General features: G+C 55.6%; 51 protein-coding genes (2 of these 51 running past the window's edge). 12 read left to right on the plus strand and 39 right to left on the minus strand.

Translation table 11 applies throughout. The features are described 5' to 3' along the window. Positions 1–845, minus strand: partial view of a Shedu immune nuclease family protein gene (locus FHW74_RS08635; RefSeq protein WP_048993064.1) — the 5' portion only. 544 nt of this gene lie to the left of the window's left edge; 845 of the gene's 1,389 nt are visible here — the first part of the coding sequence; it begins with the start codon at positions 843–845; the stop codon falls past the left edge of the window. 588 nt (positions 846–1,433) lie between these two features. Beyond that, positions 1,434–2,714, minus strand: coding sequence for a site-specific integrase (locus FHW74_RS08640; protein ID WP_048993066.1), 1,281 nt, complete (start codon positions 2,712–2,714; stop codon positions 1,434–1,436). Positions 2,715–2,931: 217 nt separating this feature from the next. Here FHW74_RS08640 and mutS point away from each other — a divergent pair, with 217 nt between their 5' ends. Beyond that, a complete protein-coding gene (gene mutS / locus FHW74_RS08645) occupies positions 2,932–5,493 on the plus strand; it encodes a DNA mismatch repair protein MutS (protein WP_183170048.1) in 2,562 nt (853 codons plus the stop codon). A gap of 92 nt (positions 5,494–5,585) precedes the next feature. Here the strand turns inward: mutS and rpoS are convergent, their stop codons facing one another. The 13 genes from rpoS to cysG form a co-directional block, all read right to left on the minus strand. After that, positions 5,586–6,578, minus strand: a complete 993-nt coding sequence (gene rpoS / locus FHW74_RS08650; protein WP_002434658.1) for an RNA polymerase sigma factor RpoS — start codon at positions 6,576–6,578, stop codon at positions 5,586–5,588. A 117-nt stretch (positions 6,579–6,695) separates the two neighbouring features. Then, positions 6,696–7,817 carry a murein hydrolase activator NlpD gene (nlpD, locus tag FHW74_RS08655; protein ID WP_183170049.1) on the minus strand — a complete coding sequence of 374 codons (1,122 nt, stop codon included), beginning with the start codon at positions 7,815–7,817 and terminating at the stop codon, positions 6,696–6,698. A 124-nt stretch (positions 7,818–7,941) separates the two neighbouring features. Beyond that, entirely contained in the window at positions 7,942–8,568 is a 627-nt protein-coding gene (locus tag FHW74_RS08660; protein WP_183170050.1) for a protein-L-isoaspartate(D-aspartate) O-methyltransferase, read from the minus strand. Further along, the gene (surE, locus tag FHW74_RS08665; RefSeq protein ID WP_183170051.1) at positions 8,562–9,323 is read right to left on the minus strand and encodes a 5'/3'-nucleotidase SurE; all 762 of its coding nucleotides are present in this window, start codon (positions 9,321–9,323) and stop codon (positions 8,562–8,564) included. The genes FHW74_RS08660 and surE overlap by 7 nt, the downstream gene beginning before the upstream one ends. Then, positions 9,304–10,350, minus strand: a complete 1,047-nt coding sequence (gene truD / locus FHW74_RS08670; RefSeq protein ID WP_370527986.1) for a tRNA pseudouridine(13) synthase TruD — start codon at positions 10,348–10,350, stop codon at positions 9,304–9,306. The genes surE and truD overlap by 20 nt, the downstream gene beginning before the upstream one ends. After that, complete coding sequence (ispF, locus tag FHW74_RS08675; RefSeq protein WP_183170052.1) at positions 10,350–10,829, minus strand: 2-C-methyl-D-erythritol 2,4-cyclodiphosphate synthase; 480 nt, start codon at positions 10,827–10,829, stop codon at positions 10,350–10,352. The genes truD and ispF overlap by 1 nt, the downstream gene beginning before the upstream one ends. Then, a complete protein-coding gene (ispD, locus tag FHW74_RS08680) occupies positions 10,829–11,539 on the minus strand; it encodes a 2-C-methyl-D-erythritol 4-phosphate cytidylyltransferase (RefSeq protein WP_183170053.1) in 711 nt (236 codons plus the stop codon). The genes ispF and ispD overlap by 1 nt, the downstream gene beginning before the upstream one ends. 18 nt (positions 11,540–11,557) lie before the next feature. Beyond that, complete coding sequence (gene ftsB, locus FHW74_RS08685) at positions 11,558–11,869, minus strand: cell division protein FtsB (protein WP_161660299.1); 312 nt, start codon at positions 11,867–11,869, stop codon at positions 11,558–11,560. Positions 11,870–12,045: 176 nt separating this feature from the next. Further along, entirely contained in the window at positions 12,046–12,369 is a 324-nt protein-coding gene (locus tag FHW74_RS08690) for a DUF3561 family protein (RefSeq protein WP_183170054.1), read from the minus strand. Positions 12,370–12,419: 50 nt separating this feature from the next. After that, positions 12,420–13,025 carry an adenylyl-sulfate kinase gene (gene cysC / locus FHW74_RS08695; protein WP_183170055.1) on the minus strand — a complete coding sequence of 202 codons (606 nt, stop codon included), beginning with the start codon at positions 13,023–13,025 and terminating at the stop codon, positions 12,420–12,422. After that, on the minus strand, positions 13,025–14,452 hold the full coding sequence (cysN, locus tag FHW74_RS08700) for a sulfate adenylyltransferase subunit CysN (RefSeq protein WP_183170056.1): 1,428 nt from the start codon (positions 14,450–14,452) through the stop codon (positions 13,025–13,027). Before cysN ends, cysC begins: the two co-directional genes overlap by 1 nt. A 10-nt stretch (positions 14,453–14,462) precedes the next feature. Continuing rightward, positions 14,463–15,371, minus strand: coding sequence for a sulfate adenylyltransferase subunit CysD (cysD, locus tag FHW74_RS08705; protein WP_183170057.1), 909 nt, complete (start codon positions 15,369–15,371; stop codon positions 14,463–14,465). A 60-nt stretch (positions 15,372–15,431) separates the two neighbouring features. Beyond that, positions 15,432–16,847: a siroheme synthase CysG gene (cysG, locus tag FHW74_RS08710; protein WP_183170367.1), complete on the minus strand. Its 1,416-nt coding sequence runs from the start codon at positions 16,845–16,847 to the stop codon at positions 15,432–15,434. Positions 16,848–17,088: 241 nt separating this feature from the next. On the opposite strand from cysG, the gene FHW74_RS08715 reads away from it, so the two are divergent. Beyond that, on the plus strand, positions 17,089–18,144 hold the full coding sequence (locus tag FHW74_RS08715) for an aminopeptidase (RefSeq protein WP_183170058.1): 1,056 nt from the start codon (positions 17,089–17,091) through the stop codon (positions 18,142–18,144). A gap of 60 nt (positions 18,145–18,204) precedes the next feature. Here the strand turns inward: FHW74_RS08715 and FHW74_RS08720 are convergent, their stop codons facing one another. The 4 genes from FHW74_RS08720 to cysJ all read right to left on the minus strand — a co-directional run bounded on the left by FHW74_RS08720 (position 18,205) and on the right by cysJ (position 22,900). Continuing rightward, positions 18,205–18,357 (minus strand): Hok/Gef family protein, encoded by a 153-nt coding sequence (locus FHW74_RS08720; RefSeq protein ID WP_144130645.1) that lies wholly within the window; start codon positions 18,355–18,357, stop codon positions 18,205–18,207. Between the two features lie 260 nt (positions 18,358–18,617). After that, positions 18,618–19,352, minus strand: coding sequence for a phosphoadenosine phosphosulfate reductase (gene cysH, locus FHW74_RS08725; protein WP_183170059.1), 735 nt, complete (start codon positions 19,350–19,352; stop codon positions 18,618–18,620). A gap of 33 nt (positions 19,353–19,385) precedes the next feature. Next, positions 19,386–21,098, minus strand: a complete 1,713-nt coding sequence (gene cysI, locus FHW74_RS08730) for an assimilatory sulfite reductase (NADPH) hemoprotein subunit (RefSeq protein WP_183170060.1) — start codon at positions 21,096–21,098, stop codon at positions 19,386–19,388. Continuing rightward, positions 21,098–22,900, minus strand: a complete 1,803-nt coding sequence (gene cysJ, locus FHW74_RS08735; protein ID WP_183170061.1) for an NADPH-dependent assimilatory sulfite reductase flavoprotein subunit — start codon at positions 22,898–22,900, stop codon at positions 21,098–21,100. Before cysJ ends, cysI begins: the two co-directional genes overlap by 1 nt. A 300-nt stretch (positions 22,901–23,200) precedes the next feature. Between cysJ and queD the strand changes: the two genes are divergently transcribed. Beyond that, positions 23,201–23,563 (plus strand): 6-carboxytetrahydropterin synthase QueD, encoded by a 363-nt coding sequence (gene queD, locus FHW74_RS08740; protein WP_183170062.1) that lies wholly within the window; start codon positions 23,201–23,203, stop codon positions 23,561–23,563. Positions 23,564–23,610: 47 nt separating this feature from the next. Here the strand turns inward: queD and queE are convergent, their stop codons facing one another. Then, the gene (gene queE / locus FHW74_RS08745; protein WP_125295605.1) at positions 23,611–24,282 is read right to left on the minus strand and encodes a 7-carboxy-7-deazaguanine synthase QueE; all 672 of its coding nucleotides are present in this window, start codon (positions 24,280–24,282) and stop codon (positions 23,611–23,613) included. 300 nt (positions 24,283–24,582) lie between these two features. Here queE and FHW74_RS08750 point away from each other — a divergent pair, with 300 nt between their 5' ends. Further along, positions 24,583–25,920, plus strand: coding sequence for a gluconate:H+ symporter (locus FHW74_RS08750; protein WP_183170063.1), 1,338 nt, complete (start codon positions 24,583–24,585; stop codon positions 25,918–25,920). A gap of 63 nt (positions 25,921–25,983) precedes the next feature. On the opposite strand, the gene eno is transcribed toward FHW74_RS08750, so the two are convergent. The 5 genes from eno to rlmD form a co-directional block, all read right to left on the minus strand. Beyond that, positions 25,984–27,282, minus strand: a complete 1,299-nt coding sequence (gene eno, locus FHW74_RS08755) for a phosphopyruvate hydratase (RefSeq protein ID WP_183170064.1) — start codon at positions 27,280–27,282, stop codon at positions 25,984–25,986. Positions 27,283–27,365: 83 nt separating this feature from the next. Then, complete coding sequence (gene pyrG, locus FHW74_RS08760) at positions 27,366–29,003, minus strand: glutamine hydrolyzing CTP synthase (RefSeq protein ID WP_183170065.1); 1,638 nt, start codon at positions 29,001–29,003, stop codon at positions 27,366–27,368. A gap of 224 nt (positions 29,004–29,227) precedes the next feature. Beyond that, entirely contained in the window at positions 29,228–30,019 is a 792-nt protein-coding gene (mazG, locus tag FHW74_RS08765) for a nucleoside triphosphate pyrophosphohydrolase (RefSeq protein WP_183170066.1), read from the minus strand. Between the two features lie 82 nt (positions 30,020–30,101). Beyond that, entirely contained in the window at positions 30,102–32,333 is a 2,232-nt protein-coding gene (relA, locus tag FHW74_RS08770) for a GTP diphosphokinase (RefSeq protein WP_183170067.1), read from the minus strand. Between the two features lie 41 nt (positions 32,334–32,374). Then, positions 32,375–33,676, minus strand: coding sequence for a 23S rRNA (uracil(1939)-C(5))-methyltransferase RlmD (gene rlmD, locus FHW74_RS08775; RefSeq protein WP_183170068.1), 1,302 nt, complete (start codon positions 33,674–33,676; stop codon positions 32,375–32,377). A gap of 55 nt (positions 33,677–33,731) precedes the next feature. Here rlmD and barA point away from each other — a divergent pair, with 55 nt between their 5' ends. Beyond that, entirely contained in the window at positions 33,732–36,485 is a 2,754-nt protein-coding gene (gene barA, locus FHW74_RS08780) for a two-component sensor histidine kinase BarA (protein ID WP_183170069.1), read from the plus strand. Positions 36,486–36,511: 26 nt separating this feature from the next. Here the strand turns inward: barA and FHW74_RS08785 are convergent, their stop codons facing one another. The 8 genes from FHW74_RS08785 to syd all read right to left on the minus strand — a co-directional run bounded on the left by FHW74_RS08785 (position 36,512) and on the right by syd (position 44,938). Next, positions 36,512–37,654: a glycerate kinase gene (locus tag FHW74_RS08785; RefSeq protein ID WP_183170070.1), complete on the minus strand. Its 1,143-nt coding sequence runs from the start codon at positions 37,652–37,654 to the stop codon at positions 36,512–36,514. A gap of 109 nt (positions 37,655–37,763) precedes the next feature. Then, positions 37,764–39,104, minus strand: a complete 1,341-nt coding sequence (gene gudD, locus FHW74_RS08790) for a glucarate dehydratase (RefSeq protein WP_183170071.1) — start codon at positions 39,102–39,104, stop codon at positions 37,764–37,766. Between the two features lie 24 nt (positions 39,105–39,128). Continuing rightward, complete coding sequence (locus tag FHW74_RS08795; protein ID WP_183170072.1) at positions 39,129–40,469, minus strand: enolase C-terminal domain-like protein; 1,341 nt, start codon at positions 40,467–40,469, stop codon at positions 39,129–39,131. Then, a complete protein-coding gene (locus FHW74_RS08800; RefSeq protein WP_183170073.1) occupies positions 40,466–41,824 on the minus strand; it encodes an MFS transporter in 1,359 nt (452 codons plus the stop codon). The genes FHW74_RS08795 and FHW74_RS08800 overlap by 4 nt, the downstream gene beginning before the upstream one ends. A 368-nt stretch (positions 41,825–42,192) precedes the next feature. Beyond that, on the minus strand, positions 42,193–42,642 hold the full coding sequence (locus FHW74_RS08805; protein WP_183170074.1) for a flavodoxin: 450 nt from the start codon (positions 42,640–42,642) through the stop codon (positions 42,193–42,195). 18 nt (positions 42,643–42,660) lie between these two features. Continuing rightward, positions 42,661–43,446 (minus strand): tRNA pseudouridine(65) synthase TruC, encoded by a 786-nt coding sequence (gene truC / locus FHW74_RS08810; protein WP_183170075.1) that lies wholly within the window; start codon positions 43,444–43,446, stop codon positions 42,661–42,663. After that, the gene (locus FHW74_RS08815) at positions 43,443–43,772 is read right to left on the minus strand and encodes a YqcC family protein (protein ID WP_183170076.1); all 330 of its coding nucleotides are present in this window, start codon (positions 43,770–43,772) and stop codon (positions 43,443–43,445) included. The genes truC and FHW74_RS08815 overlap by 4 nt, the downstream gene beginning before the upstream one ends. Before the next feature lie 632 nt (positions 43,773–44,404). Beyond that, positions 44,405–44,938, minus strand: a complete 534-nt coding sequence (gene syd, locus FHW74_RS08820) for a SecY-interacting protein (RefSeq protein WP_370527987.1) — start codon at positions 44,936–44,938, stop codon at positions 44,405–44,407. A gap of 82 nt (positions 44,939–45,020) precedes the next feature. On the opposite strand from syd, the gene queF reads away from it, so the two are divergent. From queF to xni, 5 genes are all read left to right on the plus strand, one after another. Next, positions 45,021–45,866 (plus strand): NADPH-dependent 7-cyano-7-deazaguanine reductase QueF, encoded by an 846-nt coding sequence (gene queF / locus FHW74_RS08825; RefSeq protein ID WP_183170078.1) that lies wholly within the window; start codon positions 45,021–45,023, stop codon positions 45,864–45,866. Between the two features lie 114 nt (positions 45,867–45,980). Further along, complete coding sequence (ppnN, locus tag FHW74_RS08830; RefSeq protein WP_183170079.1) at positions 45,981–47,345, plus strand: nucleotide 5'-monophosphate nucleosidase PpnN; 1,365 nt, start codon at positions 45,981–45,983, stop codon at positions 47,343–47,345. 465 nt (positions 47,346–47,810) lie between these two features. Beyond that, positions 47,811–49,097 carry an HAAAP family serine/threonine permease gene (locus FHW74_RS08835; protein ID WP_183170080.1) on the plus strand — a complete coding sequence of 429 codons (1,287 nt, stop codon included), beginning with the start codon at positions 47,811–47,813 and terminating at the stop codon, positions 49,095–49,097. Between the two features lie 66 nt (positions 49,098–49,163). Further along, positions 49,164–50,531, plus strand: a complete 1,368-nt coding sequence (locus FHW74_RS08840; RefSeq protein WP_183170081.1) for an L-serine ammonia-lyase — start codon at positions 49,164–49,166, stop codon at positions 50,529–50,531. A 131-nt stretch (positions 50,532–50,662) separates the two neighbouring features. Then, positions 50,663–51,418: a flap endonuclease Xni gene (gene xni / locus FHW74_RS08845; protein ID WP_183170082.1), complete on the plus strand. Its 756-nt coding sequence runs from the start codon at positions 50,663–50,665 to the stop codon at positions 51,416–51,418. A gap of 51 nt (positions 51,419–51,469) precedes the next feature. On the opposite strand, the gene rlmM is transcribed toward xni, so the two are convergent. From rlmM to FHW74_RS08865, 4 genes are all read right to left on the minus strand, one after another. Further along, on the minus strand, positions 51,470–52,570 hold the full coding sequence (gene rlmM, locus FHW74_RS08850) for a 23S rRNA (cytidine(2498)-2'-O)-methyltransferase RlmM (protein ID WP_183170083.1): 1,101 nt from the start codon (positions 52,568–52,570) through the stop codon (positions 51,470–51,472). Continuing rightward, a complete protein-coding gene (locus FHW74_RS08855; RefSeq protein WP_183170084.1) occupies positions 52,563–52,958 on the minus strand; it encodes a DUF423 domain-containing protein in 396 nt (131 codons plus the stop codon). The genes rlmM and FHW74_RS08855 overlap by 8 nt, the downstream gene beginning before the upstream one ends. A gap of 45 nt (positions 52,959–53,003) precedes the next feature. Next, positions 53,004–53,921: a glycine cleavage system transcriptional regulator GcvA gene (gene gcvA / locus FHW74_RS08860; protein ID WP_183170085.1), complete on the minus strand. Its 918-nt coding sequence runs from the start codon at positions 53,919–53,921 to the stop codon at positions 53,004–53,006. A 362-nt stretch (positions 53,922–54,283) separates the two neighbouring features. After that, a complete protein-coding gene (locus tag FHW74_RS08865) occupies positions 54,284–54,511 on the minus strand; it encodes a YgdI/YgdR family lipoprotein (RefSeq protein ID WP_183170086.1) in 228 nt (75 codons plus the stop codon). Positions 54,512–54,701: 190 nt separating this feature from the next. Here FHW74_RS08865 and csdA point away from each other — a divergent pair, with 190 nt between their 5' ends. Further along, the gene (gene csdA / locus FHW74_RS08870) at positions 54,702–55,907 is read left to right on the plus strand and encodes a cysteine desulfurase CsdA (protein ID WP_183170087.1); all 1,206 of its coding nucleotides are present in this window, start codon (positions 54,702–54,704) and stop codon (positions 55,905–55,907) included. Beyond that, the gene (gene csdE, locus FHW74_RS08875) at positions 55,908–56,351 is read left to right on the plus strand and encodes a cysteine desulfurase sulfur acceptor subunit CsdE (protein WP_183170088.1); all 444 of its coding nucleotides are present in this window, start codon (positions 55,908–55,910) and stop codon (positions 56,349–56,351) included. 3 nt (positions 56,352–56,354) lie between these two features. Here csdE and tcdA read toward each other — a convergent pair whose 3' ends face one another. Both tcdA and mltA read right to left on the minus strand, forming a co-directional pair. Beyond that, positions 56,355–57,161 carry a tRNA cyclic N6-threonylcarbamoyladenosine(37) synthase TcdA gene (gene tcdA, locus FHW74_RS08880; RefSeq protein ID WP_125295573.1) on the minus strand — a complete coding sequence of 269 codons (807 nt, stop codon included), beginning with the start codon at positions 57,159–57,161 and terminating at the stop codon, positions 56,355–56,357. Positions 57,162–57,210: 49 nt separating this feature from the next. Next, positions 57,211–57,671, minus strand: the 3' portion of a protein-coding gene (gene mltA, locus FHW74_RS08885) for a murein transglycosylase A (RefSeq protein ID WP_183170089.1). It continues 640 nt past the right edge of the window; only the last 461 of its 1,101 coding nucleotides appear in the window; its start codon lies beyond the right edge, outside the window; its stop codon occupies positions 57,211–57,213.

Consider the following 57,671-nt stretch of genomic DNA (forward strand, 5'->3'; position numbering starts at 1 on the left):
ATTTCCTGATAGCGCTCTATCAGTTGATTTAGAGTGACAAGTTCAATATCGCTTTTCAAAGCCAAAAGAGCCTGGGGCTCAGCCTCGGCTAACGCCCCCACATTGTCCTGCACCATTCGGACGACGGCTCGCCGATCATGTTTGGATAAGGTCGCGTGGTCTCGACCGCCATTCGTTATTTCTGCAATGGCGTCGGGCCTAATCTTCTTCTTGATGGCTGGAAATTGCTTCGCATCCGCTGCATGCAATAAGGTCTCGTAGGTACGAAAGTGTCTTTCCTTACGAGCATCTCTTTGGTAGCGAGATGTAATGCGGTTTAGTTCCTTTCGCAGCGCATGGAATCTGGTTATACCGAGAATGAAGAATGGAGCATCAATCCTGGCTTCATTTCCCTTGTGAACAAGCAGGATGTTGATGCCATTCACGCCTGCGGCTGTCTCGCAGATTTGTCGATACTCCCAGAGAAGGCCTAAACCAAATCGAAAATCTTTCGCGAACCCTTCTGGCAATTGTTCAAGCAGTTCCACAACATCATCGGTGGTCGCAGGTAAAAGATAGGGCTCAGCAACCGGTCGCGCGACGACGATACGTTCAAGAGAGCCGTACTTTGGGTGAAGATAGTCATCCCTATCCGCTCGGACGTTGAGAGGCCAGATAGTCAATCTATCAGGAAGCACATGGAGTAACCGTCCCATCGGCGAATCGGGTTTGCGCTGTGCGGGGGCAATATCCGTGAAAAAAACGTTAACGCCATCATCTTCCGGATCAGCCGACGCGATCACCAAAAAGGGGCCGCCATCTGCGCGCTCCCGTTGGTTGAATACTGAAGGTCTGAGCGATGCCATTAATCACGATTCCTTAGAATGGAGAATTCTTCGTCGACGACGAAATAGGGTGGATGATCGAAATTTTTTTCAAGAAAGCTCCTCTCATCCAAACCGAATACCTGAACCATTAGGACCAATGATATAGGTAACCTCTTCAAGGCTCAGTTCTGTTGACTCCTGACCAAACGACTGAAAACCAAATAAACGAATTGTTTAAAGCTTCATCTTTTTCCTAACCCAGTTTATTTTATTTGTTAAATCAAATGACTGCTTTATATCTAAATTCAATATCACAGTTTTACTGAAACTTTAAGAGTCATTTTTATGATTCAGTCTACTCATTTACATTGTACTCCTCATAACTTCCTCTCATCGCATAACAGCTGCGAACACATTTCAAATAAACTTGACCAATATTAATCAGTGGTGGAAGGTCAAGGGGGGGACAAAGCGCCTCATGTTTTATGGGCGGTCAACCATATAAATGATTATGTTCATACGTATGCTGCGTTAGAATTATTAAACAAAACGAATGTATTGAACGTTCAGCAAAGCAAAGGAGCCTTTATAGCGCCTTTATTTAAATAGTGCTTATAGCAGAGATACTTATAGCTGAGAATCAAGGTAATCTGCCCAAATCTGCAACCATTTCCTACACTCTGCATCATACTTGTAGAGGTTATAAATTCCTTCCACACCGCCTTTTGTATGCCCCAGAATAGCCTCAGCCACTTCGTTAGGACATTGAAGCCGCGATAGCCCGGTACGCACAGTCCGCCGTAAATCATGCGGTGTCCAGCTCGGTATATCTAACATCTGGCCGGATTCACGTAAGCGCCACGCATTCTCTGTCAGATACTTTTGCTGGATTGGTCGTCTTGTTCGTGTAGACGGGAAAAGGTAGGTATCCGAGTTGAGGCGGAGCACTTTAAGAAAGTCTACGGCCTGAGTGGATAACTGGACATAACGCTCAACACCCGTTTTAGTCTCGCGCAGGTGTATCGTACCCTTCTCCAGATCAACATCCTTCCACGCCATGTTACAGACCTCTCCGGTACGGCAACCTGTCCAGAGGGTCAGGCGAAGCACATTTTTAATCGTTGGGGAAAAAGCAGAGCCCGGTAGCCACTGTAGAAACTTTTTAAGCTCAGCTTCACTCAGCACACGCGTACCACGATTATTGGTAAGCTTGATTCGAGTCTGACGGAGGCTGGACTTTGCCAACAGCGCGGGATTAGCAAAGCTGGCATCAAAACGCCCCAAACCAATAGCGAACTCGTAGGCCAAAGACAGCTCCCGTAGAACGTTACCGGCTTGCACTTTTGCTCCTCTGGCAACAATGCCATTGATAAGCGTAATCACTTCATTGCGCGTGATTTCAGCGGCATTACGATCGCCTAGCTTATCTACCGCATCGGCATACAGTGTTCTGCGCACTTCATCCTGGCCTTTCTTCTTCCGGGCCCCCGGAATGATTTTGCCATCCCTGGTTTTGCGGTCTTCAATGCGCTCAGTCAGGTAAAGCTCAACTAATCCCTGCACTGTCAATTCAGGTACTTTGGCCTTTTCAGCCTCGATTGCACGAAGTTGTTTTTCCTGCTTGAGTTCTGATGCAGGGCACCGACCTTCCTGACGGAGGAGCTTTAATTCGTTGAGTTTAAGACGTGCAGCGGCGAGAGAAGTCTGCGGGAAGTTGCCAATTTTGACCTGAGCAAGTTTTCCAGTCACAGGGCTCGTGTAACGGTAGAAAAAAGATTTAACACCAGTAGCACCACAGGAGACACGTAAACCACGATTTTCGCCAATATCAGCTTTATCTTTGTCACCTGGCTTCATCATTTCTATCGCTTTAAACGACAGTGGCTTTGCCTCTTGTTTTCCTGCCATAAAGACTCCGTTATCATGCTCCCTACGCATTTATGAAACAAAATGTAGGTTGTGCTGTAAGTAGCCATATTTTACCAAGCTATAGGTTGGCAAGCTACACTTTAACCTACATTTAAATGTAGGATTTCATGAGATCCAATGAGAGAAAGTGAAACTCAATGAGAACAACAAACATCACTAACTCATTAAAATTTAAGAAAATGGACATCATAAACCGATGAGTACACTAGAGAATTTCGACGCCCATACCCCAATGATGCAGCAGTACCTGCGTCTCAAATCACAGCACCCGGATATCCTGCTTTTCTACCGAATGGGCGATTTCTATGAGCTGTTTTACGATGATGCGAAACGCGCGTCGCAGTTGCTGGATATTTCGCTAACTAAACGCGGCGCATCGGCAGGCGAACCTATTCCCATGGCGGGCGTCCCCCATCATGCGGTAGAAAACTATCTGGCGAAACTGGTCAACCTCGGCGAATCGGTGGCGATCTGCGAACAAATCGGCGATCCAGCCACGACCAAGGGGCCGGTTGAACGCAAAGTGGTGCGCATCGTGACGCCTGGCACCATCAGCGACGAGGCATTGTTGCAGGAGCGCCAGGATAATCTGCTCGCCGCACTCTGGCAGGACAGCAAAGGGTTTGGCTACGCCACGCTGGACATCAGTTCTGGCCGGTTCCGCCTTAGCGAGCCGCAGGACCGGGAAACCATGGCCGCGGAACTCCAGCGCACCAACCCGGCGGAATTACTGTACGCCGAAGATTTTGCCGAAATGGCGCTGATTGAAGGCCGCCGCGGTTTACGTCGCCGTCCGCTGTGGGAATTCGAAATCGACACCGCGCGCCAGCAGTTAAATATGCAGTTCGGCACCCGGGATCTGACCGGCTTTGGTGTAGAAAACGCGCCGCGCGGGCTGTGCGCCGCGGGTTGCCTGCTCCAGTACGTGAAAGATACACAGCGCACCGCCCTGCCCCATATTCGTTCCATCACCATGGAGCGCCAGCAGGACAGCATCATTATGGATGCCGCTACGCGCCGTAACCTGGAAATCACCCAGAATCTGAGCGGCGGCATTGAAAATACCGTGGCATCGGTGCTGGATGGCACCGTCACGCCGATGGGCAGCCGTATGCTGAAACGCTGGCTGCATATGCCGGTACGCCATCACGAAACATTACGCTCGCGTCAGCAAACCATTGCCGCGCTGATGGATCGCACCGGTGAACTTCAGCCTGTACTGCGCCAGGTCGGCGATCTTGAGCGTATTCTGGCGCGCCTTGCGCTGCGTACCGCGCGGCCCCGCGACTTAGCGCGTATGCGCCATGCCTTCCAGCAATTACCGCTGCTGAACGAACTGCTTGGCGAAATCGACAGCGAATATGTGCAAACCCTGCGCCAAAATATGGGCGAATTCAGTGAGCTGCGCTCGCTGCTGGAACGCGCCATCATTGATTCTCCGCCAGTATTGATCCGCGACGGCGGAGTGATCGCCCCCGGCTATCATGAAGAGTTGGACGAATGGCGCGCGCTGGCGGACGGCGCGACAGATTATCTCGACCGGCTTGAGATTCGCGAGCGGGAAAAACTCGGGCTGGATACGCTTAAGGTCGGCTTTAACGCAGTGCACGGCTATTACATTCAGGTCAGCCGCGGCCAGAGCCATCTGGTGCCGATGAATTATGTGCGCCGTCAAACGCTGAAAAACGCCGAGCGCTACATTATTCCTGAGCTAAAAGAGTACGAAGACAAAGTGCTCACTTCGAAAGGAAAAGCGCTGTCGCTGGAAAAACAGCTCTATGACCAGTTATTCGACATGCTGTTGCCGCACCTGGCTGAGTTGCAGCAAAGCGCCAGTACGTTAGCGGAACTGGACGTCCTGGTTAACCTGGCTGAACGCGCGTTAACCCTGAATTATTGCTGCCCAACCCTGAGCGATAAGCCCGGCATCAACATTGTCGAAGGGCGTCATCCCGTGGTGGAACAGGTGCTTAATGAGCCCTTTATCGCCAATCCGCTGGCTCTGTCTGCCCAGCGCAAAATGCTGATTATTACCGGCCCTAACATGGGCGGTAAAAGCACCTATATGCGTCAAACCGCGCTGATTGTGCTGATGGCCTATATCGGCAGTTATGTGCCCGCCACTCAGGCGGAAATCGGCCCCATCGACCGTATATTTACCCGCGTTGGTGCAGCGGACGATCTGGCGTCTGGCCGTTCTACCTTTATGGTTGAGATGACCGAAACCGCCAACATTCTGCACAACGCCACCGAATACAGCCTGGTGCTGATGGATGAGATTGGCCGTGGCACTTCCACTTACGATGGTCTGTCGCTGGCGTGGGCCTGCGCGGAAAGCCTGGCAAACCGGATTAAAGCGTTCACTCTGTTTGCGACACACTATTTCGAGCTCACCACGCTGCCTGAGAAAATGGAAGGCGTCGCCAACGTGCATCTGGACGCTATCGAGCATGGCGATACCATCGCGTTTATGCACAGCGTTCAGGATGGCGCAGCCAGTAAGAGCTATGGTCTGGCGGTAGCGGCACTGGCTGGCGTGCCAAAAGATGTGATTAAGCGCGCCCGCCAGAAGCTGCGTGAACTGGAGAACCTGTCGGGTAATGCATCCGCCACGCAGATCGACGGTACGCAGATGTCGCTGCTGGCCGCAACGGAAGAAACCAGCCCGGCGGTGGAAGCGCTGGAAGCCCTCGACCCCGACTCGCTGTCGCCGCGTCAGGCGCTGGAATGGATTTATCGGCTGAAAAGCCTGGTGTAATTGATGGGGCAGGCATAAAAAAATCTCTCGCCAGGAGAGATTTTTTAAAGCAAAAAGGCGGTGAAATTCACCGCCTTTTTTTAGAGCAAAACTTATTCGCGGAACAGCGCTTCGATGTTCAGACCCTGGGTCTGAAGAATTTCGCGCAGACGGCGCAACCCTTCAACCTGAATCTGACGAACACGCTCACGAGTCAGGCCAATTTCACGGCCTACATCTTCGAGCGTTGCCGCTTCATAGCCCAGCAGGCCGAAACGACGCGCCAACACTTCACGCTGTTTGGCATTCAGTTCGAACAGCCATTTGACGATACTTTGTTTCATGTCATCGTCTTGCGTGGTGTCTTCCGGACCGTTGTCTTTTTCATCGGCCAGAATGTCCAGCAGCGCTTTTTCTGAATCGCCACCCAGAGGGGTGTCGACGGAAGTAATGCGCTCGTTGAGACGCAGCATACGGCTTACGTCATCAACCGGTTTATCCAACTGCTCGGCAATCTCTTCCGCGCTGGGCTCATGGTCCAGCTTGTGAGACAGTTCGCGTGCAGTACGCAGATAAACGTTCAACTCTTTAACGATGTGAATCGGCAGACGGATGGTTCGGGTTTGATTCATGATCGCCCGTTCAATCGTTTGACGAATCCACCATGTTGCATAGGTTGAGAAGCGGAACCCACGTTCTGGGTCAAATTTCTCAACAGCGCGAATCAGCCCCAGGTTGCCCTCTTCAATCAGATCCAGCAGAGCCAGACCGCGATTGCTGTAGCGACGAGCAATTTTTACCACCAGACGCAGGTTACTTTCGATCATGCGACGGCGGGAGGCGACATCACCACGCAAAGCGCGGCGCGCGAAATAGACTTCTTCTTCTGCTGTTAACAGCGGGGAATAACCAATCTCCCCCAGATACAGTTGAGTCGCGTCCAGCACACGCTGTGTTGAACCCTGCGACAACAGCTCTTCTTCAGCTAAGTCGTTATCACTGGGTTCCTCTTCTATTAAGGCTTTTTCGTCAAAAGCCTCTACTCCGTTCTCATCAAATTCCGCGTCTTCATTTAAATCATGAACTTTCAGCGTATTCTGACTCATAAAGGTGGCTCCTACCCGTGATCCCTAAGCAAAGCGTCTGACTCTGTTTATGTGGGGCGCAGTGGCTACGTGGACCTTTGCGCCCTTTACAGCAGAGTGGCAAACCGCTTTACCAAATTATCGCTGCGGTAAGTAACGCAGCGGGTTTACGGATTTCCCCTTGTAACGAATTTCAAAATGCAAGCGTGTAGAACTGGTTCCGGTGCTACCCATGGTAGCGATTTTCTGCCCCGCCTTAACTTCTTGTTGTTCCCGGACCAGCATTGTGTCGTTATGGGCGTAGGCACTCAGGTAATCATCGTTGTGTTTTATGATGATAAGATTACCGTAACCGCGCAGAGCATTACCGGCATAAACTACCCGCCCGTCTGCTGTGGCGATGATAGCCTGGCCTTTACTGCCTGCGATATCGATCCCTTTATTACCGCCTTCGTTCGCGGAGAAGTTCTCGATAACCTTGCCTTCAGCCGGCCAGCGCCATGTAGAAATCGGCGAACTGGTTGTCGTGCTGCTGACAGTCGGTTCAGTAGAGCTAACCACAGGTGCCGTTACCGGTGCTGTGACTACTGTCCCAGTACTCGGATTATTCGGCAACATTTTGTTAGCACTTTGTTCACCTGAGGACTCAGAATACGTAATTGTTGGTTTGGACGCAACTACCGTGGTGGAATTTTGTGCAGGCGGAGTCACGATCCCCTGTGCCGTAGCATCGGCCTGAGTTATTGCATTGCCGCCAGTGATAGGCGTTCCCGATGCGTTTCCGACCTGTAACGTCTGCCCGACGTTTAAACCGTAAGGGGGCTGAACGTTGTTACGTTGCGCTAAGTCACGGAAATCATTACCTGTTATCCAGGCGATGTAGAAAAGTGTATCACCACGCTTAACGGTATAGGTGCTACCGCCCGCATAGCTTCCCTTCGGAATGCTCCCATATTTACGATTGTAAACAATTCGGCCATTTTCTGTACGAACGGGCTCGTCGGGAATGGCCTGGACCTGTGTAGGTTGGGTAACAGGACGCTGTACCGGTTGGATTTGCGGTGCGGGCGTCGGCGTGTTCATTTTTGGCGGCGGCGTAATCAACATTCCGCTGCTGGTCTCACCACCGCTGTTGCCGCCATTCACTGAACTGATCGGCGCTTGAGATTGATTATTGGATGAACACCCGGCGACAAGAAGTGAAATCAGAGAAAGTGTCGCCACCCGGCGTGCTGTAAATGTATGGCTTCCCGCGCTCATTGTTCCCCCAAAATGATGGTCTTTACTGCTAAAAATGAAGACAACCGTGGCCGGCCATCAGCAAAATGAAAATTCGCCTCACCATACGCTGATAAACCGATAAGGAAACAGGAAAAACTCCTGGTTATGCCAGTTCTCCCCGAACTAAAGGGACAAAGCGCACGGCTTCCACGGTGTCGATAATAAACTCGTCGCCCCGCCGACGAACCCGCTTTAATAGCTGGTGCTCATCGCCCACGGGCAAAACAAGAATGCCGCCGTCATCCAGCTGCGCCATTAAGGCGGCAGGGATTTCCGGCGGCGCGGCTGTGACAATAATAGCGTCAAACGGCGCACGCGCTTTCCAGCCTTGCCAGCCATCGCCGTGACGAGTTGAAACGTTATGTAAATCGAGCTGCTTCAGGCGGCGTCTGGCGAGCCACTGTAGCCCTTTGATGCGTTCTACCGAGCAAACATGATGCACCAGATGCGCCAGAATGGCGGTCTGGTAACCCGATCCGGTACCAATTTCCAGCACTCGTGATTCCGGGGTCAGCTCAAGAAGCTCCGTCATCCTGGCAACCATATAGGGTTGCGAAATGGTTTGCCCCTGGCCAATCGGCAAGGCGACATTATCCCAGGCTTTATGCTCAAACGCCTCGTCGACGAACTTATCGCGCGGAACCTGCGCTAATGCCTCAAGCACACGCTCATCGCGGATCCCTTGCGCACGCAACTGTTTTAAAAGCGTTTGTACGCGATTACTTACCATTGACCATCCACTCCCGCACGATCAAGCCAGGTGGAGACAACCTCCTGCGCGCTATAGGCCGTCAGGTCAACGTGAAGAGGCGTGACTGAAACATAACCTTCATCCACGGCGGCAAAATCGGTTTCCGGTCCGGCATCATATTTTTCGCCGGGCGGTCCAATCCAGTACAGGGTATTGCCGCGCGGATCCTGCTGAGGGATCACTTTATCCGCCGGATGACGGCTACCGCAGCGCGTCACGCGGATGCCTTTAATCTCAGACAAGGGTAAATCTGGAACGTTGATATTCAGAATGCGGCCTGTACGCAGCGGCTCGCGCTCCAGGGCCCGCAGGATGCTACAGGTCACCGCCGCCGCGGTTTCGTAATGCTCGAAGCCGTTAAGCGATACCGCAAGCGCCGGGAAACCGAGGTGACGCCCTTCCATCGCAGCCGCCACCGTTCCTGAATAGATTACGTCGTCCCCGAGATTCGGCCCGGCATTAATGCCCGATACCACTACGTCAGGGCGCGGGCGCATCAGCGCGTTAACGCCCAGGTAGACGCAGTCGGTAGGCGTCCCCATTTGTACGGCGATATCGCCATTCGGGTATTCAAAAGTGCGCAGAGAAGATTCAAGCGTCAGCGAGTTTGACGCGCCGGAGCGGTTGCGATCGGGTGCGACAACCTGCACCTCGGCAAACTCGCGTAAGGCTTTCGCCAGGGTTTGGATCCCCGGCGCATGGATTCCATCATCGTTACTCAGCAATATCCGCATAATCACCCGACGTTGTTATCAATTCCCTTACTACACTGGTAGCAAAACTCCCCGCAGGCAACCAAAAACGCATTTCCACGCTCGCGTCATCCCGCCAGGCCCAGCTCATCGCCTGAGGAAACATCAGTATCGCGCGCCGGGCGGCCTCTACTTTCTCACGCGTTAATAAAGCCTGTAAATCTGCCTCCTGGGCAATGCGCTGCTGCTCATTTTCCAGCGCCTGACGTGCAGTTCCCCACTCGCCGCTGCCCGGCAGCGCCGCCGTGATTAACAGTTCATGATTATCCACACGCGCCTGGAGCGCTGGCAGTTCTTCCTGCGTCGCAACAAACCAGCTTCCGCGCCCCGCTAATTGTAGCGCATCGCCATCAACAACTTGATTAAAGTCTGTTTTTTTAAGCCGCTCGCTAACCAGCTGATTAAACAACGCGCTGCGGGCAGCTGACAATGCAAAACTGCGTTTATTGCGATCGCGCAGCGGCTGGTTATTTTGCGCCCAGACCCGCGCCTGGATCAGGTTACTGCCGCCGCGACCAAAACGCTGCGGGCCAAAATAGTTAGGCACGCCGTCGTTTTTTACTGCATGAAGGCGAGTTTCCAACTCATCGCGCCGGGTAATGTCGCGTAATACCAGCGTAAAATGATTGCCTTTTAATGCCCCGGTGCGCAATTTGCGCTTATGGCGCGCGTACTCGAGCACCTGACAGCCTTCCAGCGCAAAACCGCTTAAATCCGGCATCTCTTTGCCGGGTAAGCGCACGCAAAACCACTGTTCAGTGACGGCATGCTTATCTTTTTGCCCGGCGAAGCTGACTTCGCGGGCCGGCACTTTAAGGAACTTAGCCAGCGCGTCCGCCACAAAGCGCGTGTTGCAGCCCTTTTTGACGATGCGCACCAGCAGCTGCTCGCCTTCGCCATCCGGCGCGAAGCCCAAATCTTCCACCACCACGAAATCTTCCGGCGAGGCCTTCAAAACGCCCGAACCCTGGGGTTTACCGTGCAGCCACGTCAGTTGTTCAAAATCCATCAGGCTTTCACCTTCACCAGCAGCGCCACCGCTTCGCAGGCGATACCTTCGCCGCGCCCGGTGAAACCCAGTTTCTCGGTGGTAGTGGCTTTGACGTTGACGTCATCCATATGGCAACCCAGATCCTCTGCGATAAACACGCGCATTTGCGGAATATGCGGCAGCATTTTCGGTGCCTGGGCGATGATCGTCACATCGACGTTGCCCAGGGTGTAGCCTTTTGCCTGAATCCGGCGCCAGGCTTCGCGCAGCAGTTCACGGCTGTCTGCCCCTTTAAACGCCGGATCGGTATCCGGAAACAGTTTGCCGATATCCCCCAGCGCCGCCGCGCCTAACAGTGCGTCGGTCAACGCATGCAATGCCACATCGCCATCTGAATGGGCCAGCAGCCCTTTTTCATAAGGGATGCGCACGCCCCCAATGATCAATGGGCCTGGGCCGCCAAAGGCGTGTACATCGAAGCCATGTCCGATCCGCATTATGCATTCTCCATCTGGGTTAAACGGGTAAGATAAAACGCCGCAAGGGCAAGGTCTTCAGGACGCGTCACTTTAATATTATCACCGCGTCCGGCCACCAGTTCAGGATGATAGCCGCAGTGTTCCAGCGCCGACGCTTCATCGGTGATCGTCGCCCCTTCATTGAGGGCACGGATCAGGCAGTCGCGCAGTAATTCAAGGGGAAAGAGTTGCGGGGTGAGCGCGTGCCAGAGATCGATGCGCTCGACGGTATGGGCAATCAGCGCTGTTCCCGGTTCGCCGCGCTTCATGGTGTCGCGCACCGGCGCGGCCAGGATGCCGCCGACGCGGCTGTGCGCCGTAATCGCCAACAGCGCGTCCAGATCGTCAGGATGCAAGCAGGGGCGCGCAGCGTCATGCACCAACACCCACGCGGCATCACCGGCTATTTTTAAACCCGCCAGCACGGAATCCGCACGCTCGCGGCCACCGTCCACGCGCGTTACGCGCGGATCGCGGGCCAGCGGCAATGCATCAAATTGCTTATCGGCGGGACTGACGGCCACAATAACGCGGCCCACGCGAGGGTGGCGCAGCAAGCTCGCTACCGCGTGTTCAAGGATCGTGTGGTCACCAATGGTGAGATATTGTTTGGGACAGTCTGATTGCATGCGGCTGCCAATTCCGGCAGCCGGCACCACGGCAATCACGTCCGCACAGGAAGATGCCATGTGTATAACCTGAGCCTGTTATCGATTATTCTGCCGTGACCCCGCCGCCTGCTTAGACGCATCGGGCACCAGACGATAGAAAGTTTCGCCGGGTTTGGTCATGCTCAATTCGTTACGCGCGCGCTCTTCAATCGCCTCTTGTCCGCCGTTGAGATCGTCGATTTCCGCGAACAACTGGTCATTACGCGCTTTGAGTTTTGCGTTGGTTGCCTGCTGGGCCGCCACGTCATCGCTGACGCGGGTGTAGTCATGAACGCCGTTTTTACCAAACCACAATGAATACTGTAGCCAGACGACTAATGCCAGCAATAGCAGTGTTAGTTTACCCATTCTGCCCCCTGAAAAACGGCATAATCATCCCACAACTTTCTGTTGGGCACTACCTGGCCCAATCTGACTCCCAAAAAACAGCGGCAAAATGTACCACATAACGCGCCAGGATGCGCCTGTACCTGCGAAGCGGGAACGTAATTAATAACTCGTTACGCCTGGACGTATGTCTTAACTTAGCTCATAAGCCAGAGAAACAGCACGCCAAACATCAGGGCGACGGTGACGATCGTCATGATGCAGCTCACGATCAGGCGGCCATCAAGCAGAGAATGGAGCGCAATGCCGATCACTACCGCGACGGGCATCAGCGCCAGGAAGAAAGGCCAGGTATAGAGAAAAAAGAACAGGGTGTTAGGACCATAGAACAGGAAGGGGAAGCCCAACGCCAACAGCCACGCTAAAAAGCCAAGGATAGCGCCAGGCAATGTCCAGGTTGTCTCTTCAGCAGCAGGCGGGACGGATGCCTGCGAGATAATCATGTTCGTTGAATTGCGCATACCCGATCCTGTGACCTGACTTGCCGGGAACAGGATTTCCCGGCGCTGTCTCAGAATTTGATAATATCGTCCCGCCGCAGCAGGTCTAATATTTGCGCAATCAAATTTGTTACTAATTGTTCACCATCTAAATGGATTTCCGGGCGTTCAGGCGCTTCGTATACCGCATCGATGCCCGTGAAATTGCGCAACTCACCCGCACGGGCTTTTTTATACAATCCCTTAGGATCGCGCGCTTCGCAAATGTCCAGCGGGGTATCGACAAACACTTCGATAAAACGCCCTTCCCCCACCCGCTCGCGCACCATCGCGCGTTCTGCGCGGTGCGGAGATATAAACGCCGTCAATACCACCAGCCCGGCATCCACCATCAGGTTAGCGACTTCTCCCACGCGGCGAATATTCTCTTTGCGATCGGCATCGCTAAAGCCCAGGTCGCTGCACAAGCCATGGCGCACGTTATCGCCATCCAGCAAATACGTGCTGACGCCGCGCTCGTGAAGCGCCGTTTCCAGCGCCCCCGCGAGGGTGGATTTCCCCGAGCCCGAAAGCCCGGTGAACCACAGCACCACGCCCCGGTGACCGTGCAACTGCTCACGGGCTTGCTGGGTCACCAGATGCGAATGCCAGACGACATTTTCGTCATGGGCCGCCATTACTTGCCTCCCAGCAAATCGCGCGCGCCCCAGTGCGGGAAGTGACGGCGTACCAGCGCGTTCAGCTCCAGCTCGAATGCGCTGTAAGCAGAAGGCTCCTGGAAGACCTCCACCTGCGGTTCAAGCACCATGCCTGCGCCCACAGTGACGTTGGACAGTCGATCGATAAAGATCAGGCCGCCGGTGACCGGATTGTGTTGGTAAGGATCCAGCACCAACGGCTCGTCAAACGTCAGATCCACCAGCCCGATCCCGTTCAGCGGCAGCGTTTCCACCACGCGCTGGGTCAGGTTGTTGATATCCACCTGGAACTGAATATTGTCGACCCGGGCGCGAGTCTTTTTACCGGCGACTTTGATGTCGTAGCTTTGGCCCGGCGTCAGCGGTTGTTCCGCCATCCAGACCACGTCGACTTTCGCGGCCTGCACGGTCATGAGATCTTCACTGGCGTCCAGTAAAACATCGCCGCGGCTGATGTCGATTTCATCTTTCAGCACCAGGGTGATGGCCTCACCTGCCGCCGCCTCTTTGAGATCGCCATCGAACGTCACAATACGCGCCACGGTTGATTCCACGCCGGACGGCAGCACCTTAATACGCTGGCCGACTTTCACCACGCCGGACGCCACGGTCCCGGCATAACCACGAAAATCGAGGTTCGGACGGTTAACATACTGAACCGGGAAGCGGAATGACTGGTGCTCAACGTCTTTGCGGATTTTGACGGTTTCCAGCACTTCCAGCAGCGTCGGGCCGCTGTACCACGGCATTTTATCGCTCTGGCTGGCGACATTGTCCCCTTCCAGCGCCGACAGCGGCACAAAACGGATATCCAGCGACCCCGGCAACTGTTCGGCGAAGGTCAGATAATCCTGTTTGATCTGCTCGAACGTCTGCTCGCTGAACTCAACCAGATCCATTTTATTAACTGCAACGACCAGATGCTTAATCCCCAGCAGCGTGGAAATAAAGCTGTGGCGGCGGGTCTGATCGAGTACGCCTTTACGGGCGTCGATCAGCAGGATCGCCAGATCGCAGGTGGAGGCGCCGGTCGCCATGTTGCGGGTGTACTGCTCATGCCCGGGGGTGTCGGCGATAATAAATTTGCGCTTCTCGGTGGAGAAATAGCGGTAGGCCACATCAATCGTGATGCCCTGCTCGCGCTCGGCCTGAAGACCGTCCACCAGCAGCGCCAGATCCAGTTTTTCACCCTGGGTACCGTGGCGTTTGCTGTCGTTATGCAGTGAAGAGAGCTGATCTTCATAAATCTGACGGGTATCGTGCAGCAGACGGCCAATCAGGGTACTTTTCCCATCATCAACGCTGCCGCAGGTTAAGAAGCGCAGCAGGCTTTTGTGCTGTTGGGCATGCAGGTAAGCCTCTACGCCACCCTCGTTAGCAATTTGTTGGGCAATCGTGGTGTTCATGAGCGGCTCCTTAGAAATAACCCTGACGTTTTTTAAGCTCCATGGAGCCTGCCTGATCGCGGTCAATCACGCGCCCCTGCCGTTCGCTGGTAGTGGAAACCAGCATCTCTTCGATGATTTCAGGCAGCGTTTGCGCATCGGATTCCACCGCGCCGGTCAGCGGCCAGCAGCCGAGGGTACGGAAGCGAACCATGCGCTTCTCGATCACTTCGCCCGGCTGTAGGTCGATACGGTCATCGTCGATCATCATCAGCATGCCGTCGCGCTCCAGCACCGGGCGCTCAGCGGCCAGGTAGAGCGGCACGATCTCAATATTTTCCAGGTAGATGTACTGCCAGATATCCAGCTCGGTCCAGTTCGACAGCGGGAAGACGCGGATGCTTTCACCCTTGTTAATCTGGCCATTGTAGTTGTGCCACAGTTCCGGACGCTGGTTTTTCGGGTCCCAGCGGTGGAAACGGTCGCGGAACGAATAAATACGCTCTTTGGCACGGGATTTCTCTTCATCGCGGCGCGCGCCGCCAAAGGCCGCATCAAAGCCGTATTTATTCAGGGCTTGCTTCAGGCCTTCGGTTTTCATGATGTCGGTATGCTTAGCGCTGCCGTGAACGAACGGGTTAATGCCCATCGCCACGCCTTCCGGGTTTTTATGCACCAGCAATTCGCAGCCATAGGCTTTAGCGGTACGGTCACGGAACTCGTACATCTCACGGAATTTCCAGCCAGTATCAACATGCAGCAGCGGGAACGGCAGCGTGCCCGGATAAAACGCTTTACGCGCCAGATGGAGCATCACGCTGGAGTCTTTGCCGATGGAGTACATCATCACCGGATTCGCGAATTCTGCGGCAACTTCACGAATGATATGGATGCTTTCCGCCTCCAGTTGTCGCAGGTGAGTGAGTCGTTTTTGATCCATAACCTTTCCTTATAAGGCCTGACACCGCAGGCGTTGTATTACGGCCTGTCGCGCCAGTACCTAAGCCAAAGTCACTACGGAAGAGGAGTCGCCCTCTGCCTGAGTGGTCGGTTGAAACCAGGCGAGTTGCTCGCGGAGCGCCACGACTTCGCCAATTACCAGCAAAGCGGGCATCGGCGAGCGTTTCGCCAGGTCGTCGAGTTGTTGTAATGTGCCGGTCAGTACCTGCTGGTCTTTCCGGGAGCCGCGGCTGATGACCGCCACCGGCGTGTCGGCAGCCCGGCCATGTTGAATAAGTTGTTCGCTGATTTGGGCGGCCTTCATGGTGCCCATGTAGATCGCCAGGGTTTGCCGGCCCTGCGCCAGATGCGCCCAGTCAAACGGCTGGCTGTCCGGCTTGTAGTGGCCGGTAACAAACGTCACGCTCTGGGCGTGTTCACGATGGGTCAGCGGTATGCCCGCGTAAGCCGTCGCGCCAGCAGCGGCGGTGATCCCCGGAACCACCTGGAACGCAACACCTGCCTGCTGTGCCGCCTGTAACTCTTCGCCGCCGCGGCCAAAAATAAACGGATCGCCGCCTTTCAGGCGCACCACGGTTTTGCCTTCGCGCGCCAAATCCACCAGCATCTGGTTGGTTTGATGCTGGGGAACGGCATGCTCCCCTGCGCGTTTGCCCACGCAAATGCGATCGGCATCGCGGCGCACCAGTTCCAGCACCTCATCGCTGACCAGATGGTCATACAGCACTACATCCGCCTGCTGGAGCACCTGTAACCCGCGCAGCGTCAGCAGACCGGCATCGCCCGGTCCCGCACCCACCAGAATGATCTCCCCGGTTTGCTGCTGCGGATTTTCCAGCGCGGCTTCCAGCGTCTTTATCGCCGCAGGCTCATTCCCCGCCGCCATCAGGCTGGCAAAGCGGCCGCGAAACGCCTGTTCCCAGAAACGCCGCCGCGCGTCGGTGGTGGTTAACGCGCCTTTAATCCGCTCGCGGAAACTGCCTGCCACCGTCGCCATGCGCCCAAGACTTTGCGGCAACAGCGATTCCAGCTTTTCGCGCAGCAAACGCGCCAGTACCGGGGCATTGCCGCCGGAGGAGACCGCCACCACTAACGGCGAGCGATCGATAATCGAAGGGAAAATAAACGAGCACAGCGGTTGATCGTCCACCACGTTGACCAGCCTGTGGCGCGCGTTAGCCGCGTCAAACACCCGGCGATTCAGTTCGCGGTTGTTGGTGGCGGCAATAACCAGAAAGACGCTGTCGAGCTGCGCTTCATCGAACTCGCGGCTCAGCCATTCAATATGGCCGTCATCGACATCCCGTTGCAGTTCCGCCGCCAGTTTTTTGGCAACCACACGCACGACCGCGCCCGCACGGCGCAACAGGCTAATTTTACGCAGCGCAATCTCGCCGCCGCCGACGACTAATACCGGGCGCGCTTTCAGGTCTGCAAACAGGGGAAGATAGTCCACTCGCTGGCTCACTCAACAACAGAATCCAGAAGCGACTATAGGGGGCGCCTTAAAACGAATGAAATTACCAATTGGCATGAGTAGTTCCACAAAGGAATAAGCCGCTGGCAAAGCAAAGTTCAAAAAGTGCTTAAGGCGTGATTTTTCGGGGGTTTCAGAGCAAATGAAATTGTGTAACGCACGTCACAGTTTCATACTAGGCAAAAAAATTTTTCCGCGTTTTCATGATTAAGGATTATCTATGTTTCCCGCATTGCGCCGTGGCGTGATCGATTGTGCAATCGGTCTGGCGCTCAGTGTTGGTGCTCTTTTCCCGGCGTTTGCCCAGGCCTCCGCACCAGGCGAAACAGCAAGCGCGCAGGCTCGCCATATCGCCACCTATTTTCCCGGCCGCATGACCGGCACGCCTGCCGAAATGCTTTCCGCTGATTACATCCGCCAAGAGTTCGCCCTATGGGGATATCAAAGCGACATTCGCACTTTCAATACCCGCTACGTTTTTACCCGCGCCAACAAGCTGACCAACTGGCAAAACGTTACCGGATCGAGCGTTATTGCCGCCCATGAAGGCAAACTGCCGCAGCAAATCATTATCATGGCGCACCTCGATACCTATGCGCCACAAAGCGATGCGGATATTGACACCAATCTGGGCGGGCTGACGTTACAGGGCATTGACGATAACGCTGCCGGGCTTGGGGTCATGCTGGAGCTGGCGGAAAAACTGAAAGACACGCCGACCCAGTATGGCATTCGTTTTATCGCCACCAGCGCCGAAGAAGAAGGCAAGCTGGGCGCGGAGAATATCCTCAAGCGGATGAGCGCCCAGGAACGCAAAAACACCCTGCTGGTCATTAACCTCGATAATCTGATCGTCGGGGACAAACTCTACTTTAACAGCGGGCAATCTACGCCAACCGCAGTGCGTAAGCTGACCCGCGACCGGGCGCTGGCCATTGCGCGCAATAATCATATCGTCGCCACGACCAATCCGGGGCTGAATGCCCGTTATCCCAAAGGCACAGGGTGCTGCAACGATGCTGAAGTGTTTGATAAAGCGGGTATTCCGGTGTTATCCGTGGAAGCGACTAACTGGTCGTTAGGCCAGAAAGACGGGTATCAACAACGGGCGAAAAGCGCCCAGTTTCCTGGCGGCACCAGCTGGCACAATGCGCAACTGGATAATCAGCAGTACATCGATCGCGCGCTGCCGGGAAGAATTGAAAAACGCAGCCGCGATGTGATGCGGATTATGCTGCCGCTGGTGAAAGAGCTGGCGAAGGCAGGCAAAGCGTAAAATGGGTGCGTGAGGCCAAACCGTCACAATTCGATACGCGGGGTTGCCCCCGCGTTTCAGCTACTTCTTCGGTTCGTAAGCGAGAACAGCGCTGAATTCCATACCACGCTCTTTAATGCGCAGCTCGCATAGCGAGTCGCGCACCATTAGCGTGAACCCCAGCGCCGTGATACACAGCGCAATGATTGCCACAAGGGCGTACTTTGACAGCATGTCTTGCCTCCAGATAAAGAAGAGACTAACATCCAATTGTTGGGTTTGGATGGTAGCCTCAGGTTGATAGAAATATCTCCTGGGGCTTTTAACTATCTGAACCCGGCAAATGCTCAAAGCCAGACAGCCTCAAGCACCCGCCGCAATTCTATGCCCGAACCCGTCTTTGTCTGCGTTTGTCGCTCCGTTACGGAATACGGCTCGCAAGATAAAAAAATGCCCCCGGCATGATGGCGGAGGCATTGAATAGATTCCGAATATTAACCTTCGTGCAGGCCGCATTCGCGCTTCAGGCCGAAGAAGCGGGTTTCTTCTTCCGCCATCCCCGGTTCCCATTTGCGGGTGGTATGCGTATCCCCCACCGACAAATAACCCTGATCCCACAGCGGATGGTATTTCAGGCCGTGCTTTTGCAGGTACTGGTACACCGTCCGGTTATCCCAGTCGATGATCGGCAACACTTTGAAGATGCCCCGGCTGATCGCCAGTACCGGCAAATTAGCGCGGCTGCCGGACTGCTCGCGGCGCAGGCCCGCAAACCATGTTTTGGCGTTCAGCTCGCTTAACGCCCGGTTCATCGGCTCCACTTTGTTGATGTCATTGTATTTCTCAATGCCTTCAACGCCTTGCTCCCACAGTTTGCCATAGCGCGCCTCCTGCCAGGCCGGGCTTTGCTCTGCGCGATAGACCTTCAGGTTTAGCTTCAGCTTGTCGGTAAGCTCGTCGATAAACTGATAGGTTTCCGGGAACAGATAGCCAGTATCCGTCAGGATCACCGGAATATCCGGGCGCTGTTGCGTGATCAAATGCAGGCTCACCGCCGCCTGGATACCAAAGCTGGATGATAGCACCACCTCGCCCGGCAGGTTTTCCAGCGACCAGGCGACACGTTCCTCGGCGCTCAGCTTCTCGAGCTGAGCGTTAGTTTCCGCCAGCGCCAGAATCCGATCCACTTTCGGTAATTCATTTAGCGTCTGTAGATCCAAATTGGACATAATGACCTCTTTCGTTGTGCCGCCGTGGCCTGGTTATTCCCAGAAATCACGCGCCGGATCGAGGATCGGACGGATGATGCCGGTACGCACGGTGAAATCGCCAAACCCTTCACCCTCTTGACGCTCGGTTGACCATCGGCCAATCAGCTCGTCCAGCGCCGCCAGGATTTCCGGCTCGGTGATGTTTTCTTTATACATGCGCGGAATACGCGTACCGATACGGTTACCGCCCAGGTGCAGGTTGTAACGACCCGGCGCTTTACCGACCAGACCCACTTCCGCCAGCATCGCGCGGCCACAGCCGTTCGGGCACCCGGTCACACGCAACACAATATGCTCTTCGCCGACGCCGTGCTTTTCCAGTACCGCTTCGACTTTATCGGTAAATGACGGCAGGAAACGCTCGGCTTCCGCCATTGCCAGCGGACAGGTCGGGAACGACACGCAGGCCATGGAGTTTTCACGCTGCGGCGTTACCGCGTCCATGAGCCCGTGATTGCGCGCCAGCTTCTCGATCTTCGCTTTCTGGCTTTCTGGCACACCGGCGATAATCAGGTTCTGGTTGGCGGTAATGCGGAATTCGCCTTTATGGATCTTTGAGATCTCCAGCAGGCCAGTTTTCAGCGGGCGGCCAGGATAATCCAGGATACGGCCATTCTCGATAAACAGCGTCAGATGCCATTTATTGTCGATGCCCTTAACCCAACCGATACGATCGCCGCGACCAGTAAATTCATACGGGCGGATCGGCTCGAATTTGATCCCCGCGCGACGCTCCACTTCCTCTTTAAAGGTATCGAGGCCGACGCGTTCCAGGGTGTATTTGGTTTTGGCGTTCTTACGATCGGTGCGGTTGCCCCAGTCGCGCTGCGTGGTTACCACGGCTTCTGCCACCGCCAGCGTATGCTCAACAGGCAGATAACCAAACTCGCTGGCGGTGCGGGCATAGGTTTTCTTGTTACCGTGCTCAATGGACAGACCGCCGCCCACCAGCAGGTTAAAGCCCACCAGTTTGCCGTTTTCGGCAATCGCCACGAAGTTCATATCGTTGGCATGCAGATCGATATCGTTCTGCGGCGGGATCACTACCGTGGTTTTGAACTTACGCGGCAGATAGGTCTGGCCGAGGATCGGTTCTTCATCGGTAGTCGCCACTTTTTCCTGATCGAGCCAGATCTCCGCATAGGCACGGGTACGCGGCAGCAGATGCTCAGAGATCTTCTTCGCCCACTCGTAAGCTTCAGCATGCAGCTCAGATTCGTACGGGTTGGAGGTACACAGCACGTTACGGTTCATGTCGTTGGCGGTGGCCAGCGCGTCCAGCCCCACCGAATGCAGCATCTGGTGTACCGGTTTGACGTTCTTCTTCAGAATGCCGTGAAACTGGAAGGTCTGACGGTTGGTCAGACGGATGCTGCCGTAAATCGTGTTATCGTGGGCGAACTTGTCGATCGCCTGCCACTGTTTGGTGGTGATGATCCCGCCCGGCAGGCGGCAGCGCAGCAGCATCGCGTGACGCGGCTCCAGCTTTTGCGCGGCGCGCTCGGCGCGGATATCGCGATCGTCCTGCTGATACATGCCGTGAAAGCGGATCAGCAGAAAGTTGTCGCCTTTGAAACCGCCGGTCAGACCGTCGTTTAAATCTTCGGCAATGGTGCCGCGCAGGTAGTTGCTCTCTACCTTCATGCGCTCGGCGTCAGACAGTTTGCCTTCGACCACCAGTGGGCCAGGGTGTTTTTCGCTCATTAGTAGACATCTCGCTGATAACGGCGCTCAACGCGCAGCTCACTTAAATATTCATCCGCCGCTTCGGTATCCATGCCACCAAATTCGGCAATCACGTCCAGTAATGTCCGCTCAACGTCTTTCGCCATACGGTTGGCGTCGCCGCAGACATAAATATGGGCACCGTCATTAATCCAGCGCCACAGTTCCGCGCCCTGTTCGCGCAGTTTGTCTTGTACGTAAATTTTTTGTTTTTGATCCCGCGACCAGGCCAGATCGATACGGGTCAGCAGGCCTTCTTTGACGTAGTTCTGCCACTCCACCTGGTACAGGAAGTCTTCGGTGAAATGCGGATTGCCGAAGAACAACCAGTTTTTACCGCTTGCCCCTTCGGCAGCGCGCTGCTGCATAAAGGCGCGGAACGGCGCAATGCCGGTGCCAGGGCCGATCATGATCACTGGTGTATCCGGATTAGCGGGCAAGCGGAAGTTATCGTTATGCTCGATAAACACGCGAACCTCGCCATCTTCCTCCACGCGATCCGCCAGGAAACTGGAGGCGCCACCTGCGCGGGCGCGGCCCTCAACGTCGTAACGCACCACGCCAACGGTGATATGCACTTCGTTTTCCGTTTCGGCCTGAGAAGAGGCGATAGAGTATAAGCGCGGCGTCAGCGGGCGCAGCAGGCCAACCAGCTGCGCGGCATCCAGCTGTGCCGGAGCGAAACGCACCATGTCAACAATCGGTGTGATGCTGGCGTAGTGCTGTAATTTGTTTTTATCGCCAATCAGATCCTGCAGCGATTCGGCGCGGGTCAGCGTGGCGTAATTCTCAACGATATTGGCGGTGTTAACCGTCAACTCGAAATGCCACTGCAGCGCTTCACGCAGCGGCAGTGATTTACCGTCGACGTCGACAGGTTCGTCCCCTTTCAGCCACAGCAGGCCCACCAGTTCGTCGACCAACGCGGGATCGTTCTGGTACCACACGCCTAACGCATCGCCCGGCTGGTAGCGCAGCCCGGAATCGCCTAAATCGATCTCCAGATGACGCACGTCTTTCTCAGAATCACGCCCGGTGATTTTCTGGTTTACCGCCAGGCTGGCGGTCAGCGGCGCTTCTTTCGTGTACGGCGTGCTGGTCACATCGTTAACCGCGCCAGTCGCGGTTTGCGGCACTGCGCCCGTCGCGGCAGGCGCGCGGGATTTCAGCACCTCGACAATGCGCTCGCGCCACGCCTGCGCGGCGGGCTGGAATTCAACGTCGGTATCCACGCGGTCCAGTAAGCGCTCTGCGCCCAGCTCAGCCAGTTTGCTGTCAAAGTCTTTACCGGACTGGCAGAAAAACTCATAGGAACTGTCGCCCAGGCCGAACACGGCAAACGCGGTGTTATCCAGCTTCGGCGCTTTTTTGGAAAACAGGAACTTGTGCAAGGCGACCGCTTCTTCCGGCGGCTCGCCCTCGCCCTGGGTTGACGTCACGACGACCAGCAATTTTTCCTGAGCGATTTGCTTAAATTTATAGTCGCCTGCATTGACCAGCGTCACGTTCAGCTTCGCAGCCAGCAGATCGTCGCGCAGCGCTTCCGCCACGCGACGCGCGTTGCCGGTCTGCGACGCGGAGATAAGCGTAATGGCCGCCGCTTCCGGCACGCTCTGGACGACCGCGCCCGGCGCTGCGCCCTGTTGATTAATCACGCCCCAGAAATAGCCGGAAACCCATGCCAGCTGTGTGGGGGAAAAGTCCGTAGTGGCCGCCTGAAGGCGCGCCAGTTGTTCCGGGCTCAGCGGGAGCAAAGCGTTCGGAGGGGCCTGAGTCGTCATGCGTCGTAATGTCCAGTATTAAAGCTGTCTTCGTTATAAAAACAGAACAGAATGTAAGGTTACCGGGCGACATGAGATCTATTAAATAAGCGGTTGAAATATCAAATAACCAAAATGACTAACCGTTTTTACAGGTACGTATTAGCGATAAAACAGATTAATTAATAGTTTGATTTTTATAAGTATTTTAAAGGAGAAATGGCAAAATCCGCGCTTCGCCACAAGATGCCGGTTTTAGTTAATGCTAAAAAAAGTCATTTCCGGTACCCTACGGCGGTTTTTCAGCATCAGGATCGCGTCATGCCAACCACAATTTTTAAAGAATTCATCTTCGAAGCCGCCCACCACTTACCGCATGTGCCGCAAGGCCACAAATGCGGCCGTCTGCATGGTCACTCATTTCTGGTGCGTCTGGAGATTACCGGGGAAGTGGATCCCCATACCGGCTGGATTGTGGATTTCGCTGACTTAAAAGCGGCGTTTAAACCGATCTACGATCGGCTGGATCACTATTATCTGAATGATATTCCTGGACTGGAAAACCCCACCAGCGAAGTGCTGGCGAAATGGATTTGGGATCAGATGAAACCAAAGATGCCGTTGCTGAGCGCGGTGATGATTAAAGAAACCTGCACCGCAGGCTGCGTGTATCGCGGCGAGTAAGCGGTTCGCCCGAACGTGATCAGAATACGTTCGGGCGCAAAGCGGTATCAGGCAATATTCAAATACTTATGGGTCTGCATTGAGAACCGCCAGTTGCGGGCGATGCAGGTTTCAATGCACAGGCGCGTCGCGTCTTCTTTCTGGCTGATCGGCTGAAGCGCAATCACGCGCTGTTTCTGGTCGTTAAGCGTCGCGAGCAGTTCATCCAACGCTTCAATATCGCGCATCCGCCCTACCGGATGTTTGATTTCATCGGCCCGTTCCAGCGCCTGATGCAACACGTCATAACCGCCACGCATATTCACTTTTGGCGATACTGTCACCCAGGTGGTGGCGACAGCGCGGATTTCATGGGTGCCGCTGGTTTCAATCTGGCAACTAAACCCACTTTTCTCAAGCAGATGGGTTAGCGGAATAAGATCATGAATACAGGGCTCACCGCCGGTGATCACCACATGACGCGCGGTCCAGCCCTGGCGTTCAATCACCGCCAGCAGCTCTTCCGGGCTCGCGGCACCCCATTTATCGCTCTCTTTGGTTTTGGCAAGGATGCTGTAAAGCGACACTTCCCGATCGGCAAGCTTGTCCCAGGTGTGTTTGGTATCGCACCAGGCACAGCCTACCGGGCATCCCTGTAAGCGAATAAAAATGGCGGGAACGCCGGTGAAATAACCCTCGCCTTGCAGGGTCTGGAACATCTCGTTTATCGGGTACTGCATCGTCGACTCTTCGTTGGTGGTAAACCACTATTATCGCATATTCCCGCCCCTGGCGCTTGCGCAGTTCCTGCCCGGAAGGCTTGCCGGGGCGGGAAATCCGCCATCCGCTAAAGTAAAAGCATATTGCGTGACATACCCCGGCATTTCATATGCAACATAAATTCTTGTTTCACTATTTTTTGCTGTTTATCGCTTTTTAAAACTTACCCTGCTAATTAAATTGGTATAACACATTCAGCCGAGTAATATTCCACCTCACCTACATATCATACCAATTATAAATTTTAACAAGGAAACTGGATGAACACTCTCGTTGAAGCCATGCCGGTCATCTGGGTGGCGCTTGGCGTTGTGGTACTGTTGATACTCAATATGAAGTTTAAAATCAATGGGATGCTGGCATTACTGCTGGCGGCAATCTTTGTTGGTTTTTGCGAAGGCCTACCGCTGGAAGCTATCGGTAAGTCAATTGAGACGGGAATAGGAAGCACCCTTGGGCACCTGGCGCTGATTATTTTATTCGGCGCAATTCTCGGGAAGTTGATGGTGGATTCGGGCGCGGCACAGCGGGTTTCATCAACGCTGCTTCAGCGCTTTGGGCCGAAAAAAGTACAGTGGGCGATCATGGTTATCGGGCTGATTTTTGGCCTCGCCATGTTCTACGAAGTGGCTTTCCTGATCCTCGCGCCGCTGGTGATCAGTATCGCCCGGGAAGCGAAGATCCCGTTCCTGAAACTCGGCATCACCATGGTCGCTGCGGCAACCACCGCCCACAGCCTGTTCCCGCCTCAACCGGGTCCTACCGCGCTGGTGGCGGCGTTTCACGCGGATATGGGGATGGTCTATATCTACGGCGTGATTGTGGCGATCCCAACGGTGATCTGTTCAGGGATTATTTTGCCAAAACTGCTGGGTAACCTGGATCGCCCCATCCCACAGTTGCTCGAATCGCAGAAAGTGTTCCGCGATGACGAGATGCCCTCGTTCGCCGTCAGTTTGCTGGTGCCACTGATCCCGGCGATCATCATTACCGGCGTAACGCTTATCAAACTGGTGGTCCCGGCGAATGCGCATGTCACCTCGCTGCTGAACTTCGTCGGCAGTGCGCAAATCAGTATGCTGATTGCCGTGCTGGTGGCGCTTTATGCCTTCGGCACCGCGCGTGGCAAATCGATGAGCGAGGTGATGCTCTCTTATTCCACCGCCATCGAAAAAGTCGCGCTGGTGGTGTTTATCATCGGCGCGGGCGGCGCGTTTAAGCAGATCATTATGGATACCGGTGTGGGGGATTACATCGCCGATATGATGCGCACCTCTTCGGTGTCTCCGCTGATCATGGCGTGGTTTATCACCGTGCTGTTACGTCTGGCGACCGGGGCCGGTACGGTTTCAGCGATTACCGCAGCCGGGATTGTCGGGCCGATGATTACCACCTTTAACGTCGATCCGGCATTGATGGTACTGGCTACCGCGTCCGGGAGTAACACCCTGACGCACGTTAACGACGCCGCTTTCTGGCTCTTTAAAGAATATTTTGGCCTGTCGATAAAAGATACCTTTAAGACCTGGGGCTTGCTGGAATTGACTAACTCGGTGGTGGGTTTGCTTATCGTCCTGCTGCTGGACTTAATAATTTAAGCGCATCGAAAAACAAAAAAGCCGGGCATTGCTGCCCGGCTTTTTTAGCGAAAATGCTGACGATTACGCCTGGCCTTTCACTTCTTTCAGACCGTTGAACGGTGCGCGGTCACCCAGCGCTTCTTCGATACGAATCAGCTGGTTGTACTTAGCAACACGGTCAGAACGGCTCATGGAACCAGTTTTGATCTGGCCTGCAGCGGTACCTACTGCCAGGTCGGCAATGGTCGCGTCTTCAGTTTCGCCAGAACGGTGAGAAATAACGGCAGTGTAGCCCGCATCTTTCGCCATCTTGATTGCAGCCAGAGTTTCGGTCAGAGAACCGATCTGGTTGAATTTGATCAGGATGGAGTTAGCGATGCCTTTCTCGATGCCTTCTTTCAGGATTTTGGTGTTGGTTACGAACAGGTCGTCACCAACCAGCTGGATTTTGTTGCCCAGTACTTTAGTCTGGTAAGCGAAGCCGTCCCAGTCAGACTCGTCCAGACCATCTTCGATGGACACGATCGGGTACTGTTTGGTCAGCTCTTCCAGGAAGTGGGTGAATTCTTCAGAGGTGAACGCTTTGTTGCCTTCGCCAGCCAGAACGTATTTGCCGTCTTTGTAGAATTCAGATGCTGCGCAGTCCATCGCCAGGGTAACGTCTTTACCCAGTTCGTAGCCTGCTGCTTTTACCGCTTCAGCGATAACAGCCAGCGCTTCGGCGTTAGAACCCAGGTTCGGCGCGTAGCCGCCTTCGTCGCCCACAGCGGTGTTCATACCTTTAGACTTCAGCACTTTCGCCAGGTTGTGGAACACTTCAGAACCGATACGTACCGCTTCTTTCAGGGTTTTCGCGCCAACCGGTTGAATCATGAATTCCTGGATATCAACGTTGTTGTCAGCGTGCTCACCACCGTTGATGATGTTCATCATCGGCAACGGCATAGAGAATTTGCCCGGCGTGCCGTTCAGTTCAGCAATGTGCTCGTACAGCGGCATGCCTTTAGCGGCAGCGGCAGCTTTAGCGGCAGCCAGAGAAACAGCCAGAATCGCGTTAGCGCCGAAGTTAGATTTGTTGTCAGTACCGTCCAGCTCGATCATGATTTTGTCGAGGCCAGCCTGGTCTTTCGCGTCTTTACCCAGCAGAGCCTGAGCAATCGGGCCGTTAACCGCGCCAACAGCTTTGGTTACGCCTTTGCCCATGAAGCGGGATTTGTCGCCATCGCGCAGTTCCAGCGCTTCGCGGGAACCGGTAGAAGCCCCTGACGGCGCAGCTGCCATACCGACAAAACCGCCTTCCAGGTGAACTTCAGCTTCAACAGTCGGGTTACCACGGGAGTCGATGATTTCACGACCGATGATTTTAACGATTTTGGACATTAGATTTTCCTCTAGTCACAAGTTAACTAAAACTCCAGACAAACAGTGCACCGTAAAGGGGTGCACTGCCGTACTAACTCGTTTTACTTCGCCTGACGCTTCTGATACTCAGTTGCGGCCTTCACGAAGCCTGCAAACAGTGGGTGTCCATCACGCGGTGTGGAGGTGAATTCCGGGTGGAACTGACACGCCACAAACCAGGGGTGATTCGGCACTTCGATGATTTCGACCAGTTGATCATCGCCAGAACGACCCGCAACACGCAGACCCGCTGCTTCAATTTGTTTCAGTAACAGGTTGTTGACTTCATAACGGTGACGGTGACGTTCAACGATGGTCGGCGCGCCGTACAGCTTGCGAACCAGGCTCTCATCATCTAACTGGCACTGCTGTGCGCCCAGGCGCATGGTGCCGCCGAGGTCGCTCTTCTCAGAACGTACTTCGACATTGCCGTCTTCATCACGCCATTCCGTGATAAGCGCCACGACAGGGTACTTACAGTCTGGCACAAATTCGGTTGAGTTGGCGTTGTCCATATTCGCCACATTACGAGCGAATTCAATCAATGCAACCTGCATCCCCAGGCAAATGCCCAGGTAAGGAATATTGTTTTCACGCGCATAGCGCGCAGTGGCGATTTTGCCTTCCACGCCGCGATAGCCGAAGCCGCCAGGGATCAGGATCGCGTCCAGACCTTTCAGCACTTCGTCGCCGCGGGTTTCAACATCCTGCGAGTCAATCAGCTTGATGTTGACCGTTACGCGGTTTTTCAGCCCGCCGTGTTTCAGCGCTTCGATCACCGATTTGTAAGCGTCCGGCAACTCAATATATTTGCCGACCATACCGATGGTCACTTCGCCCGCCGGATTGGCTTCTTCGTAAATCACCTGCTCCCATTCTGCCAGATTTGCCTCGGGGCAGCTCAAGCTGAATCGTTTACAAATATAATCGTCCAGCCCCTGGGATTTCAACAGGCCCGGAATTTTATAGATTGAATCGACATCTTTCAGAGAAATAACCGCTTTTTCCGGAACGTTACAGAATAAAGCAATTTTGGCGCGTTCATTAGCAGGGACTGCGCGATCGGAACGGCAAATCAGGATATCTGGCTGAATACCGATGGAAAGCAGCTCTTTTACAGAGTGCTGTGTCGGTTTGGTTTTTACTTCACCGGCTGCGGCCATATACGGCACCAGCGTCAGGTGCATATACATGGTGTGCTCGCGGCCCACTTCCACCGCCATCTGGCGAATCGCCTCCAGGAACGGCAGGGATTCGATATCGCCGACGGTGCCGCCGATTTCCACCAGCACCACGTCGTGGCCTTCGCCGCCTTCCAGAATGCGTTCTTTAATGGCGTTGGTGATGTGCGGGATAACCTGCACGGTAGCGCCCAGATAGTCGCCGCGACGTTCTTTACGCAGAACTTCCGAGTAGATGCGACCGGTAGTAAAGTTGTTGCGACGCGTCATACGCGTGCGGATAAAACGCTCGTAGTGGCCGAGGTCTAAATCGGTTTCAGCGCCGTCTTCAGTTACGAACACTTCCCCGTGTTGAATGGGGCTCATGGTGCCCGGATCGACGTTGATATACGGATCCAGTTTCATGATAGTTACGTTGAGGCCACGGGCTTCAAGAATGGCTGCGAGGGAGGCTGCGGCAATGCCTTTACCCAGAGAGGAAACGACCCCGCCGGTCACAAAAATATAGTTCGTTGTCATGCTGAACCTGAGAAGTTAGGTTTAAAGACGGTGGAATACCAGGACGGGAAAGTAGTATACCTGAACAGGACGGGGGTCACAAACTTTCATTCTCAGCAATCAACGCCACACCTCGCTTAATAAAGCCGGAAGAAAATAGCCCGTCTGGCGGAAATGTTTTTGACGTAAATCAAGCACTTGTCAGTTACGTTTTGCAACAACAAGCGCTTGATCGCAAAAACTGTTTATTTATCAGCTTCCTGGCGTTTTACTTCGCACCAGGCTTTTTCCATCTGATCGAGCGTGGCATCGTCCAGTTTGAGCCCCTGGGCGGCGATGATCTTTTCCACTTCCCGGAAGCGGCGCTCGAATTTGCGATTAGCCTTTTGCAGCGCGATTTCCGCTTTACTGCCCAGGTGACGGGACAGATTGACCGTCGCAAACAGCAAGTCGCCGATCTCTTCTTCCAGCTTCTCCTCGTCCACCACCGCCTGGTTGGCTTCATGCATCACTTCGTCCAGTTCTTCATGCACTTTATCGACCACCGGGCCGAGGGTCGTCCAGTCGAAACCCACCGCCGCGCAGCGTTTCTGGATTTTGTACGCGCGCATCAGCGCGGGCAGGCTTTCCGGAATATCATCCAGCGCTGAGTGCTGCGCTTTTTCGGCCCGCTCGGCGCTTTTGGTTCTCTCCCAGTTAGCCAGCACTTGCTCGCTATCGGCAAAGTTCGCCTCGCCGAAGATATGCGGGTGACGGCGTTCCAGTTTGTCGCTGATGGCGCGGCAAATATCGTTAAAGTTGAAGCGTCCCTGCTCTTCAGCCATCCGGGCGTAAAACACCACCTGGAACAGTAAATCGCCCAGTTCGCCGCGCAGATCGTCGAAGTCTTCCCGCGCGATGGCGTCGAGCACTTCATAGGTCTCTTCGAGGGTATAAGGCGCGATGGTGGCAAAGGTCTGCGCGTTATCCCACGGGCAGCCGGTTTGCGGATCGCGCAGGCGTTCCATAATGCCCAGCAGGCGATCAAGTTGATTCATAATGAGATCCTTTTAAGAAAAACGGGGTGCAGCGTGACTGACGCTACACCCCGGCCCTCTGGCGAACAGAGGCTTAGCGCGATTATCCGTGCAGACGGCGGGCGTCAATCACGTCCGGCACCTGGTTGAGTTTGCCCAGCACGCGGCCCAGCACCTGCAGGTTATAGATTTCAATGTCCATATCGATGGTGGCCAGCTGCTGTTTGGTATCACTGCGGCTCGCCACGCCAAGCACGTTGACTTTTTCGTTGGCTAATATGGTGGTGATATCGCGCAGCAACCCGCTGCGATCGTTGGCTGTTACGCGCACCACCAGCGAATAGCCTGCGGAGTAGCTTTCACCCCATACGGCGTCAACAATACGTTCCGGCGCGTGCGACTGTAGCTCGGTCAGTTGATCGCAATCGGCGCGGTGAATCGAAATCCCGCGTCCCTGGGTGATAAAGCCGACGATATCGTCCCCGGGGATCGGCTGGCAGCAGCGGGCGATGTGATGCATCAGGTTACCGACGCCCTCCACCACTACACGACCATTGTTCTTGTTGTTGCGGGTCTGCGGCTGATAGCTTTTTTGCTGCAGCTGTTTCAGCGCGGCGGCATCCTGCTCAGCGGCGCTGGGCTTATTAAATTGCGCCTGCAGGAAATTGACCATCTGATTGAGACGGATATCGCCGCCGCCAATCGCCGCCAGCAACTCCTCGATTTCATTGAAGTTATAACGCGGCAGCAGATGCTTTTCCGCTTCCTTCAGGCTGATGCCGAGGTGCGCCAGTTCGTCGTCGAGGATTTGACGCCCGGCGAGAATATTTTTATCGCGATCCTGTTTACGGAACCAGGCGTGGATTTTCGAGCGTCCACGGCTGGTGGTGACGTAGCCCAGGTTCGGGTTCAGCCAGTCGCGGCTCGGGTTCGGCTGTTTCTGGGTGATGATTTCAATCTGATCGCCCATTTGTAGCTGATAGGTAAACGGCACGATGCGCCCGCCGATTTTGGCCCCAATGCAGCGGTGACCGACATCGCTATGGATGTGATAGGCGAAATCCAGCGGCGTCGATCCGGCAGGTAAATCCACCACATCGCCTTTCGGGGTAAACACATAGACCCGGTCGTCAAATACCTGGCTGCGTACCTCGTCGAGCATTTCGCCGGAATCGGACATCTCCTCCTGCCACGCAATCAGTTTGCGCAGCCAGGCGATGCGATCTTCATAACCGGCATGACCACCGCCCGCAGTGCCTTCTTTGTATTTCCAGTGCGCCGCCACGCCCAGCTCGGCGTCTTCATGCATCTGGCGGGTACGGATCTGGATCTCCACCGTCTTACCGCCCGGCCCCAGCACCACGGTGTGGATAGACTGGTAGCCGTTGGGTTTCGGGTTAGCGACATAATCGTCGAACTCATCAGGCAGATGGCGGAACAGGGTATGGACAATCCCCAGCGAGGCGTAGCAATCCTGCAAGCGCTCGGCCACGATTCGCACTGCGCGCACGTCAAACAGTTCATCAAACGCGAGATGCTTCTTCTGCATTTTGCGCCAGATGCTGTAGATATGTTTCGGACGTCCGTAAACCTCGGCTTTGACGCCCTCTTCTTTGATCGATTTGCGGATCAGCCCCACGAACTCGTCGATGTAATGTTCGCGGTCGATACGGCGCTCATGCAGCAGTTTGGCGATGCGTTTATATTCCGCAGGCCGCAAATAGCGGAAGCAGTAATCTTCCAGCTCCCATTTAAGCTGACCGATACCTAAGCGGTTGGCCAGCGGCGCATAGATGTTGGTGCACTCTTTCGCCGCCAGTACGCGTTCGTCTTCCGGCGCGTCTTTTACTTCGCGCAAATGGGCGATGCGCTCTGCAAGTTTAATCACCACGCAGCGGAAATCGTCCACCATCGCCAGCAGCATGCGGCGCACGTTGTCGACCTGCTCTGATGAGACGGAGTCCGTGTGGGTAGCTTTCAGCTGGCGGATGGCGTCCATATCGCGCACGCCGTGGATCAGATTGACGATAGATTTGCCCACCGTCTCTTTGAGCACCTCTTCGCTCACCACGTCGGCATCGGCGATAGGGAACAGCAGCGCGGCGCGCAGCGTGTCGTTATCCATGCTCAGCATCGAGAGGATCTCCACCATCTCGATGCCGCGCCACAGCAGCAGCTCCGCTTGCGGGTGCCCGTTGGTGAGCTGCTCGCAATACGCCCAGGTTTCGGTTAAGCGTTCACACGACTGCTGGTTAATGATCCCAAGACTCGCAACCCATTTTTCATGGTCAAATTCACCAGCTTTATTGAGATGTGCACTTCTTACCGCAACCATTGTCCTCTCCTTCAGGGACGCGCTGGCCTGTTACCAGGCCTTCACTCATGCCGTACAAACAGCACCATAGACTCCAGATGCCCAGTGTGGGGGAACATATCCAGCATCGCCAGCCGCTGAATTTGGTATCCCGCCTGCAGTAATACGTCGCTGTCGCGCGAAAGCGTCGCTGGATTACAGGAAACGTAGACCACGCGGCTCGGCGTTAATTTCACAATATGCTGCATCACGCCAGGCGCGCCGGCGCGGGCCGGGTCCAGTAATATCTTATCAAACCCCTGCGCAGCCCAGGGCTGGCGTGTAACATCTTCTTCCAAATTTTCATGAAAAAAGGTGACATTTTTAAGCCCATTATCTTCGGCATTACGCTGTGCCTTCGCCACAAGCGCCGGAACCCCTTCCACGCCGATGACGCTTTTGGCGCGCCGGGCGAGCGGCAGGGTAAAGTTCCCCATCCCGCAAAACAGATCCAGCACCCGATCGTCAGGTTGTATATCGAGCCATTCGATGGCGCGCGCCACCATCTGCTGGTTGACCGCGTCATTCACCTGGATAAAGTCGCGCGGGCTAAAGGTTAAGCGTAGACCGTCCGAATGATAGTACGGCGCCTCGCCGGTTACCTGTTCCAGTGAATCACTTTGCGGCGCTAAAAACAGCGCGACCTCATGCTGATGCGAGAACTGTTCCAGTTTTTGTTTATCTTTTGCCGATAACGGCTCGGGATGGCGCAGCACCATCAGCGGACCGTTATCCGCCAGCACCAGCTCCACGTGCCCCAGTCGCCGCGCGCCCTGTAATTCATTCAGGCAGGTTCGCAGCGCTGGCAGCAACGCCTCAAGCTGGGGAGCCAAAACGGGGCATTGCTGGATATCGATCAGTTCACTGGAGGCGGCTTTGCGAAATCCCATCTGTAAGGTTTGTGCGCGGGCCAGGTAATTCAAGCTCAACCGCGCCCGACGACGATAGCCCCATTCCGGCCCGGCGATAATTTCATCAACCGGATGGTTCATCATGCGCGCCAGCGCCTGGGCTTTACTGGTTTGTTGAAGCTCAACGCTGGCGTGCTGTTGTTGACAGCCGCCGCAGACGCCAAAATGCGGGCAGCGCGGGGTGACGCGCGCCGGGCTATCAGTCAGCCGTTTTTTTACCGTCGCATGGCCAAAGGTACGTTTATCCTGGATGAGCGTCACTTCCGCCTGCTCGCCGGGGAGTAATCCGCTAATAAATACGGCTTTACCGTCGTGACGTGCCACCCCCTGGCCAAAAGGGTCAAGGTCATTTACCGTAACGGTTATGATCTGACGCGTCGTCACGCGTCGCTTTGCAGAGTAGAATTGCGCCATTGCTTACAGGTATTCTTAAAACTAAGTGACGATGATTGTCCCATAACGGAAGCCCATGACCAACTACAGCCTGCGGGCACGCATGATGATTCTGATCCTGGCGCCAACCGTTCTTATCGGGTTGCTGCTGAGCATTTTCTTCGTCGTCCACCGCTATCACGATTTACAGCGCCAGCTGGAAGACGCCGGCGCCAGCATTATCGAGCCGCTGGCGGTGTCCAGCGAATACGGCATCAACCAAAAAAACCGCGAATCCGTCCGGCAGTTGATTAGCGTTCTGCACCGCCGTCATTCGGATATTGTGCGGGCGATATCGGTTTACGATCGGGACAATAACCTGTTCGTCACCTCGAACGCCCATTCCACGACTGAAGGGCTGCGTCTCAGCGAAGGCAGCGCGTTGCCCACCCATCTCACGGTAATCCGTCAGGGCAACCTGATGATTATGCGCACCCCAATCATCTCCGAGAGCTATTCGCCTGATGAATCAGCCGCCGCGGACGCCAAGCCGGAAGGCAATACGCTCGGCTATGTAGCGCTGGAGCTCGACCTCAGCTCGGTGCGGCTGCAACAGTATAAAGAGGTGATCATCTCGGTGTTAATGCTGTCGTTATGCATTTTTTGCGCATTGATATTCGCCTGGCGTCTGATGCGCGACGTCACCGGGCCAATCCGCAATATGGTGAACACCGTTGACCGCATCCGCCGTGGGCAACTCGATAGCCGCGTGGAAGGCTTTATGCTCGGCGAACTGGATATGCTGAAGAACGGCATCAACTCCATGGCGATGTCGCTGGCGGCCTATCATGAGGAGATGCAGCACAACGTGGACCAGGCGACCTCGGATCTGCGTGAAACGCTGGAGCAGATGGAAATCCAGAACGTCGAGCTGGATTTAGCCAAAAAACGCGCCCAGGAAGCCGCGCGAATTAAATCCGAGTTCCTCGCCAATATGTCCCATGAGCTGCGTACCCCGCTCAACGGCGTGATTGGCTTTACCCGGTTAACCCTGAAAACCGATCTTAATCCTACTCAGCGCGACCACCTGAACACTATTGAGCGTTCGGCCAACAACCTGCTGGCCATCATCAACGACGTGCTGGATTTCTCAAAGCTGGAAGCCGGGAAACTGATCCTCGAAAGCATCCCCTTCCTGCTGCGTACCACGCTGGATGAAGTGATGACGCTGCTGGCCCATTCGGCGCATGACAAAGGGCTTGAGCTGACCATCAATATCAAAAACGATGTGCCGGATAATGTGATTGGCGATCCGCTGCGCCTGCAGCAGGTGATCACCAATCTGGTGGGCAACGCCATCAAATTCACCGAAAGCGGCAACATTGACATTTTTGTTGAGAAGCGAGCCATCAGCCACAGCAAAGTGCAGCTTGAAATCCAAATTCGCGATACCGGCATCGGCATTCCGGAGCGCGATCAGTCGCGCCTGTTCCAGGCATTCCGCCAGGCGGACGCCAGTATCTCCCGGCGTCACGGCGGCACCGGTCTGGGGCTGGTGATCACCCAACGGCTGGTCAATGAAATGGGCGGCGATATCTCATTCCACAGCCAGCCGAATCGCGGTTCGACCTTCTGGTTCCATATCAATCTCGATTTGAACCCAAACGTGGTGATTGACCGCCAGACCACCGAAATCCTGGCCGGCAGACGGATTGCCTACGTGGAGCCTAATCAGGCCGCCGCGCAAAGCACCCTGGATGTGTTAGCCACTACCCCGCTTACTGTGGTCTACAGCCCCACGTTTACCGGCCTGACGGAAAGCCATTACGATATTCTGCTTTACGCCACCTCGGTGACTCAGCGCGAACCGCTGACCATGCAGCATGAGTTACTGGCGAAAGCGGCAACCATGACCGACTGCCTGCTGCTGGCCCTGCCCTGCCATGCGCAGGTGGACGCGGAGGCCCTGAAGCAAGAGGGCGCGGCGGGCTGTCTGTTGAAGCCCATCACGGCGACCCGGCTGATCCCGCTGCTGCTGGAGCATTGCCCCAATGGGCATCCGGCGCACCCGCCCGCCGACGAGCAGGGCAAGCTGCCGATGACGGTGATGGCGGTGGACGACAATCCGGCCAACCTGAAGTTGATCGCCGCGCTGCTTAATGACCACGTTCAGCATATTGAACTGTGCGAGAACGGGATGGAGGCAATCGAACGCGCCAAAGCGCAACCGCTGGACATTATCCTGATGGATATTCAAATGCCGGGCATGGACGGCATTCGCGCCTGCGAACTGATCCGCCAGTTGCCTCACCACCAGCAAACGCCGGTCATTGCCGTTACCGCGCATGCCATGGCAGGCCAGAAAGAAAAATTGCTGGCGGCGGGCATGAACGATTATCTGGCGAAGCCCATTGAGGAAGAGAAACTGCGGGCCTTATTGCTGCGCTATCAGCCCGGACAGGTGGTCGCCAGCCTGCCTGCGACTCCCGCCGTCGCGCCGCAACCGCAACCGGATGCCACTCTCGACTGGCAACTGGCCCTGCGCCAGGCCGCCAACAAGCGCGACCTGGCGCGTGAGATGCTGCATATGCTGCTGGAGTTTCTGCCAGAAGTGCGCAATATCCTTGAGGAGCAACTGGTCGGCGAAAACCCGGAAAATCTGCTGTATACCATCCATAAGCTGCACGGTAGCTCAGGCTACAGCGGCGTTCCCAGGCTCAAAAAGCTCTGCCATTTGATTGAGCAACAGTTGCGAAGCGGGACGCCGCCCGCAGAGCTTGAGCCGGAAATGCTGGAGCTGCTGGATGAGATGGACAACGTAGCGCGAGAAGCGCGGAAAATACTGGGATAATCCTCTCCCGGCGGGAGAGGAGTGCATCAGGCACTGCGCGAGGAAAGTTTCATCACGGCAGCAATATTGCGGGCGTTCATTCGCAGGTTTTCCGCGGCGTTTTCCAGGGCTTCATCCAGGGTACAGATACGCGGGATGACGCTAAAAATCGCATCCAGCCCGTGGTCGTAAACCACTTCCACATCCGCCGTCAGGCTTCCGGCAATGCCAATCACCGGGATAGCGTAGCGTTTCGCCACGCGGGCCACGCCGATGGGCACTTTGCCGTGGATTGACTGGCTGTCGATCCGCCCTTCCCCGGTGATCACCAGATCCGCATCGCGCACGGCAGCGTCAAGCGCCAGCGCTTCGGTGACGATTTCGATGCCCTGGCGCAAATCCGCGCCGCAGAACGCATACAGCGCCACGCCCATACCGCCCGCCGCGCCGCCGCCTTTTAACGTCATCACCGATTTATCAAGATCGCGCTCGATGATGTGGCCATAGTGGGTCAACGCGCTGTCGAGCTGGGTGATCATTTCCGGCGTCGCTCCTTTTTGCGGGCCGAATATTGCGGAAGCGCCTTCTTCACCCGTTAAGGGATTGGTCACATCGCAGGCGGCTTCGATGCGGCATTCCGCCAGGCGGTTGTCGAGCTGGCTGATGTCGATGCGCGCCAGCTGGCTTAACGCGCCGCCGCCAAAGCCCAGCGGTTCGCCATGCTCATCCAGCAACCGCGCGCCCAGTGCCTGCACCATGCCCGCGCCGCCGTCGTTGGTCGCGCTGCCGCCCAGGCCGATAATAATATGCCGTACCCCTGCATCCAGCGCGTGCCGAATCAGTTCGCCGGTGCCCCAACTGGTGGTGATGCGCGGGTCGCGGCGCGCTGGCGCAACCGACTCCAGACCGCTCGCCGCCGCCATCTCGATAAACGCCTGTTGCTCATCGCCGGAAAGCCCATAAAACGCCTCTACCGGCTCGCCCAGCGGCCCGGTGACGCGAAGATTGACGATGCGGCCCTGCGTCGCCGCCACCATCGCCTCGACGGTGCCTTCGCCGCCGTCGGCCATGGGGATTTTTACCATCTCCGCATCGGGGAAAATCTGCCGGAAACCGTCCTCAATGGCGGTCGCGACCTCCAGCGCAGTCAGGCTCTCTTTCCAGGAATCAGGAGCGATAACGATTTTCATAGCTGTTCCTTTCGCGCGGTTTTATTTCGCTTCTTTTGATCAAGCATAAGAGGCAATAACGGCAGCCGCCTGCCGTTAAAAAAAACGGTGCCCGAGGGCACCGATACGATTAACGCACCATGCAGGGGCGCTTGTTATCAAATTTCCACTCAGGAATAAGATACTGCATACCCATGGCGTCATCGCGTGCGCCAAGTCCATGTTTTTGATAAAGCTCGTTGGCTTTCATCACCTGGTCCATATCCAGCTCGACGCCCAGGCCCGGTGCTGACGGCACCTGCACCATGCCGCCCTTGATTTCGAACGGCGCTTTGGTCAGGCGCTGGTTGCCTTCCTGCCAGATCCAGTGGGTATCGATGGCGGTAATGTTGCCCGGCGCGGCGGCGGCCACATGGGTAAACATCGCCAGCGAGATATCAAAGTGGTTATTGGAGTGCGAGCCCCAGGTCAGCCCGAAGTCATGGCACATCTGCGCCACGCGGACCGACCCTTGCATGGTCCAGAAGTGCGGGTCCGCCAGCGGGATATCCACGGATTGCAGCGACAGGGTGTGCCCCATCTGACGCCAGTCGGTAGCGATCATGTTAGTCGCGGTCGGCAAGCCGGTGGCGCGGCGGAATTCCGCCATCACTTCGCGTCCGGAATAGCCCTGCTCAGCGCCGCACGGATCTTCCGCGTAGGCCAGTGAGCCTTTCAGGTATTTACCGATTTTGATCGCTTCGTTCAGCGACCATGCGCCGTTCGGGTCCAGCGTCACGCGCGCCTGCGGGAAGCGCTTCGCCAGCGCCACGATAGATTCAGCCTCTTCTTCACCCGCCAGCACGCCGCCTTTGAGTTTGAAATCGTTAAAGCCGTATTTCTCGTAAGCCGCTTCCGCCAGGCGCACGACGGCCTGCGGGGTCATGGCTTCGTCGTGGCGCAGGCGATACCAGTCGCACGCGTCGTCCGGCTGGCTCTGGTAAGGCAGCGGAGTACGTTTACGGTCGCCGACGAAGAACAGATAGCCGAGCATTTCCACTTCACTGCGCTGCTGACCATCGCCCAGCAGCGACGCCACGTTAACCCCCAGGTGTTGGCCTAACAGATCCAGCAACGCGGCTTCGATACCGGTGACCACGTGAATGGTGGTGCGCAAGTCGAAGGTTTGCAGGCCGCGGCCGCCCGCATCGCGGTCGGCAAAGGTGTTGCGCACGGTATTGAGGACGTTTTTATATTCACCGAGCGTTTTGCCCACCACCAGGGCGGCGGCATCTTCCAGGGTCTGGCGAATTTTCTCGCCGCCAGGGATTTCGCCCACGCCGGTATGGCCGGAGTTGTCTTTGATAATCACGATATTACGCGTGAAGAACGGAGCATGAGCGCCGCTCAGGTTCATCAGCATGCTGTCGTAACCCGCAACCGGGATAACCTGCATTTCGGTGACTACGGGCGTGGATTGATAAGTCGTCATCATGTAAATCCTTTCTCTAAGCCTTCAGGAACGTCCGAATATCGGACGTTTGCGGTCAAATTTCCAACCAGGAATCAGATACTGCATCGGGCCGGCATCATTACGCGCGCCGCCGGGCAGTTTCTTATACGCTTCGTGGGCTTTGTGGATTTGATCCCAGTCGATCTCCACGCCCAGGCCCGGCGCATCCGGTACGGCGATTTTGCCGTCTTTAATTTGCAGCGGATCGCGGGTCAGCCGTGATTCGCCTTCCTGCCAGATCCAGTGAGTATCAATGGCGGTCGGGTTGCCCGGCGCCGCCGCGCCGACGTGGGTAAACATCGCCAGCGAAATATCAAAATGGTTATTGGAGTGGCAACCCCAGGTCAGGCCCCAGTCGTCACACATCTGCGCCACGCGCACCGCGCCGCTTAAGGTCCAGAAATGCGGGTCCGCCAGCGGGATATCCACCGCATTGAGCATGATCGCGTGGCCCATTTCACGCCAGTTGGTGGCGATCATATTGGTGGCAACCGGCAGCCCGGTTGCGCGACGGAATTCCGCCATCACTTCCCGTCCGGAATAGCCCTGCTCCGCGCCGCACGGATCTTCGGCGTAGGTGAGTACATCATTCAGCCCTTTGCACAACTCGATGGCTTCATCCAGCAGCCAGGCCCCGTTCGGATCCACGGTAATGCGTGCATCCGGGAAGCGTTTTTTCAGGGCACGGGCGGCGTCAATCTCTTGCTCGCCCGGCAATACGCCGCCTTTAAGTTTGAAATCTTTAAACCCGTAGCGATCCTGGGCCGCTTCCGCCAGGCGCACCACCGCGTCGCTGTCCATCGCTTCCTGATGGCGCAGGTGATACCACGGGTGCTTGCCCTGCTCGCCCGCCTGATAAGGCAGGTCGGTTTTGGTGCGATCGCCGATATAGAACAGATAGCCCAGTACGGTGACCGCATCGCGCTGCTTGCCTGGGCCGAGCAGTTCGCACACCGGTACGTTCAGCGCTTTGCCCAGCAGATCGAGCAGTGCCGCTTCCAGCGCCGCCACGGCATTCACTTTCAGTTCAAACGTCCAGGCGCCTTTACCAAAGGTATCGAAATCCGCCGCCTGATTGCCCTTGTGCACCTGTTGCACCACGCGATTCAGGCGCGCCACCTGCTGGCCGACCACGCCGGGAATGGCGTCCACCAGAGTCTGGTAAATCACTTCGCCGCCAGGGGCTTCGCCAACGCCGGTGTTACCGGCGTTGTCTGTCAGCACCACGATATTACGGGTGAACCAGGCATTATGCGCGCCGCCGATGTTCATCAGCATGCTGTCCTGGCCGGCGACCGGGATCACCTTCATCGCGGTAATGACGGGACTCGATTGTGTGGTCATGCGCGGCTCCCGGTAACAGGTTTAAGTTCGATACGTTTGATATCACCCACGATCACCAGATAGCTCAGCACCGCGATAAAAGCGTGGACACCCACATAAATCAGCGCGCCATTGAACGAACCGGAAACCCCAACGATATAACCGATAGCAATCGGCGTCACGATACCGGAGATGTTGCCGAACATGTTGAACAGACCGCCGCTCAGGCCGCTGATCTCTTTCGGCGCGGTATCCGCCATCACCGCCCAACCCAGCGCGCCGATGCCTTTACCGAAGAACGCCATGGCCATAAAGCCGATAATCATCCACTCCGCATCCACATAGTTACAGAACACCATGGTCATGGAGAGCAGCATACCCAGCACGATCGGCGTCTTACGGGCGATATTCAGCGAACCGGTACGCCGCATCAGCCAGTCGGAAATAATGCCGCCTAACACGCCGCCCACGAAGCCGCAGATGGCCGGAATAGACGCCACGAAACCCGCTTTAAGAATCGACATGCCGCGCGCCTGCACCAGATACACCGGGAACCAGGTAATAAAGAAGTACGTCAGGGCGTTAATGCAGTACTGGCCGATGTACACGCCAATCATCATCCGAGACTGCAACAGTTGCTTGATCTGCCCCCATTTCTGGCTGAACGGCACGGTTTGCTTGCTGCTCTTCTGATCCATATTGATCAGCGCGCCGCCCGCTTCGATATAATCCAGCTCCGCCTGGTTTACGCCAGGATGCTGGTTCGGTTCGTGGATCATTTTCAGCCACAGGAAGCTGACCAGAATACCCAGACCGCCCATAAAGAAGAACACATGCGACCAGCCCACCGCGTGCGTCAGCCAGCCCATGATCGGGGCGAAAATAACGGTCGCGAAGTACTGTGCAGAGTTAAAAATAGCGACGGCGGTACCCCTTTCCTGCGCCGGGAACCAGGCCGCGACGATCCGGCTGTTGCCGGGGAAAGAAGGCGCTTCAGCCAGCCCCACCAGGAAGCGCAGGGTAAAAAGCGCAACGATGATGCCGAAACCACTGAAGATATCGACAAAGCCCTGCAACAGGGTAAACATCGACCAGATAAAGATGGACCAAAAGTAGACGCGTTTTGAACCAAAACGGTCAAGCAGCCAACCGCCCGGGATCTGACCGATTACGTATGCCCACGAAAACGCAGAGAACACATAACCCATCCCGACCGGATCCAGCCCGATATCTTTGGCCATTTCTGACCCGGCGATAGAGAGCGTGGCGCGGTCGCCATAGTTAAACGAGGTGACGATAAACAGCATCACCACTATCCAATAACGAGCATTGGTGCGCTTTTGCACGGCGCTCGCCGTCTGGCTAATCGTATTCATTGTTGCACTCCTGAATCATAGCGTGTTGCTACATTCATTCTGAACAGCACAACCTGGAGGGTAATCAGAATGAGTTTTTAGTTGTAAGTCGCAGTATTGTTAGCCCAGAGGCGTGACCGCCCTGATTTCTGCGTTTTAAGAACTGGCGAAAAAAGTATATGAAGGGGAGGAAAAGAGCTCACCGTGCAGCGCCACAACATTGCGTGGCATTACCTTAAGGGTTTATGGCATCCGCACAACGCAGTGGGCGATGCTTCACGGAAATGAAACCGCTGGTCCATGAAACGTTGTTTCAAATGAAATGAAGATAAAGAGTGTGAGGTTTGTCGCTTGACGCAGAATGTGAGCCCCCGGCCAGGGGCCCGGCATTAATTGAGTTGCGCGCCCCAGGCTTCAACCCAGGGATTGGAAACGGATTCCGGTTCCGGATCTTCGCTGGCGTCGATCAGCAACACCTCGCCCACCCGTTTGGCGCTTTGTTCAGCGAGCAGCGCATCGAACTGCTTTCCGGCGCCGCAGAAATTCTTGTAGGTGCTATCGCCCAGAGCAATCACGCCATAACGCAGCCCCGGCTGATAGCCCAGTTGGTCCTTAATGCCCTGAAACAGCGGCGCAATGCTGTCCGGCAGATCACCCTGCCCGGTTGTCGAGGTCACCACCAGCACATAATCGTTCTCATACTGCCGCCAGTCGTTGAGTTCTGGATCCTCATACACGGTGGCGCTATGCCCCTGGCCGCGTAAGATGGCCTCCGCCTCTTCCGCCACCAGTAGCGCGTTGCCATACATGGTGCCGACAAAAATCCCTATCTTTGCCATTGCTGTGACTCCTTACGGTTAATCCTGATGAGAGTCATCCTGACCGTTGAGTGAAGGAAACTCAACCCTTTCAATATCGGGGAGAATTCCACACCAGCCGAAATGTGACAGTGCCGACATCCAGACATTGTCCAGCGGAGCCGTCATCGTCAGCGGTTCGCCGGTGACAGGGTGATTCAGCGACAGCGAACTGGCATGCAACATCAGGCGATCGCAGCCAAAATGTTCTGCCGCCGCGCGGTTTTGCCGTAAATCACCGTGTTTGCTGTCGCCAATAATCGGGTGGCGCAGATGCGCTAAGTGGCGGCGAAGCTGGTGCTTGCGCCCGGTTTGCGGCAGTAACGACACCAGGCTGTAGCGCGCGGTCGAATAGCGGCCGACCGCGACCGGCATTTCAGCGGTGGCGATGCCGCGATAGTGGGTCACTGCCGGCTGCGGGCCTTTATCGGTGCGGGAAAACTTATCGCCAATTTTATCCAGCTCTTCGGTCAAGGGATAATCCAGCACCGCCTCATCCTGCAACCAGCCGCGGGTAATGGCGTGGTAGTGTTTTTGGATTTGATGATGTTCAAACTGCTGGGCCAGTAGCCGCCCCACTTCACTGGAAAGGCCCATCAGCAACACGCCGGAGGTCGGCCTGTCCAGCCGATGGGCGGTAAACACGTGCTGACCAATCTGATCGCGCACGGTTTGCATCACCACGACTTTTTCATCACGATCGAGCCAACTGCGGTGCACCAGCCAGCCGGACGGTTTATTGACCGCCACCAGCCATTCATCCTGATACAGGATTTCCAGACTCACGAGTTTTCCTCAGTGAACCAGGCGTCCATTTCCTGAAGAAGTTCCAGCACATCTTCCCGCGCCGGATGGCCGGGATGCAGCGCCACTTCATAATAAGGCGCGATAGCAAACGCCTGCGGCAGCGGGGTGTCGCTGTCGAGCAGCGCATTCATCCGCGGAATAAAAATCCATTGCAGCCATTCATAAGGCGCGAGAGTATCCAGACAAAATGGTTTATCGCTGTTAAACGCAGCGGCATCAGGGGGCGTGCCCTGCCACTGTTGATGATGACGCAGCGTGGTTTCGATACGTAAAAGCTGCTGACGCACAGCTTCAGCTCTGTTCATGATGACCTCGATTCCGGCAAACAGGCGCGAAGCATAGCATTTCATGGCGGGAATAAAAAAAGGGAGCACTGTAAAAACAGTGCTCCCGGTTCGTTTCGCAGCAGTCCGGCTACTTTTGTTGCTCCCTGCTCATCCGTGACAACTTTTCCTGCGAGCTCAAGAGCTCAATGTCCTTATTCATGCATCCTGCACGACATCATCCTGATGGCTTAGTTGCACCTTCCTGGCGCTGAATCCCTGATCATCCTGATCCACCGAACATCCCGACCGGCTCTCGTTCTCCCTCCTGGAGGTGTCCTTTAACGCAGCCTTGCGTTATCCTTGCTTCTTCCTGAAGCCTTCCCTGAATCACCGTCCCGGTGTGTTCCCTGTCTGAAGTAACATCCTCCTGATGTACACTTCATGTCGCGACTTCCTGTCGACACATATAGAATCCGCTATTACGGCTCGCCTTACAAGCGAACAGGGATCACAAATTGCGGTTAAGTTTCATTCGAAAGCAACAATTTCAATCGTAACCACCTGATAAAAAACAGGTTAAATCCAACACCCAGGTAAACACTCTAAAGTGTTAGTGCCGATATCTCACAAACTTGTAAGAGATATCTCACACGCGGATTAGCAAAACAGGCTTACACTCGCGGTTCAAGGCGCGTCAGGAAGTCGCTCAGCGTCGGCGCAAGCACGGTGCGCTGGCGGGTTCCCAGCTTTTCCAGCACCACTTCGCCGCTCAAGTTGCACACTGAAATCACCTCCAGTTCATCCTCCCGGGTCGCAATAAACAGCGTAGGAGAAAGTTTTAAGCGCTTTTGCGTGACCAGATGCCCGATCAGGTTTTCCTGTACCCGGCGAAAGTCGTCTTCACTCCAGGTTTGCAGCAGCGTCAGCGTTTCGCCGGCAAACTGCGCGGGCATATCGCCAGCAAACTGGGTGGTATAAAAAGAGTGGGTATCCGCGCGCAGTACGATATCCATCGCCCGCTCCACAGCGCTGAGATCGGCGGCAGGTTCAAACGGCTGCGGCTGCCAAATCACTTTATCCTGCAACGCCGAAATGATGCACGGCGAGGGCACTCCATAGAGCTCTTCGCTTTGCGGCCAGGTGGCGTACGCCTCATGCCACGCGTCGCAAAATCGGCTGGTAAAGGCTTTCAGGGCTTGCTGCACGTCACTTTCCACCACGTTTCTCTCTCTTTGCCAGGTACGGTACACTAGGCCGAATATTGTACCTGCTTTATTTTGGTGACACATGACTTCTTATGAAAACCACGCGGCGTTAAGTGGACTGACGCTCGGCAAGTCCACGGATTACCGGGATATTTACGATGCCAGCCTGTTGCAGCCGGTGCCGCGCAGTTTAAACCGCGACCCGCTGGGAATTAGCGCTGAGGATTTACCGTTTCACGGCGCGGATATCTGGACGCTGTACGAGCTCTCCTGGCTGAACAGCAACGGCTTACCGCAGGTGGCGGTCGGGCACGTCAGCATTGATTCCACCAGCGTCAATCTGGTGGAGTCCAAGAGCTTCAAACTTTACCTCAACAGCTTTAACCAGAGCCGTTTCGCCAGCTGGGATGAGGTGCAAAACACCCTTGCCCGGGATTTAAGCCACTGCGCGCAGGGCCACGTCGAGGTACAGCTTTACCGGCTCCAGGAGATTGAAGGACACGCCATCGCCGCGTTCGACGGCGTGTGTATCGACGATCAACCTATCACCATTGATCACTATGAGTTTGATGCCGCGTATCTGGACGGCGCGGCGGGAGAGCAGCAGGTTGAAGAAACCCTGGTCAGCCATATCCTGAAATCCAACTGTCTGATTACCCATCAGCCAGACTGGGGCTCGGTGCAAATCCGCTATCGCGGCCCGCAAATCGACCGGGAAAAACTGCTGCGTTATCTGGTCTCATTCCGCCACCATAACGAATTCCATGAGCAGTGCGTAGAGCGAATTTTTAGCGACATCATGCGATTCTGCCGCCCGCAAACCCTGAGCGTCTATGCGCGCTATACCCGGCGCGGCGGGCTGGACATTAACCCCTGGCGCAGCAATAGCGATTTCACCCCTGCCACCGGGCGGCTGGTGCGCCAATAACTGGAATATGTCTCGCATTTGACACACCATTTTACGTTAGCGGGTTGTTAAACCTGAGCGGGCGGGGCTATTGTAATCACAGGGATCGGCGCGTTGTGCCCGTAAGGAGTTCACTTGATTACACATATTAGCCCGCTTGGCTCAATGGATATGTTGTCGCAGCTGGAAGTTGACATGCTTAAACGCACGGCCAGCAGCGACCTTTATCAACTCTTCCGCAATTGTTCACTGGCTGTACTGAATTCCGGTAGTCAGACCGACAACAGTAAAGAACTGCTTTCTCGCTTCGAGAATTTCGATATTAACGTGCTGCGGCGCGAGCGCGGCGTAAAGCTCGAACTGATTAACCCGCCGGATGAGGCCTTTGTCGATGGCCGCATTATTCGCTCGTTACAGGCCAACCTGTTCGCGGTACTGCGCGATATTTTGTTCGTTAACGGGCAAATTACCAACGCCGGTCGGTTACAGCATCTCGACCTGGAAGATTCCACTCATATCACTAACCTGGTGTTTTCGATCCTGCGCAACGCCCGCGCGCTGCACGTTGGGGAAGCGCCGAATATGGTGGTGTGCTGGGGCGGCCACTCAATCAACGAAACCGAATATCTGTATGCCCGCCGCGTCGGCACCCAGTTGGGCCTGCGCGAACTCAATATCTGTACCGGCTGCGGGCCGGGCGCGATGGAAGCGCCAATGAAGGGCGCGGCGGTGGGCCACGCTCAACAGCGCTATAAAGATGGCCGCTTTATCGGTATGACCGAGCCGTCGATTATCGCGGCGGAACCGCCGAATCCGTTGGTCAACGAGTTGATCATCATGCCGGATATTGAAAAGCGCCTCGAAGCGTTCGTGCGTATCGCCCATGGGATCATTATTTTCCCGGGCGGCGTGGGGACGGCGGAAGAGCTGCTTTATTTACTGGGCATTCTGATGAATCCGCACAACCAGGACCAGGTGCTGCCGCTAATCCTTACCGGGCCGAAGCAGAGCGCGGATTACTTCCGGGTACTGGATGAGTTTATTGTCAGTACCCTGGGCGAGCAGGCGCGTCGTTACTACCGCATTATTATCGATGATGCTCCGGAAGTGGCGCGCCAGATGAAAAAAGCGATGCCGCAGGTAAAAGAGAACCGTCGTGAAACCGGCGACGCCTACAGTTTTAACTGGTCGATTCGCATTTCGCCGGATCTGCAGGTGCCGTTCGAGCCAACCCACACCAATATGGCGAACCTGAAACTTTATCCTGATCAGCCGACGGAAGTGCTGGCGGCGGATCTGCGTCGCGCCTTCTCCGGCATCGTCGCGGGTAACGTGAAGGAAAACGGCATCCGGGCTATTGAACAATACGGCCCGTATAAAATTCACGGCGATGCGCACATGATGAAGCAGATGGATCATCTGCTTCAGGGTTTTGTCGCACAGCACCGCATGAAACTGCCGGGCAGCGCGTACATCCCCTGCTATGAGATCTGTACCTAGCATAATCTAAACAGTGAGGGCGGCGCTGAGCCGCCCTTTTTTTCGTCCTGACGTCAAAAAGAAAACGATTGCTTTCACGTTCCCGACGGAAAACATCATTCTAAGTAATCAATTTCCCTTAATAAATCTCGTTTAACCTCAATTTAACAGAGCAAAATCTGATATCTGTCGCTGACAGTATCCTGCCCTGCCCTGCGAATGATAGGCTTCGCGTCCAATAATCTGGCAAAGGAGTAATAAAGCAGCGCAAAGGCCCAAAAAATACCCTTATAAAAAGTAGATTATGGCAATTGAGATCCCGATCACTGATAGATTGACGCCATAAATGTATCTTTCCGCCCGAAAATAGTTACGGGAAAAAATTATAAAAATCCCCTCTTTACCAGTATTTCGTTTTACAGTCAGGCACTTTTGCATTGGATGTCTCTAAAAGCCTGATTTTTATGCTTCCTCCAGGAGAAACAGATGGAAACCACTCAAACCAGCACCATTGCGTCAACCGCGACGCGTAGTTCATGGCGCAAAACCGACACCATGTGGATGCTTGGCCTGTACGGCACGGCAATCGGCGCAGGTGTTCTTTTCTTACCTATCAACGCCGGTGTCGGCGGCATGATCCCGCTGATCATCATGGCGATCATTGCTTTCCCGATGACCTTCTTTGCACACCGTGGGCTGACCCGCTTTGTGCTGTCAGGCAAAAACCCGGGCGAAGACATCACTGAAGTGGTTGAAGAACACTTCGGCGTCGGCGCAGGCAAACTGATCACCCTGCTCTACTTCTTTGCTATTTACCCCATCCTGCTGGTGTATAGCGTGGCGATCACCAACACGGTGGACAGCTTTATTACCCACCAGTTGGGCATGACTGCGCCGCCGCGTGCCATCCTGTCGCTGATCCTGATTGTCGGCATGATGACTATCGTGCGTTTCGGCGAGCACATGATCGTAAAAGCGATGAGCGTGCTGGTGTTCCCGTTTGTGGCGGCCCTGATGCTGCTGGCGCTGTACCTGATCCCGCAGTGGAACGGCGCGGCGCTGGACACCCTGTCCCTGAGCTCTGCCTCTACCGGCAACGGCCTGTGGATGACGCTGTGGCTGGCCATCCCGGTAATGGTGTTCTCCTTTAACCACTCACCGATCATCTCCTCCTTCGCCGTGGCGAAGCGTGAAGAGTACGGTGTGGAAGCAGAGAAGAAATGTTCACGTATTCTGGCGTTCGCACACATCATGATGGTGCTGACGGTCATGTTCTTCGTGTTCAGCTGCGTACTGAGCCTCTCCCCGGCTGACCTGGCGGAAGCGAAAGCGCAGAACATCTCGATTCTGTCTTATCTGGCTAACCACTTTAACGCGCCGATCATCGCCTGGATGGCGCCGATCATCGCGATTATCGCTATCACCAAATCCTTCCTGGGCCACTACCTGGGCGCGCGTGAAGGCTTCAACGGTATGGTGATTAAATCTCTGCGTGGCAAAGGTAAATCTATCGAAATCAACAAACTGAACCGCATCACTGCGCTGTTCATGCTGGTTACCACCTGGATTGTGGCGACCCTGAACCCGAGCATCCTGGGCATGATTGAAACCCTGGGCGGCCCGGTTATCGCAATGATCCTGTTCCTGATGCCGATGTATGCCATCCACAAAGTGCCGGCTATGCGCAAGTACAGCGGCCATATCAGCAACGTATTCGTAGTTGTGATGGGCCTGATTGCCATCTCCGCTATCTTCTACTCGCTGTTCGGCTAATAGCCTCGTCCGCGCCGCTCGCTGAGCGGCGCATGCCCTTACCTCTCACTACGCAATGGATGCATCATGATTAGTGTTTTTGATATTTTCAAAATCGGTATCGGTCCTTCGAGTTCCCATACTGTCGGGCCGATGAAAGCGGGCAAGCAGTTTACGGATGATTTAATCGCACAAGGATTGTTGCGTGATGTTACCCGTGTCGTTGTTGATGTTTACGGTTCTCTTTCCCTGACGGGCAAGGGCCACCACACTGATATTGCTATCATTATGGGTCTGGCGGGCAACCTGCCGCACTCGGTTGATATCGATAGCATTCCTGGCTTTATTCAGGACGTTAACACCCATGGACGCCTGCAACTGGCGAACGGCGAACACGAAGTGGAATTCCCGGTCGATCAGTGCATGAATTTCCACGCTGATAACCTTTCCCTGCACGAAAACGGGATGCGCATTACCGCGCTTGCCGGTGACAAGGTGGTTTACAGCCAGACTTATTACTCCATCGGCGGTGGCTTTATCGTCGATGAAGACCACTTCGGCGTGACCAACGCGTCACCGGTCGAAGTGCCTTATCCGTATAAAAACGCAGCGGATTTACAGCGCCATTGCCGCGAAACCGGCCTGTCGCTCTCCGGCCTGATGATGAAAAACGAACTCGCTTTGCGCAGCAAAGAAGAGCTCGAAACCCATCTGGCGCAAGTATGGGAAGTGATGCGCGGCGGCATTGAACGCGGCATCACCACCGAAGGCGTTCTGCCGGGCAAACTGCGCGTACCGCGCCGTGCCGCGGCGCTGCGCCGTATGCTGGTGAGCAGCGACAAAACCACCATGGACCCGATGGCGGTGGTTGACTGGATCAACATGTTCGCGCTGGCGGTTAACGAAGAAAACGCCGCGGGTGGTCGCGTTGTCACCGCGCCGACCAATGGCGCATGCGGCATCGTTCCGGCTGTGCTGGCGTACTACGACAAGTTTATCCGCGAAGTGAACGCCAACTCGCTGGCGCGTTACCTGCTGGTTGCCAGCGCTATCGGCTCGCTCTACAAGATGAACGCCTCTATTTCCGGTGCGGAAGTGGGTTGCCAGGGTGAAGTGGGCGTCGCCTGCTCTATGGCGGCGGCGGGTCTGGCGGAGCTGCTGGGCGCAAGCCCGATGCAGGTGTGCATCGCGGCGGAAATCGGCATGGAACACAACCTTGGCCTGACCTGCGACCCGGTTGCCGGACAGGTGCAGGTGCCATGCATCGAGCGTAACGCTATTGCTGCTGTGAAAGCGGTGAACGCTGCGCGTATGGCGCTGCGTCGCACCAGCGAGCCGCGCGTCTGCCTCGATAAAGTTATCGAAACCATGTACGAAACGGGTAAAGACATGAACGCCAAGTACCGTGAAACCTCGCGCGGTGGTCTGGCGATGAAAGTCGTTACCTGCGATTAACCCTTCCTTCTCCGCCTTCCCTGTGAAGGCGGAGCTGTTTTTGCGGCATATCTTCCTGATTCCCCCTGATTTGTGGTCCATGCTATCGAGAAATGATAGGGTAGCCCCACACTGACACGGAGGCGGAATACATGGCTGTACTATTAATCGTTGACGCGCTGAATCTTATTCGTCGCATTCATGCCGTACAGGGTTCGCCCTGTGCAGATACCTGCGTTCATGCGCTTCAGCAGTTAATTGTGCACAGTCATCCGACCCATGCCGTCGCCGTGTTTGACGACGAGGCCCGCGATAGCGGCTGGCGTCATCAGCTTTTCCCGGATTACAAAGCGGGACGCGCGCCAATGCCGGACGATCTGCACGCCGAAATGCCCGCCCTGCGCCGGGCGTTTACCGAACATGGCGTAGCGTGCTGGCATTCCCCGGGGAACGAGGCAGACGATCTCGCTGCCACCCTGGCGGTAAAAATCGCCACTGCCGGGCATCAGGCGATGATTGTTTCTACCGATAAAGGCTATTGCCAGCTGCTATCATCGGCGATCCAAATCCGCGATTACTTTCAGAAACGCTGGCTGGATGCGCCGTTTATCGAAAATGAGTATGGCGTCGCGCCGCAGACGCTCCCGGATTACTGGGGGCTGGCAGGCATCAGCAGCTCGAAAATCCCCGGCGTGGCGGGCATTGGGCCGAAAAGCGCCACCCAGCTTATTCGCGAGTTTGGTTCGCTGGAAAACATTTATGCCAGTCTGGAAAGCGTGCCGGAGAAATGGCGTAAAAAACTCGAAGCGCACCGCGAGAACGCTTTCCTGAGCCGGACGATTTCCACCCTGAAAACCGATCTCCAGCTGGACGGCAATTTGCAACAGCTGCGCCTGACGCGGCGTTGAGCCTGAGAAACAGCAAAGGGCTCGAAGGCCCTTTGCAAAAGTGAAAATCGCTTAGCGTTCGTCGCGCCGTCCGCCCACCGCCGCCCACATGCGGCGTACGTGAACGGTCACTTCTTCGCGATCGTGATAAAGCTGACGCGCCTGAATCTGGGCGCTGACGTTGTTAGCATCCAGCTGTTGCTGGATAAACGCGATATTCTGGGACACTTCCTCGTAGCGTTTTTTCATCGGCAGCTTGAGGTTGAAAATCGCCTCGCGGCACCAGCCGTTCACCAGCCACTGCGCCATCAGCGCCGCCACTTTAGCAGGCTTTTCCACCATATCGCACACCAGCCAGGAGATGTTATTGCGGTTGGGACGATAGCGGAAACCATCTTCGCGCAGCCAGGTCACCTGCCCGGTATCCATCAGGCTTTGCGCCATTGGGCCATTATCCACCGACGCGACCCACATATTGCGTTTCACCAGTTGGTAGGTCCAGCCGCCGGGGCACGCGCCCAGGTCAACGGCGTGCATACCGTTGGCCAGACGTTCGTCCCACTCATCCGCCGGGATAAACACGTGGAACGCTTCTTCCAGTTTCAGCGTCGAGCGGCTGGGCGCGTCCGCCGGGAATTTCAGGCGCGGGATGCCCATATAGAACGGGGAGTTGTTATTGGTATATGAATAGCCGGTGTAGCAGCAGCCGGGGGCGATAAAGAAAACGTGCACCACCGGGCGTTTCGGGGTTTCGGACTTCGCCAGCACGCCGGCTTCGCGCAGTGCGGCGCGCAGCGGCACGGTGAATTTGCGGCAGAACTTCATCAGCTCTTTGCTTTCATTGGTGTCGGCCACTTCCACACGCAGGTCGCCGCCCTTTTCCACGACGCCCTGCAACATGCCAACGATCGGCGTAATTCGGTCTTCCGGCGGCAGGTTCTGCAACAACTCACCGCCAACGAACATCTGCCGGGCAAAAATCAGCGAACTGAACGGCAGTTCGCGCGCCAGTTTATCCGCCTCTTCCGGCTGATAGCATTCAAAAATTACATAGCCGGATTGCTCTTTAACGCGTGCAAACCCATAAACGTTCAGGAGAGCCGCTTTATCGGTAATCTCCGCCGCACACTCTTTCTCAAAACCCTGGCGGCAATACAAAATTACCTTATTCATGCCCACTGCCTTTTCGTTTCAGACGCACTGCGCCAATTAACATCAATACCCAACCGGCGAGAAAGCTGACGCCTCCTACCGGCGTAACAAACGCCCACAGGCGCAAATGCGACAGCGCCAGGCAGTACAGACTGCCGCTGAACAAGACGGTGCCCAGCGCCATAAACACGCTGCTCCAGTAAAACCAGATGCTGATGCGGCGCTGCATGGCCACCGCCAGACCCAAAATTGCCAGGGTATGAAACGCCTGGTATTGCAGGCCGGTATGGATCCATCCCATCTCCATCGGCCCAATGGTTTTGCTTAATACGTGCGCGCCAAATGCCCCAAGCGCCACAAAAATAAAGCCGCTAACGGCAGTAAAAATCAGCATGAATCGGCTGGTCATGTGTTAGCCCTAAAGTAATGCGTACTCGTTATACGCAAAAAAAGATTATTGCTCATAGCGAAAACGGAATTTTTCCTGCTCGCTGGCTGCTTTCGACAGTATCCATTGGCGAAAGGCCGCTATTTTACCCAGTTCTGCCTGACTGTCATGACATACCAGATAAAACGCGTTTTTACTGACCAGCACATCATTAAACGGGCAAGCCAGACGCCCGGCTTCGATTTCGGTTTGCGCCATCACGTTATTGGCTAACGCGATGCCCTGCCCGTGGATCGCCGCCTGCAATACCATGGCGCTGTGGCTGAATATCGGTCCCTGCTGCACGTTAATATGAGTAAGACCAAGCTGACGCGTATAAGTTTGCCAGTCGCGACGCGATGCATCATGCAACAGAGTGTGACGCCCCAGATCTTCCGGGACTTTCAACGGTTTATCACCCGTTAACAGCATCGGCGAACAAACCGGCAGCAGATATTCCGCATACAACTTTTCTACCCGTAGCCCCGGCCAGTTGCCGCGCCCGTAGAAAATCGCTACGTCGACGTCATCCGCCAGCTTATCTTCCTGGCGATCGACCGCCTGAATACGCACGTCGATACCGGGGTACGCCATATTAAAGCTGGAAAGACGGGGCACCAGCCAGTGGATGGCAAAGCTTGGTAGCAGGCTAACCGTTAATGCGCCCTTAGCGCTGCGCGCCTGAAGTTTACGGGTCGCCTCGGTAAGCTGCGAGAAAATTTCTTTGATGTCCAGAAAATAACTTTGGCCCTCTTCCGTGAGCAACAGCGAGCGATTGCGTCGGCGAAATAGTTTTAATCCGAGAAAATCTTCCAGGGACTTAATTTGATGGCTCACTGCCGCCTGGGTGACGAACAGTTCTTCCGCCGCCTTGGTGAAGCTTAAATGGCGGGCAGCGGCATCAAATACGCGTAATGCGTTAAGGGGTGGTAATCGCTTTGACATGGTCACCGGACTTGTATGTTAATGCTCAGTAACAAACAGGAAACAAGAGTTAACCTATTAGTTTTTTTTATCTGAGCCATTATAAATTGTCCGTTGAGGTTGCACCAGCAAATACCTATCATTGCGGCACTTCCTGAGCCGGAACGAAAAGTCATTGGGATGGTCGTTGCGAACGATAGTTCTGAGGACTTTTGGCTTACGGTTGTGATGTTGTGTTGTTGTGTTTGCAATTGGTCTGCGATTCAGACCTCGGTAGCGAGACTACCCCTTTTCACTTCCTGTACATTTACCCTGTCTGTCCATAGTGATTAATGTAGCACCGCAACTTGCGGTGCTTTTTTTTAGCTGCTGTTTGCTGATGCTTAGCGTTCCAGTTCAACCATTTCTTTGATGTCACTGTGGTTAATCTGCTGCTTATTGCCGTTGGCGTCGGTGTACTTGATCATCCCGGTTTCTTTATCAGTCTGCGGTTTGCCTTCGGATACGATGGAGCGGCCATCGTTGGTGTGCATGACATAGTTCGGACCGGAACAGGCGCTCAGGGCAACAGCCATTACACAAGCGGATACTACTGCGGCTGTCTTATTCATATTCTTCTCCTCGTAGAGTTTCATGCTCTGTAAAGCTCATCTACTAACAGGCAAAAATATTTGCCAAACAATAATTAGCATAACGTTCTTTCGCCGGGTTGCCTGGATAAACAGACTAATCCGAGGATTATCAATCGCCTTGTATCAACCGGTGAAATGCGCCACGATCTCAGCAAATGAGAGGATCGCCATGACAGTATTCAACCCCACCCTTTTTCGCAGCGCCTTTCCCGCACTGGCCGATGCAGGCGTGTATCTGGACAGCGCCGCCACCGCCTTAAAACCGCAGGCGGTGATCGACGCCGCCCAACAGTTTTACAGTTTAAGCGCCGGTAACGTTCATCGTAGCCAGTTCGCCAGTGCCCAACGCCTGACGGCGCAATACGAAGCGGCGCGCGATCGCGTCGCCCGGCTGATTAACGCCCCGCAGAGCCATGACATCGTCTGGACGCGCGGCACCACCGAAGCCATTAATATCGTCGCCCAGTGTTACGCGCGCCCGCGCCTCAGGCCAGACGATGAAATTATCGTCAGCGTTGCCGAGCACCACGCTAACCTGGTGCCCTGGCTGATGGTGGCGCAGCAGACTGGCGCGCGCATCGTCAGGCTGCCGCTTAACGCCAGCTATTTACCGGACGTGGAGAACCTCGCGGCGCTGATCACCCCGCGCACCCGCATTCTGGCGCTGGGGCAAATGTCGAACGTGACCGGCGGTTGCCCGGATCTGGCGAAGGCGATTGCTCTCGCCCATGCGGCGGGCGCGGTTGTGATGGTTGATGGCGCACAGGGTGTGGTGCATTGCCCGGCCAACGTCCAGGCGCTGGACATCGATTTCTATGCCTTCTCCGGTCACAAGCTTTACGGCCCAACGGGTATCGGCGTGCTGTATGGCAAAACCGCTTTGCTGAACGAGATGGAGCCCTGGCTCGGCGGCGGAAAAATGCTCACCGAAGTGTCGTTCGAGGGCTTTACACCTAAACCTGCCCCCTGGCGTTTTGAAGCCGGTACGCCAAACGTGGCGGGCGTGATGGGGCTGAGCGCGGCGCTGGAATGGCTGGCAACGGTGGATGTCGTTGAATCGGAAAACTACAGCCGCGGGCTGGCGACGCTGGCGGAAGATGCGCTGGCTAAACGCCCCGGTTTTCGCAGTTTCCGTTGCCAGGATTCCAGCCTGTTAGCCTTTGATTTCGCAGGCGTTCACCACAGCGATATGGTCACGTTGCTGGCGCAATCCGGCATTGCGCTGCGCGCCGGGCAACACTGCGCCCAACCGCTGCTGGCGGCGCTTGGCGTCAGCGGCACGCTGCGCGCCTCATTTGCGCCCTATAATACCCGGCAGGATGTAGACGCGCTGGTCGCAGCCGTTGACCAGGCGCTGGAACTTTTGGTGGATTAAATGACAAGTACATTCCTGGCCGGGCATCCGTTCGGCACCTCGATCACTGAAGAGACGCTGCGCCAGCAGTTCGCGCCGCTCAATCAATGGGAAGATAAGTATCGCCAGCTGATCCTGCTGGGCAAACAGCTGCCGCCGCTGCCTGCGGATTTGAAGCAGGACAATATCGAGATTGCCGGATGTGAAAACCGCGTCTGGCTGGGCCATACCCGCCAGGCCGACGGTACGCTGCATTTTTATGGCGATAGCGAAGGCCGGATAGTGCGCGGCCTGCTGGCGATCCTGCTGACGGCGATTGAAGGCAAAACGCCGGCGCAATTGACCGCTCAGGATCCGCTGGCGCTGTTTGATAGCCTAGGATTACGCGCCCAGATTAGCGCTTCCCGTAGCCAGGGGTTAGACGCTCTGGCGAATGCGGTAGCGCAGGCGGCGCGGGAAGCCTGACCGTTACGCGGCGCGCGCCGCTTTAGCGAGCATTTTCTTGAGCGCGTGGGACACGGCGACAAACCCAAAGGTCGCCGTCACCATGGTCGCCGCCCCAAAACCAGAAGCGCAGTCCATCCGCTTCGGCCCTTCCGCGGTGCTTTTCGCTGCGCAGACTGAACCGTCCGCCTGGGGGTAAACCAGCGCTTCCGTCGAGAACACGCAGTCAACGCCCAGTTTGCCTTTACTGTTTTTCACCACGCCAAAATCGCTTTTCAGGCGTTCGCGCAGTTTTGCCGCCAGCGGGTCCTGAATCGTTTTCGCCAGATCGGTGACCTGAATTTGCGTCGGATCGATTTGCCCGCCCGCGCCGCCGGTGGTGACCAGCGGGATTTTATTGCGGCGGCAGTAGGCGATCAGGGCGGCTTTGGGACGCACGCTGTCGATGGCGTCAATCACATAGCTAAAGCCCTGATTGAGCAGCGCGGCGACGTTATCCGCCGTCACGAAATCGTCCACTACGGTGACGCGGCATTCCGGGTTGATCTGCCGCAGGCGCTCCGCCATCACCTCTGCTTTCGCCAGGCCGACGTTATCGCGCAACGCGTGGATTTGCCGGTTGGTGTTGGTGACGCACACATCGTCCATATCAATCAGCGTGATCGCGCCGATCCCGGTACGCGCCAGCGCTTCCGCCGCCCACGACCCCACGCCGCCGATCCCCACCACGCAGATATGCGCGTCAGCAAACAGTTGCAGCGCCTGTTGACCATATAAACGCGCCGTGCCGCCAAAGCGGCTACGCCAGGCGTCCGTCATTACCACAGCCATGAAAACCTCAGAACCAGAAGGCGGGCCAGGGACCCGCCATAAGAAAGGATTAACCGTTAAAAACGTTGCCGGTGCCCGGTGCGGGTTTCAGCACCCAGACGCGGCCATAGTGATTATACCAGCCCGCGCGATGCCCGGCGTCAGCGCCGATGCCCTGGTAGATGTCGAAGTGCTGGCCTTTAATTGCCCCGCCGACGTCCAGCGCCACCATTACGCGCAGTTCATATTGTCCATTGAACTTGCCGTTGTTGTCCAGCAGCGGGACTTCCGCCAGTAGCGTGGTGCCAGCCGGAATAATTGACCGATCGGAGGCTACCGAGGCGCGACCAATCAAGGGTACGGCGCTCGCGCCCTTCACTGGTGAATAGCTTTGCGGCTTGAAGAACACGAACGACGGGTTGTTCTCTAACAGTTCGCGTACTTCCGCCTCGCTGTGCGTTTCGCCCCAATGGCGGATCGCCTGCATCGACATATCTTCTTTCTTCACTTCGCCACGGTCGATCAGGACTT

The organism is Atlantibacter sp. RC6 (assembly GCF_014193285.1).
Taxonomy (GTDB): domain Bacteria; phylum Pseudomonadota; class Gammaproteobacteria; order Enterobacterales; family Enterobacteriaceae; genus Atlantibacter.

Coding starts and splice junctions, on each gene's coding strand:
- FHW74_RS08750 (WP_183170063.1), top strand. CDS start 24,583: ATGAACACTCTCGTTGAAGCCATGCCGGTCATCTGGGTGGCGCTTGGC.
- FHW74_RS08805 (WP_183170074.1), bottom strand. CDS start 42,642: ATGGCAAAGATAGGGATTTTTGTCGGCACCATGTATGGCAACGCGCTA.
- ispF (WP_183170052.1), bottom strand. CDS start 10,829: ATGCGGATCGGACATGGCTTCGATGTACACGCCTTTGGCGGCCCAGGC.
- FHW74_RS08715 (WP_183170058.1), top strand. CDS start 17,089: ATGTTTCCCGCATTGCGCCGTGGCGTGATCGATTGTGCAATCGGTCTG.
- rpoS (WP_002434658.1), bottom strand. CDS start 6,578: ATGAGTCAGAATACGCTGAAAGTTCATGATTTAAATGAAGACGCGGAA.
- FHW74_RS08840 (WP_183170081.1), top strand. CDS start 49,164: ATGATTAGTGTTTTTGATATTTTCAAAATCGGTATCGGTCCTTCGAGT.
- queD (WP_183170062.1), top strand. CDS start 23,201: ATGCCAACCACAATTTTTAAAGAATTCATCTTCGAAGCCGCCCACCAC.
- cysJ (WP_183170061.1), bottom strand. CDS start 22,900: ATGACGACTCAGGCCCCTCCGAACGCTTTGCTCCCGCTGAGCCCGGAA.
- FHW74_RS08800 (WP_183170073.1), bottom strand. CDS start 41,824: ATGAATACGATTAGCCAGACGGCGAGCGCCGTGCAAAAGCGCACCAAT.
- csdE (WP_183170088.1), top strand. CDS start 55,908: ATGACAAGTACATTCCTGGCCGGGCATCCGTTCGGCACCTCGATCACT.
- FHW74_RS08720 (WP_144130645.1), bottom strand. CDS start 18,357: ATGCTGTCAAAGTACGCCCTTGTGGCAATCATTGCGCTGTGTATCACG.
- gcvA (WP_183170085.1), bottom strand. CDS start 53,921: ATGTCAAAGCGATTACCACCCCTTAACGCATTACGCGTATTTGATGCC.
- ftsB (WP_161660299.1), bottom strand. CDS start 11,869: ATGGGTAAACTAACACTGCTATTGCTGGCATTAGTCGTCTGGCTACAG.
- cysN (WP_183170056.1), bottom strand. CDS start 14,452: ATGAACACCACGATTGCCCAACAAATTGCTAACGAGGGTGGCGTAGAG.
- cysH (WP_183170059.1), bottom strand. CDS start 19,352: ATGTCCAATTTGGATCTACAGACGCTAAATGAATTACCGAAAGTGGAT.
- gudD (WP_183170071.1), bottom strand. CDS start 39,104: ATGACGACTTATCAATCCACGCCCGTAGTCACCGAAATGCAGGTTATC.
- FHW74_RS08690 (WP_183170054.1), bottom strand. CDS start 12,369: ATGCGCAATTCAACGAACATGATTATCTCGCAGGCATCCGTCCCGCCT.
- surE (WP_183170051.1), bottom strand. CDS start 9,323: ATGCGGATATTGCTGAGTAACGATGATGGAATCCATGCGCCGGGGATC.
- ispD (WP_183170053.1), bottom strand. CDS start 11,539: ATGGCATCTTCCTGTGCGGACGTGATTGCCGTGGTGCCGGCTGCCGGA.
- csdA (WP_183170087.1), top strand. CDS start 54,702: ATGACAGTATTCAACCCCACCCTTTTTCGCAGCGCCTTTCCCGCACTG.
- rlmM (WP_183170083.1), bottom strand. CDS start 52,570: ATGAATAAGGTAATTTTGTATTGCCGCCAGGGTTTTGAGAAAGAGTGT.
- FHW74_RS08660 (WP_183170050.1), bottom strand. CDS start 8,568: ATGGTAAGTAATCGCGTACAAACGCTTTTAAAACAGTTGCGTGCGCAA.
- mazG (WP_183170066.1), bottom strand. CDS start 30,019: ATGAATCAACTTGATCGCCTGCTGGGCATTATGGAACGCCTGCGCGAT.
- barA (WP_183170069.1), top strand. CDS start 33,732: ATGACCAACTACAGCCTGCGGGCACGCATGATGATTCTGATCCTGGCG.
- FHW74_RS08785 (WP_183170070.1), bottom strand. CDS start 37,654: ATGAAAATCGTTATCGCTCCTGATTCCTGGAAAGAGAGCCTGACTGCG.
- cysC (WP_183170055.1), bottom strand. CDS start 13,025: ATGGCGGCCCATGACGAAAATGTCGTCTGGCATTCGCATCTGGTGACC.
- rlmD (WP_183170068.1), bottom strand. CDS start 33,676: ATGGCGCAATTCTACTCTGCAAAGCGACGCGTGACGACGCGTCAGATC.
- queF (WP_183170078.1), top strand. CDS start 45,021: ATGACTTCTTATGAAAACCACGCGGCGTTAAGTGGACTGACGCTCGGC.
- FHW74_RS08640 (WP_048993066.1), bottom strand. CDS start 2,714: ATGGCAGGAAAACAAGAGGCAAAGCCACTGTCGTTTAAAGCGATAGAA.
- FHW74_RS08865 (WP_183170086.1), bottom strand. CDS start 54,511: ATGAATAAGACAGCCGCAGTAGTATCCGCTTGTGTAATGGCTGTTGCC.
- FHW74_RS08855 (WP_183170084.1), bottom strand. CDS start 52,958: ATGACCAGCCGATTCATGCTGATTTTTACTGCCGTTAGCGGCTTTATT.
- FHW74_RS08795 (WP_183170072.1), bottom strand. CDS start 40,469: ATGACCACACAATCGAGTCCCGTCATTACCGCGATGAAGGTGATCCCG.
- eno (WP_183170064.1), bottom strand. CDS start 27,282: ATGTCCAAAATCGTTAAAATCATCGGTCGTGAAATCATCGACTCCCGT.
- truD (WP_370527986.1), bottom strand. CDS start 10,350: ATGGATTTTGAACAACTGACGTGGCTGCACGGTAAACCCCAGGGTTCG.
- pyrG (WP_183170065.1), bottom strand. CDS start 29,003: ATGACAACGAACTATATTTTTGTGACCGGCGGGGTCGTTTCCTCTCTG.
- xni (WP_183170082.1), top strand. CDS start 50,663: ATGGCTGTACTATTAATCGTTGACGCGCTGAATCTTATTCGTCGCATT.
- FHW74_RS08815 (WP_183170076.1), bottom strand. CDS start 43,772: ATGAACAGAGCTGAAGCTGTGCGTCAGCAGCTTTTACGTATCGAAACC.
- cysD (WP_183170057.1), bottom strand. CDS start 15,371: ATGGATCAAAAACGACTCACTCACCTGCGACAACTGGAGGCGGAAAGC.
- FHW74_RS08835 (WP_183170080.1), top strand. CDS start 47,811: ATGGAAACCACTCAAACCAGCACCATTGCGTCAACCGCGACGCGTAGT.
- relA (WP_183170067.1), bottom strand. CDS start 32,333: ATGGTTGCGGTAAGAAGTGCACATCTCAATAAAGCTGGTGAATTTGAC.
- mutS (WP_183170048.1), top strand. CDS start 2,932: ATGAGTACACTAGAGAATTTCGACGCCCATACCCCAATGATGCAGCAG.
- nlpD (WP_183170049.1), bottom strand. CDS start 7,817: ATGAGCGCGGGAAGCCATACATTTACAGCACGCCGGGTGGCGACACTT.
- cysI (WP_183170060.1), bottom strand. CDS start 21,098: ATGAGCGAAAAACACCCTGGCCCACTGGTGGTCGAAGGCAAACTGTCT.
- tcdA (WP_125295573.1), bottom strand. CDS start 57,161: ATGGCTGTGGTAATGACGGACGCCTGGCGTAGCCGCTTTGGCGGCACG.
- queE (WP_125295605.1), bottom strand. CDS start 24,282: ATGCAGTACCCGATAAACGAGATGTTCCAGACCCTGCAAGGCGAGGGT.